Genomic DNA, 53,379 nt, shown 5'->3' with positions numbered 1-53,379 from the left:
ACAAGGGTTTCCGCGTGATCCAGGCGGAGCGCCCGAAGGCGGTCGACTGGGTGACGCTGCCGTACCCCGGCTTCGCGACCGACCTGCAGCCGTTCGCGGTCGCGCTGTCGGCGGTGTCGGAAGGCACGTCGATGATCACGGAGAACGTCTACGAGGCGCGGTTCCGGTTCATCGAGGAGATGGTCCGCCTGTCCGGCGACGCCCGCACGGACGGCCACCACGCGGTGGTCCGCGGCGTCGAGAAGCTGTCGAGCGCGCCGGTCTGGGCGTCGGACATCCGCGCGGGCGCCGGGCTGGTGCTCGCCGGCCTGTGCGCGGACGGCGTCACCGAGGTCTGGGACGTCTTCCACATCGACCGCGGCTACCCGCACTTCGTCGAGAACCTGAACCGCCTGGGCGCGAACATCAAGCGCGTCGCCGGCGAGCCCGAGCGGAAGTGAGTCATCCCCCCTGTGCGCCCTGCGCGCCCAGTGCGCGCAGGGCGTACTCGACGAGCCGGTCCGGGTAGTCCGGCTCGGCTTTGGCCTGCCGGACCACCAGGCGCCAGTAGATCGGCGCCGCCAGGACGTCCAGCGCCAGCTCCAGGTCCAGGTCCCGGGGTAGTTCGCCGCGCGCGATGGCCCGGCGGAGCATCGCTTCGCCGACCTCGCGCCGCGGCCCGCCGATGCTCGTGCGCGTGCTTTCCGCGGTCTCGGGGTTGCGCACGCCCTCGGCGACCAGGTCCGGCAGGATGCGCGAAAACAGCGGGTGCGTCAGCCAGCCGATCAGGGCCTGCATCGTTTCGTGCAGGTCGCCGCGCAGTGAGCCGGTGTCGATGTCGGTCGCGCGGGTCACGCTGAACTCCGCGACGACCGCGGCGATCATCTCCTCCTTCGAACGCCAGCGCCGGTAGAGCGCGCTCTTGCCGACACCGGCCCGCTTGGCCACGGCCTCCATCGACAGCCGGCCGTAGCCCTGGTCGGCGAGCTCCTGCAGGACGGCGTCGGTGATCGCCTGCGTGACCTCGGGCTGGAGGACCGCGGCGCCGGTGGGGGTGCGTGCCATGGACCGCAGTCTAGCGGGTGGACGAGACGGTACCGTCCCGTCTAGGGTGGCGTCGGGACGGTACCGTTCCGTCCGAACGATGAAGGAGGCTGCGGTGCGCGAGTTCGCCGAGCACGCACTCGATCTGCTGCTCAAGCACGACATGGCCGGGTTCGCCGGGCTCTGGGCCGAGGACGGCGTCCTCGAGTTCCCGTTCGCCGGCCCTGGCTACCCGAAGCGCGTCGAAGGGCGCGACGCGATCCTCGAGTACCTGCGCGACTACCCGAACCTGCTCGACATCCGGGAGGTCACGGCGAAGACCGTGCACGAGACGACCGACCCGTCGGTGGTCGTCGTCGAGTTCACCGTCGCCGGGGTCGTCGTGGCGTCGCAGCGGCCGTACGAGCTGTCGTACATCGCGGTGATCACCGTCGAGGACGGCGAGATCCGCCACTACCGCGACTACTGGAGCCCGCTGGCCGCGGCCGGGGTCCTCGGCGGCGTCGACGAGCTGACGGCGGCCTTCGGTGGCTGACGTCCTGGTCCTCGGCGGCACCGGCACGACCGGCCGCCGGGTTGTCACGCGCCTGCGTGCGGCGGGGTTCACCGCACGGGCCGCCACGCGCAAGCCGGGCGAGGCCGGTCAGGTCCGGTTCGACTGGACCGACCGGTCGACGCACGCGGACGCGCTGCGCGGCGCGTCCGCGGTGTACCTGCTGGCCCCGATCGGCGAGGCCGAACCAGCGGCGCTGGTCGAGCCGTTCCTGGCCGGCGCGGTGGACACGGGCGTGCGGCGGGTCGTCCTGCTCAGCTCGTCGGCCGTCACCGACGACACCCCCGGGCTCGGCGACCTGCCGCGGCTGGTGCGCGCGGCGCCGGAGTGGGCGGTCCTCAAGCCGTCCTGGTTCATGCAGAACTTCACCGGCGGGCACCTGGTCGCCCAGGGCGTGCGCGACGGCGAGATCGTCACGGCCACCGGCGACGCGCGGGTCGCGTTCGTCGACGCAGGCGACATCGCGGCGGTCGCCGTCCGCGCACTGACCGATCCGGTACCGCACAACACCGAACACGTCCTGACCGGCCCGGCCGCGTTGAGCTACGCCGAAGCGGCCGCGATCGTGGCCGCGCACCTCGGCCGCCCGGTGCGGCACCGGCCGGCCGGCCCGGCCGAGTTCGCCGAACGCGTGGCGGCGTCGGGGATTCCCGCCGGGTTCGCCCGCGTGCTGGCCGCCCTCGACGAGGACATCCGGCGCGGCGCCGAAGACCGCGTCACCCCGGTCGTCGAGCAGGTCACCGGGCGACCGGCCCGTTCCTTCGAAACCTTCGTGCGGGCGGAAATCCGGTGAAGCAGCCGATGTTCGACGGGCGCTAGCCTTCCAGCGCGAGTGCCGCGCCGAACCCCACCAGCGCGGTGCCCGTCGCGCCGTCCAGCACCCGGCGCACCTTCCGCTGCCGCAACCAGCCGCGGACGCGGTGCACGAAGAACAGCAGCAGCACCTGCCACACCACGCCCAGTACCGCCACCGTGTACGCCAGCACGAGGGCGTCGGCCTGGTCCGTCACGCCCGGCGTGAGGAACTGCGGCAGCACCGACAGGTACAGCACGATCACCTTCGGGTTGGTGATGTTGGACAGGAACCCTTCGCGGAACCGCCGTCCGCGGGAAGCGCGGGCCCTGCGCACGTCGTCGAGGGCTTCGTAGTTGCCGCGCCAGGCGCCGCGGAGGGCCTGGACGCCGAGGAACACCAGGTAGGCCGCGCCGAGCCACTTCACCGTTTCGAACACGGGGTGGTAGCGGGTGATCACCGCGCCGAGGCCGAGCGCTGCCGCCGTGCCCTGCAGGAAGTTCGCGACGGTGATGCCGGCGCACGCCCAGCCGCCGCCGCGGGCACCGCCGGTGAGGGCGTTCTTCAGCACGACCATCGTGTCCGGGCCCGGCATCATCGCCAGGAACGCCATCATCCCGGCGAAGCCCGCGTACGTGCTCCAGGTCATCAGGACTCCAGGGCGAGGGCGGCGCCGAAGCCGAGCAGCGCGGTGCCGGTGACGCCGTCCAGCGCGCGGCGGACCCGGCGACGCTCGAGCCAGGCCCGCACGCGGTGCACGAACACCAGCAGCACCAGCAACCACAGCATGCCGAGCACGGCGACGGTGTAGGCCAGCGCGAGCGCGTCCCACGTCGTCGTGCGCGCCGGATCGAGGAACTGCGGCAGCACGGACAGGTACAGCACCAGCACCTTCGGGTTGGTGATGTTGGAGAGCAGGCCCTCGCGGAACCGCCGGAAGCCGCCGCCGCGGCGCCGCTGGGCCTCTTCGACGGCGTGGTAGCTGCCGCGGAACGCGCCGCGCAGCGCCTGGACGCCGAGGAAGACGAGGTAGGCCGCACCGGCCCACTTGAGGGCGAGGAACACCGGCTGCGACCGGGCGATCAGGACACCGAGCCCCAGCGCCGCGGCGCTGCCCTGCACGGCGTTGCCGGCGAAGATGCCGAGTGACGCGAGCAGCCCGCCCCGGAACCCGCCGGACAGCGCGTTCTTGAGCATGACCATCGTGTCCGGCCCCGGCGCGAGGACGATCAGGACCACGATGACCAGGTAACTCCCGTACGAACTCCACGTCACGGCTCCCCACGCTAATCGACGCGTGCCGGGCCGGTCTCGCGGATTTCGGTCACACAGCCGGGACCCGGCGCTGCGCGCGATCGATCAAGCACAGAGGGTGCAGAAGCACGTCCGGCGCGCGCGGGACTCGGCGTGAGACGCTCCGGCAGAGTAGTGTTCGGCCATGTCAGCAGGCGAAATCGATCTTCTGCCCGGTGAACGCGTGCTCTGGGCGGGGGAGCCGGTTCAGCGCCCGCTCTACGTCGCCGCGGACGGGGTGATCGCCCCGGCCGGGCTCGTTCTCGCCGCCGCCGCACTCTGGTTTCTTCTCGCGCAACAGCCGAGCGGCCCCACGATGGCCGTGGCAGTGGTGGTGCTGGTGGTCGGCCTCTACGGCGCCGTCGGCCGGTCGGTCGTCCGGTACCTCGCGCTCGGGCGCACGACCTACGCGGTGACGGACAGCCGGATCATCGCCCGCTCGGGCCTGTTCCGGCAGAAGGAACGCACCAGCGAGCTGGCCGGCCTGTCGGAGCCGGTGCTCAAGACGGGACCGTCCCGCACCGGGACCATCGCCTTCGACGGGCCGGGCACGGTGACGCTGATCGGCGTCGGCGAGCCCAAGCGCGTCCGCGACCTGCTCACCAAGGCGATCGACGAGGCCAAGGCCCGGCAGGCCCGGGACTGAACCGGACGTCACCCGGACGTGTCCGATAGCACTGCCACCATAAGTTACCGGTCGGTACACTCGACGAAACGTCCACCGCCGGAGGTGTCCTGTGCCGTATCCAACGGACCGCGAACGAGACCGACCGTGGGTGATGCGGACCTACGCCGGCCACTCGTCGGCAGCCGCGTCGAACGAGCTTTACCGGCGCAACCTCGCGAAGGGGCAGACCGGGCTCTCGGTGGCGTTCGACCTGCCCACCCAGACCGGCTACGACCCGGACCACGAGCTCTCCCGCGGCGAAGTCGGCAAGGTCGGCGTGCCCGTGTCGCACATCGGCGACATGCGGCGGCTCTTCGACGGCATCCCGCTCGCCGAAGCCAACACGTCGATGACCATCAACGCGCCGGCCATGTGGCTGCTCGCGCTGTACGTCTCCGTGGCGCGCGAGCAGGCCGAGGCCGAGGGACGCGACGTTGACGAGGTGCTCGCGAGGCTCGCCGGCACCACGCAGAACGACATCATCAAGGAATACCTGTCCCGCGGGACCTACATCTTCCCGCCGGGGCCGAGCCTGCGGCTGATCACCGACGTGATCGCCTGGACCGTGCACCACGTCCCCAAGTGGAACCCGATCAACATCTGCAGCTACCACCTGCAGGAAGCCGGGGCGACGCCGACGCAGGAGGTCGCGTACGCGCTGTGCACCGCGATCGCCGTGCTCGACGCGATCCGCGACTCGGGGCAGGTCGACGAGGCCGACATGGCGAAGGTCGTCGCGCGGATCTCCTTCTTCGTCAACGCCGGTGTCCGGTTCGTCGAGGAGATGTCCAAGATGCGCGCGTTCACCGCGCTCTGGGACGAGCTCACGCGCGACCGTTACGGCGTGACCGATCCCAAGGCGCGCCGGCTGCGCTACGGCGTGCAGGTCAACTCGCTCGGGCTGACCGAGGCCCAGCCGGAGAACAACGTCCAGCGGATCGTGCTCGAGATGCTCGCGGTGTCGCTCTCCCGCGGCGCCCGCGCCCGCGCGATCCAGCTGCCCGCGTGGAACGAGGCCCTCGGCCTGCCGCGGCCGTGGGACCAGCAGTGGGCGCTGCGGATGCAGCAGGTGCTCGCGTTCGAGACGGACCTGCTGGAGTACGAGGACATCTTCGACGGCTCGCACGTCATCCAGGCCAAGGTCGACGAGATCATGGCCGGCGCCCGCGAGGAGATCGCGCGCGTGCAGGACCTCGGCGGCGCGGTCGCCGCGGTCGAGAGCGGTTACATGAAGTCCCAGCTGGTCGCTTCGCTGGCCGAGTACCGCCGCGAGATGGAGAACGGCGAACGGGTGCTGGTCGGGGTCAACAAGTTCGGGACGACCGAGCCGTCGCCGCTGCAGGCCGAAGGCGCGAAGGCGATCGAAACGATCGACCCCGCCGTCGAGAAGGACGCCGTCGCCGCCATCGAGGAATGGCGCTCCCAGCGTGACCACGAGGCTGTGGAGCGATCGCTGGCCACGCTGAAGGAACGCGCGCAAACCACGGAAAACCTCTTCGAGGCCACTGTGGACTGTGCGCGGGCCGGCGTGACCACCGGCGAGTGGGCCGGCGCGCTGCGCGAGGTGTTCGGCGAATACCGGGCGCCCACCGGCGTTTCCGCCGCCGCGATCGGCGGCGTGGGCGACCCCGAGCTGGAGCGGGTGCGCGCGCGGGTCCGGGAAACCGAGGCGGAGCTGGGCGAGCGGCTGCGGATCCTGGTCGGCAAGCCGGGCCTCGACGGGCACTCCAACGGCGCCGAGCAGGTCGCCGTCCGGGCGCGTGACGTCGGCTTCGAGGTGGTCTACCAGGGCATCCGGCTGACCCCCGAGCAGATCGTCGCGGCCGCGGTGCAGGAGGGCGTGCACGTCGTCGGGCTTTCCGTGCTCTCCGGATCGCACCTGGAGGTCGTCCCGTACGTCGTCGACGGCCTGCGTGCCGCCGGCGCCGGCGACGTGCCGGTGATCGTCGGCGGCATCATCCCGCCGGACGACGCCGCGCTCCTGGCCGAACGCGGCATCGCCCGGGTGTTCACGCCCAAGGACTACGAACTCACCGCGATCATGGACGGCATCGTCAGCCTGATCCGGGAGCGGCACGGCCTCGGCTGAGCGCGGCCAGGATGTCCTTTGTGGACTTCACGGTGGCGAACTGGTTCGCCAGGTTCGCCGCCGTGACGCGGGACAGCTCGTCGGCGGTCACCCCCGGGAGGTCGAAGGTGAACGTGGCGTCGAGCGCGAACGTGACGTCGTAGCCGAGGTTCCCGCCCATCCGTGCGGTGGTTTCGCAGCAGAAGTTCGTCTGGATGCCGGCCACGACGAAGCTCGTGATGCCGCGCTTGCGCAGCCACGCGTCGAGGTCGACGTCGCCGATGAACGCCGAGTTGACCTGCTTGCCGAAGACCAGGTCCGGCCGCGCGCCGTCGAGCTCGGGCTTGAAGTCGTTGCCCGGCTGACCCGGGCGCAGCGGCGACCCGGGCTTCGGCGAGTCGTGGTGCACGAGCACCACCGGGAGCCGCCGTTCCTGCCACGCGTCGAGCAGGGCCTTCATGTTCGCTTCGGCGCCCGGGTTGTTGCGCGGACCCCAGAATTCCGCCTCGTCGAACCCGCGCTGGACGTCGATCAGGATGAGTGCCGTTTCTGTCATGCCGTCGAGTTTCCGGGGGCGGCGGGCGCAGGGGGAGTGGCAGAAGACGCGCGATGCGATACTTTCCTGCCATGCGCACCATCGGCGTCCTCCTGCTGCCGGGCACCCGGATGTTCGACCTCGCGGTGATCGGCGAAGTCTGGGGCCAGGACCGGACCGACAGCGGGATCGGCCCGTTCACCCTGCGGCTGTGCAGCCAGGGCCGGGTGCGGACACCTGCGTCGCCCTTCGGTGACATCGCGGCCACGCACGGGCTCGCCGGGCTCGACGGCTGCGACCTCGTACTGGCACCGGGCCGCGACGACCCCCTTTCCCCGGTGCCGCCGTCCGCCGTCGCGGCACTGCGCCGGGCGCACCGGGCCGGGGCGACCGTCGCCGGGTTGTGCTCCGGCGCGTTCACCCTGGCCGCCGCCGGCCTGCTCGACGGTCGCCCGGCGACCACGCACTGGCGCGACCTCGACACCCTCGCCGCCGTCGCGCCGCGGGCGCAGCTGCAGCGCGACGTGCTGTACACCGACGACGGCGGAGTCCTGACGTCCGCGGGTGTCGTCGGCGGCCTCGACCTCTGCCTGTACCTGGTCCGGCGCGACCACGGCGCCGACGTCGCCGCCACGCTGGCGCGCCGCCTGGTGATGCCGCCGGCCCGCGAGGGCGGGCAGCGCCAGTACGTCGACAACCCGCTGCCACCCGCGACGGCCCAGCCCGGTATGGCGTCCACAATGGACTGGGCGCTGGCCCGCCTCGGCACCGGGATCGGTGTCGAGGACCTGGTGGGGCACGCCCGGATGAGCGAACGGACGTTCCACCGCGAGTTCGCCGCGGCCACCGGCGTGACACCCGGCCGCTGGCTGCGCGTCCAGCGCGTCCGGTACGCACAGCGGCTGCTGGAGACGACGTCGCTGCCGGTCGAGCGGGTCGCCGAGCGGTCGGGGCTTGGCACGGCGGCCAACCTGCGGCGGCGGATGCACGCCGAGGTCGGGGTCGGCCCGGACGGTTACCGGCGTACGTTCCGGTCCGGAGGGGCTACGGTCGGGGAATGTACGAGCACCTCCTGATGAGCCGGGACGGCGACACCGTCACGATCACCATGAACCGGCCGGCGCGGCGCAACTCGCTGTCCGCGGACCACCTCGCCGAGCTGCTCGCCGCGTTCCGCGAGGCGGGGACGTCCGACGCGACGGGCATCGTGCTGGCCGGCGCCGGTCCGGTGTTCTCCGCCGGCCACGACTTCGGCGACGTCGCCGCGCGCGACCTGATGGGCGTGCGCGAGCTGCTCACGCTGTGCACGGACCTGATGAAGACGATGCAGTCCGTGCCGCAGGTCGTCATCGCGCGGGTGCACGGCTTGGCGACGGCGGCGGGCTGCCAGCTCGTGGCCTCGTGCGACCTCGCGATCGCCGCCGAATCCGCGGGCTTCGCGCTGCCGGGCGGCAAGGGCGGCTGGTTCTGCCACACCCCCGCGGTGCCGGTGGCGCGTTCCATCGGCCGCAAGCGGCTGATGGAGCTGGCGCTGACCGGCGACACCATCGACGCGGCGACCGCGCTCGACTGGGGCCTGGTCAACCGGGTGGTGCCCGACGAACAGCTCGACGAAGCCGTCGGGGACCTGCTCTGGCGGGCCACGCGCGGCAGCCGCGCCGGCAAGTCCATGGGCAAGGTGACGCTCTACGCCCAGCTCGACCGGCCCGAGGCCGACGCGTACGCGATCGCGCTGGAGGTCATGGCCGCAGCGTCGCAGCTGCCCGGCGCCCGCGAAGGCATGGCGGCGTTCCTGGAGAAGCGCAAGCCCTCCTGGCCCGACTGACCCCGAAAGGGCACTTTCACGTGAAAGTGCCCTTTGGGGCATGACCGCCGTCCGTACCATACGGTATGGTATGGCCATGGCGAGCAAGCGGGACTGGCTGGACGCGGGGCTGGTGCTGCTGGCCGAACACGGGGTGCCGTCGGTGACCATCGAGCGGCTCACCGAACGCCTCGGGTTGTCGAAGGGCTCGTTCTACCACCACTTCAAGGGCGTGACCGGCTATCGCACCGCGCTGCTGGAGCACTTCGAGGCCGAACGCACCACGCGGTTCGTGGAACAGGCCGAGCAGGCCGAAGGCGACCGCCTGCGCACGCTCATGGACCTCGTCCTCGCGCCGGGGCCCGGCCTCGAACTCGAGATCGCCGTCCGGGCCTGGGCCCTGCAGGACGCCGAGGCGCGCGCGGTCCAGGAGCGCATCGACCGCACCCGGGTGGACTACCTGACCGAGATCTGCGGCGACCCCGACCTCGCCCAGGCGCTGTACCTGGTGGTCGTCGGGGCCGGCCAGGTCCTGCCGCCGCTGCCCGGCAAGCAGCTCAAGAGCGCGTTGGAACTCGTACTGGGGAGAAGAAGATGACCGAGCCCTACCTCGACGGCGCCGACTACGTCGAGTTCAAGGAGATCGAGACCGAGAACAGCCTGCGCGAGTTCGTCGCGGGCGTCTTCGGCTGGTCGCCGGTCTGGGTGAAGGCCCTGTTTGGCGTCCGGTACGTGCTCGCCAAGGCGTTGCGGCTGGACACCGCGTCCGTGCCGCGGACCGGACGGCTCCAGCCCGAGGACATCGGCTTCGCGCCCGGTGACCGGGTCGCGTTCTTCACCGTCCGGTCCGGCGACCCGGAGCGGTACCTGGTGGCCGGCGTGGACGACAGCCACCTGACCGGGTACCTGACGGTCGAAACACTGCCTCGCGGCTTCCGGCTCGGCACGATCGTGCACTTCCACAACCGCGTCGGCCCGGTCTACTTCGCGCTGATCAAACCGTTCCACCACCTGGTGGTGCGCGGGATGCTCAAAGCTGGTGCCGCTCGTACAGCAGGAGCTGGGCCCACGCGGCGATCGACTGCGCGTCGGTGATCTCGCCGGTGAGGATCATCTTTTCGACGTCCGCCCGCGCGAACCACGCGCTGCGCATGTCCTGTTCCTCGTGCTCGCGCTCCGGCTCGCCCTCGGTGATGTCCGTGGCGAGGAACACCCAGCCGCGCTGGCTGCTCATGCCGGCGGCGACGTCGAGCTTGCCGAGCGCGACCATCGAGCCGGCCCGCAGCCCGGTCTCCTCGCGCAGCTCCCGCACGGCGAGCTCGCCCGGCGGCACGTCCGCCAGGTCCGGCGCGGTGCCCTGCGGGAACTCCCAGCGCCGCTCGCCGAGCGGGTACCGGTACTGCTCGACCAGCCGGAACCGGTCGCCGTCCCGGGCGATGACCAGCGCGTACGACGGCTTGTCGATCACGCCGTAGATGCCCGGCGAGCCGTCGGAGCGGCGGATCTCGTCCTCCCGCACCGTCATCCAGTTGTTCCGGTACACCTCACGGGACGCGACACGCTGAATGGGGTCCACGCGCCCAGTATCACCGACCCTGTCCTACCCTCCTCGGGTGCGTCTCGTGATCGCGCGGTGCCAGGTCGACTACGCCGGCCGGCTCACCGCCCACCTGCCGATGGCCACCCGCCTGCTGCTCGTCAAGTCCGACGGCTCGGTGTCGGTGCATTCCGACGACCGTGCGTACAAGCCGTTGAACTGGATGAGCCCGCCGTGCTGGCTGATCGAGGACGGCAAGCTCTGGATCGTGGAAAACAAGCAGGGCGAGAAGCTGGTGATCTCGATCGAAGAGGTCTTCCACGACTACTCGCAGGCGCTGGGCGCCGAACCGGGCCTGCAGAAGGACGGTGTGGAAGCGCACCTGCAGGAACTCCTGGCCGAGCACATCAAGACCCTCGGCGACGGTTACACGCTGGTCCGCCGCGAATTCCCCACGGCGATCGGCCCGGTCGACATCATGGCCCGCGACGCCGACGGCCGTTCGGTGGCGGTCGAGATCAAGCGCCGCGGCGAAATCGACGGCGTCGAGCAGCTCACGCGCTACCTGGAGCTGCTCAACCGCGACCCGCTCCTGGCGCCCGTGCAGGGCGTGTTCGCGGCCCAGATCATCAAGCCACAGGCCCGCACGCTGGCCGAGGACCGCGGCATCCGCTGCCTCACCCTCGACTACGACGAACTCCGCGGCATCGAGTCCGACGAGTTCCGGCTGTTCTGACGTGTCCGACGAGTCCGCCGTGGAGCCCGGCCGGTACGTCCACCACAAGGGCGGCGAGTACGAGGTGCTCGGGGTGGCCCGGCACAGCGAGACCGAAGAGGAACTCGTGGTGTACCGGGCGCTCTACGGCGAGCGGGGGTTGTGGGTGCGCCCGGTCTCGATGTTCACTGAGACCGTCGAGACACCCGCCGGCCGGGTCCCGCGGTTCCGGCGCGTGGCCGGCTGAACCCCCGGCGTTGAAAAATTGACCCTCAGGCTGCCCGAAGGGGCGGCTCTCGGTGCCGATACCGAATCGATGCTGAAAACGACGTATCTGATTCGCAGATTGTTACTCCGCCAGGAAATCGTTAACCCGATAGTCGTCCGCACAGTGAGAAGAAACTTTTTCAACGCCTTTTGTGCGCTGTTCGGGTGAGTTCGTGGTCTTATTCTCCGTTGCCGTGCGACACTCGATTCGAGGGGTTCCGCCGGTACGTCCGGCGTGGCCGGAGGGTGGTACGCTCGGCCGTCTTTTTCGTCGTGCCAACGTTTCAGTCCGCCTTCGAGCTCAGGGTGCGCATGTCATCCGGCCGGCGTGCACCCATTTTCGCCTGCACGGAGGAGGAAGTCATGCGTTATCGCCCACTCGGTTCCGATCCGGCCGACCCACGTCTGGGCCGGTTCATTCCGGACGACTGGCGGCACGTGGAAAGGTATCCGCTCGGCGCGCTCGCCGACGAAGACCGGCCCACCCGCGCGCCGGTCGTGATCGGTGTCAACTGGTACTCGGCGTTCGACCAGCCGGAACAGGACGAGACGTCCGGCGAGTTCTTCATCGCGAAGGGCGGCGTCAAGAAGCTCGGCCGGATCCGCGGCGGCCACTGCGTCTGCCTCGAGCCGGGCGGCACCCCGGACACCGACGCCTGGTACGCGTTCTACGACCAGGGCCAAGAAGGCGCCTGCGTCGGCTTCGGCTGGTCGCGGTGCATGTCGATCTTCAACGGCAGCGAGTACGCGGCCCGCTGGCTCTGGGACTCGGCCAAGAAGCGCGACGAGTGGCCCGAAACCAACCCCGGTGACGAGAACGGCACGTCGGTCCGTGCCGCGGCCGAAGTGCTCAAGGACACCGGGCACGTCCTGTGGGACGAGTCCTACGCCGACGACGACTGGCGCACCCGCGAGAAGTACACCGCCGAGGCCAAGCAGGGCATCAAAGCGTTCCGCTGGGCCAAGTCGGTCGACGACGTGCACTCGGTGCTCGCCAACCCGCGTGCCGACGAGCTCGGCGCCGTGCCGATCCTCAACTCGTGGGGGCCGGGCTACCCGCACCGGACCTACCTGCCCGACGAGGTGCTGGCCCACCTGATCGACGAGGAGGGCGAGATCGCCGTACCGACCGACCGCTGATCCCGGCCGCTCCCGCGGCGCGTGGAACGAGGGCGCGTTCTCCCTGGTCAAGGCCGGGGGAACGCGCCCTCTGACCATCTTGGACGCGTCGGCGTGCCGACCCTGAATCCATGCAGTACTGTCCGGATCCGACGGGATGCTGGTGCTTCCTGTCGAATCTTGTCCAGTTTGACTTGGCCTGTTTGAAGAGGAACTGCCGGAGGTGGGTCGGGTGCTCGTCTTGGCCGATGCGAACCTGCGTCTCGACGCGAGCGCGATCGACTACATCGAGTTGGCGTTCTACTTCGTCCTCGTGCTCGGCATCGGGTACCTGGCGCGGCGGCAGGTGTCGAGCAGCCTCGACTTCTTCCTGTCCGGCCGGTCGCTGCCCGCCTGGGTCACCGGTCTGGCCTTCATCTCGGCGAACCTCGGCGCGGTCGAGGTGATGGGCATGTCGGCCAACGGCGCCCAGTACGGCCTGCCGACCGTGCACTACTTCTGGATCGGCGCCATCCCGGCGATGCTGTTCCTCGGCATCGTGATGATGCCCTTCTACTACGGCTCCAAGGTCCGCAGCGTCCCGGAGTTCATGCGGCGGCGCTTCGGCAAGCCGGCCCACCTGGTCAACGGCGTCAGCTTCGCCGCGGCCCAGATCCTCATCGCGGGCGCGAACCTCTTCCTGCTCGCCAGCGTGGTGAACCTGCTGCTGGGCTGGCCGCTGTGGGTGTCGATCATCGTCGCCGCCGCGATCGTGCTCTCCTACACCGCGCTCGGCGGCCTGTCCGCCGCGATCTACAACGAGGTCCTGCAGTTCTTCGTCATCGTCATCGCGCTGGTGCCGCTGACGATCATCGGCCTGGTCAAGGTGGGCGGCTGGCAGGGACTGGTCGACAAGGTGACCAACAGCCCCGGCGGGTCCGCGCAGCTGCACTCGTGGCCCGGTGACAACCTGACCGGCTTCGGCAACAGCCTGCTTTCGGTGCTGGGCATCGTCTTCGGCCTCGGCTTCGTGCTCTCCTTCGGCTACTGGACGACGAACTTCGTCGAGGTCCAGCGCGCGATGGCGTCGAAGAGCATGTCGGCCGCGCGGCGCACCCCGATCATCGGCGCGTTCCCGAAGATGCTGGTCCCGTTCATCGTGATCATCCCCGGCATGATCGCCGCGGTCACCGTGTCCGAGTACGTCAGGGAAAAGCAGGTGCTGCTCGAAGGCGGCACGGCAGAAAGCGGCGTCACCTTCAACAACGCGCTCCTGCTGCTGATGCGCGACCTGCTGCCGAACGGCATGCTCGGCATCGCCATCGCCGGTCTGCTGGCCTCCTTCATGGCCGGCATGGCGGCGAACCTGAGCTCGTTCAACACGGTCTTCACGTACGACATCTGGCAGACGTACGTGAAGAAGGACAAGCCGGACCACTACTACCTCAACCTGGGCCGCATCGTGACGTCGGGCGGCACGATCCTCGCGATCGGCACCGCCTTCATCGCGTCGAACTCCGGCAACATCCTGAACTACCTGCAGGACCTGTTCTCCTTCTTCAACGCGCCGCTGTTCGCGACGTTCATCCTGGGCATGTTCTGGAAGCGGATGACCCCGCACGCCGGCTGGGTGGGCCTGGTGCTCGGCACCGGCTCCGCCATCACCGTCTGGGGTCTCTCGCAGGCCGGGGTGCTCGGCCTCACCGGGCAGGGCATCAGTTTCGTCGCCGCCGGGACCGCGTTCGTCGTCGACATCGTCGCGAGCGTCGTGGTGTCACTGGTGACCAAGCCGAAGCCGGACGAGGAACTGGTCGGGCTCGTCTACTCGCTGACCCCGCGGGAGTCGCTGAAGCACGACAACACCGGCGAGAACGCGGGCTGGTACCGCAAGCCGGGCCTGCTCGCGGGCATCGTGCTCGTCCTGACCATCGCCCTGAACGTCATCTTCTAGGAGGTCGGAATGGCTACCGAGTCGCAGCCGCGCGCACACAAGGCAGGCGCCTTCGACATCCGGCTGATCATCGCCCTGCTGATCGGCGTCTACGGCATCATCCTCACCGTCATGGGCATCGGCTTCACCACCGACGAGGACATCGCGAAGGCCGCCGGCGTCAACATCAACCTGTGGGCCGGGATCGGCATGCTGGTGGTCGCCGCGCTGTTCATCCTCTGGGCCGTGGTCCGCCCGCTCGTCGTGCCGGCCGAGCCCGAGACCGGCGACACACCGGCGGCGGCGGGCGAATAGCCGGGTTGTCCGGACAGCGACGTGCGGGTGCGGCTACCGTGCATCGCGTGTTCCCAGACGTTCGGCACCGCCGTCTCCCGAAGTTGTTCCTGCTGGTCACCGCGCTCGCGCTGCCGCTGACGGCCTGCGGTCAGGATCTCGGCAAGTCCAACTTCGCCCGGACGACGGTGCCCGCGGCGGCCGGCTCCGGCCAGCTCGCCGACGGCCCGATCACCGACGCCGCCGTGGCGGCCGGCGTGCTCCGCACGATCCAGCCGTGCCAGTTCCTGGCCAAGGACGCCCTCGGTGCACTGGGCCTCGGTACGGTCGAGGACGACCCGACGCCGTCGTCCATCGCCTTCGACATCTGCAGCAACAAGGTGAAGGACCCCGGCGGCAAGGAGATCCGGCTCCAGCTCGAGATCGGCAGCACGGTGGTGCCGCGCGCCGACAAGACGACCGGGGTGGCCGGCGGGCTGCCGCTGCGCGTGAACAAGACCGGCGACACCGACTGCACCGTCGCGGTGATGACGGCGCTGAACCCGGATGCGGGCCTCGCGGTGGCGGTCACCTACGCCGGTGATCCCTGCCGTCCCGGCCAGGCGTTCGCCGAGGCCGTCGTCCAGAAGCTGCACAGCTCGCCGGAGAAGTATTCGACGCCCGCGGGCACCGTGCTGACCGCCGATCCGTGCGCGATGGCCGACACCGCGGCGGTGACCGCGGTCGTGCCGTCGGCGAAGCCCGCGCCCTCGGGCCTGCACTCGTGCGAGTGGAAGGACCGGGGCCCGGCGGTGACGGTCGGGTTCCGGCCGGGCCTGCCCCCGCTCGTCGGCGACGGTTACTCCAAGGTGGACCTCGGCAACGGCGTGACCGGCTTCCAGAAGCAGGCGACCGGGGGTTCGGCCCGGTGCAAGGTCGCGTGGCAGCACCGGCCGTGGCAGGGCGACGACGTCGAACTGGCCCAGGTGGACTACCAGGGCTATGCCGACAACGACAGCGACCCGTGCGGCAAGGCGGTGGCCGTCGCGAAGAACGTGGTCACCAAGCTCCCCAAACCCTGATCCGGCCCTGACCTGGCGGCGGGCCGCGCGGAGAGGTAGGAAGGGGGCGACCCACCCGCCGATGCGCCGGAGGCAGCCGTGAAGAAGATCATCAACGATCCGGCGAACGTGGTCGCCGAGTCGCTGCGGGGCCTCGCCGCCGCGCACGCCGGCATCCTCCGCGTCCAGTACGACCCGGACGTCGTGATCAGAGCCGGCGCCCCGGTCGCGGGCAAGGTCGCCGTCATCTCCGGCGGCGGATCCGGGCACGAGCCGCTGCACGGCGGCTTCGTCGGCCACGGCATGCTCGCCGCCGCGGTCCCCGGCGCGGTGTTCACCTCGCCCACGCCGGACGCCGTGCAGGCCGCCGTCACCGCCACCACCGGCGAAGCGGGCGCGCTGCTCATCGTGAAGAACTACACCGGCGACGTGCTGAACTTCGAGACGGCCGCCGAGCTGGCCGCCGCCGAAGGCCTCGAGGTGCGCAGCGTCGTGATCGACGACGACGTCGCGGTCAAGGACTCGACGTACACCGCGGGCCGCCGCGGAGTCGGCGGCACGGTGCTGCTGGAGAAGATCACCGGCGCCGCCGCCGAGCGCGGCGACTCGCTCGACGCCGTCACCGCGCTGGCGCAGAAGGTGATCGGCCAAGTCCGGTCGATCGGCGTCGCGCTGACCGCGCCGACCGTGCCGCACGCCGGCACCCCCAGCTTCGACCTCGAAGAGAACGAGGTCGAGTTCGGCATCGGCATCCACGGCGAGCCCGGCCGCGAACGGATCCCGGCCGAGCCGGCCGACGCGCTGGTGGCGCGGATGGTCGAAGCGGTCGTTTCGGACCTGCCGTTCGCGTCGGGTGACCGCGTGCTGCTGTTCACCAACTCGATGGGCGGCACCCCGCTCGTCGAGCTCTACCTCGCCCACGGCATCGCCGAGCGGCTGCTGGCCGACCGTGGGATCGTGGTCGAGCGCCGGCTGGTCGGCCCGTACATCACCAGCCTCGAGATGCAGGGGATGAGTCTGACGTTGCTCAAACTGGACGACGAGCTGACCGAGCTGTGGGACGCCCCGGTCGACACCGCGGCCCTGCGGTGGGGGCTCTGATGGCCTGCACGGCCGAGGGGGTCGCGGCGGCGGTGCGTGCCGCCGCGGCGGTGGTCGCCGAGCACCGCGCGGAACTGATCGACCTCGACCGCGCGATCGGCGACGGCGACCACGGCGAGAACCTGAACCGCGGCTTCGCGGCCGTCGTCGCGGCGCTCGACTCCACTGTTCCGGACACCCCCGGCGGAGTGCTGAAGCTCGTCGCGACGACGTTGATCTCCAAGGTCGGCGGCGCCGCGGGCCCGTTGTACGGCACGGCTTTCCTGCGTGCCTCGGCCAAGCTGGGCCCGGCCACGGACCTGGACGTCCCGGCGCTGCTGGACGCGCTGCGCGCCGGCCTCGAAGGCGTCCAGGCCCGCGGCAAGGCCGTCGGCGGCGACGCGACCATGGTCGACGCCCTGATCCCCGCGGTGGCGGCCGCGGAGAAGGTGGCAGGCGACGGCGGGGACGTCGCCGCGGTGCTCACCGCGGCCGCCGACGCGGCCGACACCGGCGCGGAGTCCACAGTGGACCTGGTGCCGCGGAAGGGCCGGGCGTCCTACCTCGGCGAGCGTGCGGTGGGGCACCTGGATCCCGGCGCCCGCTCGTCGGCGCTGCTGCTGCGGGCGTTTGCGGAGGCCGCCCGGTGAGCGTGGGAATCGTGCTCGTGTCGCACAGTGCGAAGCTCGCCGAAGGCCTGGCCGAGCTCGCTGCCCAGATGGCGCCCGACGTCACCATCCTGCCCGCCGGCGGCCTCTCCGACGGCTCGATCGGCACGGACTACGACGAGGTCGTCGCCGCCACCCAGCGCGCCGATTCCGGCGACGGCGTCGTGCTGCTCTACGACCTGGGCAGCGCCCAGATGACGGCCGAGCTCGCCGTCGAGTCGCTGGCCGACCCCTCGGCCGCGATCGTCGCGGACGGCCCGCTGGTCGAGGGCGCGATCGCGGCGGCGGTCGCCGCGCAGGCCGGGCAGGACCGCAAGGCGGTGGCCGAAGCCGCCGCGGCGGCCGGCGTCCCCGAGGACCTGGCCCTCGCCGAGGCCCCGGACGACGCCGCCGAAATCGAACTGGAGCTGCACAACGAGGTCGGGCTGCACGCCCGGCCCGCCGCGGTGCTGGTGCGCACGCTCAGCAAGTTCGACGCCGAGGTGACCGTGCGGCTGGGCGACCAGGAGGCCGACGGCCACAGCGTCCTGGCCCTGATGTCGCTCGGCGCACGCCAGGGTGACCGGATCCGCGTCCGGGCGCGCGGCCCGCAGGCTTCCGCCGCACTGGACAAGGCCAAGGAGCTGGTGGACGGCAATTTCGGCGAGTGAAGCCGGTGTCGCGACCGGGTGACTTGCGCGGTACTGACTCGATTCCGTCTGGGCTTCCGGTGGTGCCCGTGGCAGTATCGGGGCCAATTACCAGCGAGTAACATCTCTGGAGGCCTCGATGGTGCGGGACATTTCGACGGTCGGCGTGGTCGGCCTGGGCACCATGGGGGCCGGAATCGCCGAAGTGCTCGCGCGCAGCGGGCTCGACGTCGTCACGGTCGAGCTCGACGAAGCGGGCGTCGCCCGCGGCCGCGGGCACCTCGAGCACTCCACCGAACGGGCACTTTCCGGCGGCAAGCTGGATGCGCCGGGGCGCGCGGCGCTGCTGGGCCGGATCAGCTACGGCACGTCGCTGTCGGAGCTGTCCGAAGTGGACCTGGTGATCGAGGCGATCCCGGAGAGCCTCGAGCTGAAGGCCGACGTCTTCACCGAGCTGGACAAGATCACCCGGCCGGAAGTGGTCTTCGCGTCCAACACGTCGTCGTTGTCGATCACCGAGATCGGCGTGCACACCGCGCGTCCCGGCAAGGTCGTCGGCATGCACTTCTTCAACCCGGCGCCGGTGCAGAAGCTCGTCGAGATCGTCAAGACGGTGATGACCGAGCCGGACGTGGTCGCCGAGGTGGTCGGGTTCGCCGAGCGGCTCGGCAAGGTGCCGGTGGTGATCGGCGACCGGGCCGGGTTCATCGCCAACGCGCTGCTGTTCGGCTACCTCAACCACGCGGTGCGGATGTACGAGCAGCGGTACGCCACGCGCGAGGACCTCGACGCCGCGATGCGCTTCGGCTGCGGCTACCCGATGGGCCCGCTCGCGCTGCTCGACCTGATCGGGCTGGACACCGCGAACGAAATCCTCGACACGATGTACCACCAGTCCCGCAACCGCCTGCACGCACCGGCGCCGCTGCTCAAGCAGATGATCACGGCGGGCCTGCTGGGCCGCAAGACCGGCCGGGGCTTCTACACCTACGACGCCCCGGACTCGCCCAACGTGGTCCCGGACACCACCGGGACGTCCACTGTGGACTCCGTGCCGCCGCGGCCGGTGGCGCGGGTCGGGGTGGTCGGGACGGGGACGATGGCCACCGGCATCGCGGAGGTGTTCGCCAAGCGCGGTCTCGACGTCGTGCTGCGCGCCCGGAGCCTGGAGAAGGCCCAGGCATCCGTGGCGAAGGTGAAGAAGTCGCTCGACAAGGCCGTGGTCAAGGGGAAACTGTCCGAAGAGGACGCTGCGCTGGCCTTGGCCCGGATCACCCCGGTCACCGACTTCGAGGCACTGGCCGACGTCGACCTGGTCGTCGAGGCGGTGGCCGAGGAACTGTCGGTGAAGCAGGCGGTGTTCGCGGCGCTGGACGAAGTCGTCCGCCCGGGCGCGGTCCTGGCGACGACGACGTCATCGTTGCCGGTGATCGAGTGCGCGGCCTCGACGTCCCGGCCGTCCGACGTGGTCGGCCTGCACTTCTTCAACCCGGCCCCGGTGATGAAGCTGGTCGAGGTCGTGTCGACGATCGCGACCGCCCCGGACGTGGTGGCGACGGCGAGCGCGGTCTGCACCGCGGTGGGCAAGCACGCGGTGCACTGCGGCGACCGCGCGGGCTTCATCGTCAACGCGTTGCTGTTCCCGTACCTCAACGACGCGGTGAAGATGCTGGAGGCGCACTACGCGGGCGCGGACGACATCGACACGGCCATGAAGGTCGGCTGCGGCCTGCCGATGGGCCCGTTCGAACTCTTGGACGTCGTCGGCCTCGACGTCTCCCTGGCCATCCAGCGGACGCTGTACAACGAGTTCCGCGAGGAGGGCTTTGCCCCGGCACCACTGCTGGAACACCTCGTGACGGCCGGCCGGCTGGGCCGGAAGACCGGAAAGGGCTTCAAGGACTACTGATCAGCTTCCCAGGCTCAGCGCGACCTTCCCGTGCCGGGCGTCCTCGGGCTGCACCATGATCCGGCCCCGGTGGGACACCTCGACGAGGTAGAACTTCTCGCCCGACGGCACATTCGGCGCGGCGAGGGAGAACACGCAGGTGCCGGCACCGTCCGGCCGTCCGGTGCCGAGTGCGCCCTGCGAGAGCACGGTTCCTGCCGCGTTGTACACGGTGACTGCCGCCCCCGTGGTGATGTCCGAGTAGCCGCCGGAGCCGCCGCACGCGCTGTAGCCGTACCTGCTGCTGTACAGCGTGAACGTGCCACGGAGGTCGAAGGCCTCCCCGGAGCTGCCGCCCGGCGAGCCCGAGCGGGCCAGGTCCAGGCCCACCCACAGGGAACCCACCAAAGCCGCGCCCGCCACACCCGCGAAGAACAGGTGCCAAAGGTTGGTCCTGGTGCGCACCGGCGGCAGGGTCTGCGGCGCCGTCCACGGGTCCGGCAGAGCGGGCTCGAACGCATTGGTCATCGCGGCTCCTCCGTTCGGCGCTCGGTATTGCTCCGATCGCACGGAGGAGGTCGCCTGGGCGGCGGTGGCCGTTACGCCGGTGCCCGGATCGTGCTCGTCCGGTTCAGCGCCCGCCCACCTCGCCGAGGACCGGCTTCACGTCGAGCACCGGGGTGCCGTCGATGGCTTCCAGCCCCGTGACCGTGAGCGTGCCGCCGTCGGCCGCCGTCACGGTGACCGGGTGGAGGCCGATCGGGTTCGGGCGGTCCGGTGAGCGCGTCGAGAACACGCCGGTGCTCGGGCGGTCGCGGTCGCCGCGGGGGTGGACCGCCTGGACGTCCCGGTCCGCTTCGTGCAGCCAGGTCAGGAGAACCAGGCGGTCGCCCGGCCGGAGGTCGGCCGCCGCCGGGAGGAACTCGGGGGAGAACACCACCCGGGACGGTGGCGCGCCCTCGTCGCCCTGCTTCGGGGCCGTCGAACGGTCCGTCAGCGGCGACTCGATGCGCGCCACCGGACGCACCCGGTAGTCCGTCACCGGTAATAGCCCTCGACCGGCACGCGGGCCTCGTCGAACAGGGCCGGGCCCTCCAGCTTGTGCTTGCCCCACGTGAGCGGCGGGCGCAGCGTGAGGAACTGCTCCGTCGACAGCGCGTAGACGACGCGGCCGAGCCCGGACCGCTCGATCGCGCCGGTGCACATCCCGCACGGCTGCGTGCTGGTGAACATCGTCGTGGCCGCCGCGGTTTCCGGGTCCAGGTTCTGCGCGGCCCAGCGGGCGAGCTTCAGTTCCGGGTGGGCCGTGATGTCGTTGTCGGTCAGCGAGGTGTTGCAGTCCTCGGCCAGGATCTTCCCGTCGGCGTCGGCCAGCAGGGAGCCGAACGGCGGGTTGCCGTGTTCCTCGCGCGCTTCGCGGGCGAGCTCGATCGCCCGTCGCAGCAGGGTTTCTTCGGTGTCCTTCACCGGTTCTCCTTCCAGGACGCGGCCACCGCCGCGAGGTCTCGCCACGCCACTTCCGGGCGCAGCGTTTCGGCCGGGTCCTCGTCGAACGGGTCGAGCACGACGGTGTCCGCCCCCAGCGCCCGCAACTGCGCGAGATCGTCGAGCACCTGCTCGAGCGTGCCTTCTCCGGTCCGCCGGTCCGGCCCGGTCACCGGCGCCGCCGTCACCCGCAGCAGGATCCGCGGCGCGAAGGCGGGCACCGGCCGGTCGCCGGCCAGCTTTTCCAGGCGCCCCAGCGTTTCCCGGAACCCGGCCGGCGTCATCCGCAGCGGGTGCCACGCGTCGCCGAGTTCGACCGCCCGGCGCAATCCGGCGTCGCTGTGCCCGCCGAGCCAGAGCGGGATCGGCTCCACGCGGTAGTCGTCGCGATCGGCCCACGCCGCACGGATCGTCCGCAGGTACTCGCCGGTGAGCTTGCCCCGCTGTTCGAACGGCACGCCCAGCGCCGCGAACTCCTGTTTCGCCCAGCCGATACCGGCACCGATCACGAGCCGGCCGCCGCTGAGGTCGTGGAGGTTCGCCGCCATCCGCGCGACCAGCAACGGGTGCCGGTACGGCACCACCAGCACCGTGGTGCCCAGCCGCACGCGCTGCGTCACCCCGGCCAGCCACGACAACGTCGTGAACGGCTCGTAGAACGGCGCCGGGTACTGCCCGGCGACGTCCGGTGTGATGGCGATGTGGTCGGACACCATCAGCAGGTCGTAGCCGAGCCCTTCCACCGTCTGCGCCCACGCGCGCAGGACGCCCGGGTCCGTGCCGGGCCCGAAATTGGGGACGTTCACGCCGATCTTCACCGCAAAAGGCTATCGGCGGGCAAGCCCGGACCGGAAGGGATTGCTCACGGCGTTGGACCCGTTCGGCCGTGGATCCCACGGTATCTTCGAGGGATGACCGAGAGTCTCGACCCGACGGACTGGGCCATCCTGACCGAGCTCCAGCGCGACGCCCGGCTGCCGCTCACCGAGCTCGGCCGCCGGGTGAACCTCAGCGCCTCCGCGGCGACCGAACGGCTCCGGCGGCTCGAGAACGCCGGCGTGATCAGCGGCTACCGCGCGGAGATCGACCTCGGCAAGGTCGGCTACCCGGTGCTCGCCGTGGTCCGGCTCAAGTACCCCGGAAGCAGGCACGAGCCGCTGCACAAGCTGCTCGCCGAGCGCTCCGAGATCCTCGAATGCCTGCGCACCACCGGCGACGACTGCTACACGCTCAAGATCGCCGCCGCCTCCATGGCCCACCTCGAGCGCACCGTGGACGAGCTGTGCCAGTTCGGCAGCACGACCACGAACCTCGTCTACAGCCAGACCCTGCCCTACCGCGGACCGCGGGAGCCCGCCCGTGACCTCGAGGCCTGACCGCATCGTCGTCTACGGCGTGACCGGCTCCGGCAAGTCGACACTCGCGGCCCGGATCGCCGAGCGGACCGGCCTGCCCTACCACCCGGTGGACGACCTCACCTGGGAGCCGGGCTGGGTGCCGGTCCCGGACGACGAGCAGTGCCGCCGGATCGGCGAGGTGTGCGCCGGCGATCGCTGGGTCATCGACTCCGCCTACTCCAAGTGGAAGGAGATCGCGCTGGCCCGCACGCAGCTCGTCGTCGCCCTCGATTACCCGCGCCGGCTTTCGCTGGGCCGCCTGCTGCGCCGGACGGCCGTGCGCGCCCTGACCCGCGAGCGGATCTGCAACGGCAACGTCGAATCGCTGCGCCAGGTGTTCTCCGCGGACTCGATCATCCGCTGGCACTTCACCTCGTTCGCCCGCAAGCGGCAGCGCATCCGGGCCTGGGCCGCGGACCCGGACGGCCCGGCCGTCGTGCGGCTGACGTCCCCGCGCGAGACCCGCCGCTGGCTCGAGACGCTCTGAGGTCAGGTTCCCGGCGGCAGCAGCGGGCCGCCGCTCCAGTGCTGGAAGACGAGGTTGGTGTGGACGCGGGCGACCTCGTCCCGCGCGGTCAGCTCGTCGAGCACCAGCCGCTGCAGCTCCCCGGCGGAGCTGGTGGCGACGTGCGCGAGGAAGTCGTCCGGCCCGGTCAGGTGGTAGACCGCGCGCACCTCCGGCAGCGAGAGCAGGTGCTCGATGAACGGGTCCACCAGCGGCCGCCGGTGCGGGCGGACCTGGACGAACAGGAACGCCTCCAGCGGCCGCCCGAGCTTCGCCGCGTCGACCGAGGCGTGCTGGCCGGTGATCACGCCGGTGTCCCGCAGTCGGGCGACGCGGTCCAGGCACGTCGACGGCGCGATGCCGACGGCGGCGGCCAGGTCCTTGTTGGTGATCCGGGCATCGTTCTGCAGCAGGCGCAGAATCTCGAGGTCCACCGGACTCAGTTCGACGAAAGCGGGCATCGCCGAATGATATCCGAGAGTATTGCTCCGGGTCCGGGGAAAGCTCGACCATGCTCGCATGACCTCCTCGCTGCGCACGCGAGCCGTCCACGCCGGCCGTGACGACCTCACGGACCTCGGGGTGCACGCCGCTCCGCTCGACCTGTCCACGACCTACCCGTCCCGCGACAGCGCCGCCGAAGCCGCCCGGATCGACGCCTTCGCCGCCGGCGCCGAACTGGCCGGGCCACCGATCTACGGCCGGGTGGGCAACCCGACCGTCGAACGGTTCGAGCGGGCGCTCGCCGAGCTCGAAGGCTTCGACCACGGCGTCGCGTTCGCCAGCGGCATGGCCGCCGTCTCGGCCTGCCTGCTCTCCGCGGTGGCGCAGGGGAAACGGCACGTCGTCGCCGTGCGCCCGCTCTACGGCTGCAGCGACCACCTGCTCGAGTCGGGGTTGCTCGGCACCGAGGTCACCTGGGCCGCGCCCGGCGCCGTCGCCGCCGCCCTGCGGCCGGACACCGGGCTGGTGTTCGTCGAGACACCGGCGAACCCGACCCTGGCCGAGGTGGACATCGCCGAGCTGGCTCTGGCTTGCGGAGAGGTGCCGCTCCTGGTGGACAACACGTTCGCGACGCCGGTGCTCCAGCGCCCGGGCCGCCACGGCGCCCGGATCGTGCTGCACAGCGCGACGAAGTTCCTCGGCGGCCACGGCGACGTGATGGGCGGGATCGTCGCCTGCGACGCCGGGGAAGCCGCACGGCTCCGCCAGATCCGCTTCGCCACCGGCGGCGTGCTGCACCCGCTCGCCGGATATCTGTTGCTGCGCGGGCTTTCCACGCTGCCGCTGCGGGTCGGCGCCGCGTCCGCGACCGCGGCGACCCTGGTGTCACGGCTCGGCGAGCACCCGGCCGTGACCGCCGTCCACTACCCCCGCATCGGCGGCCCGCTGGTGGCGTTCGAAGTCGACGGCGACCCGCACGCCCTGATCCGGGCGGTCCGGCTGATCACGCCGGCCGTCAGCCTGGGCAGCGTCGACACGCTGATCCAGCACCCGGGCTCGATCAGCCACCGGATCGTCGACGAGGGCGACCGCCGCGGCGCCGGGGTGTCCGACCAGCTGATCCGGATGTCCGTCGGCCTCGAGGACGTCGAGGACCTGTGGGCCGACCTCGACCAGGCGCTGAAGACGCTTTAGCCGCAGCAGCCGCCACCGCAGCAGCCACCGCCACCGCCGGCCGGGGCCGCGGGACCGCTCGCGGCCCCGGTGAGGGCGACCGTGGTGAGCAGCTTGACGGTGTCGCCGTGACCCTCCGGGCAGGTCGCCGGCGCGCCGGATTCGCTCATCGGGCGCAGGAGCTCGAACGTCTCGGTGCACTCGCGGCAGCGGTAGGCGTAGGTCGGCATGCCGCGATTATCGCCGGAGGCGCCCGGAGATGGGAAGCTGGGCGCGTGCAGCCGCCTTCGCTCGCCGACGTCCCGCACCTCGGCCAGGTCGTCCCGTCCCTGCTCGCCGCGCTCGGGGTGCCCGGCAACGGGAACGCGCTGGCCCTGCCGGAGGCACGGAGTGCCGGCGTGCTCCTCGTCGACGGGCTCGGCTGGGAGCTGCTCGCCGAGCACGCCGCGGACGCCCCGGTGCTGACCGAGCTCGCCCGCGAGCCGCTGCGCGTCGGTTTCCCGTCGACGACGGCCGCCGGGGTGGCCGCGATCGGCACCGGCCTCGCGTCGGGTGAGCACGGGATGGTCGGCTACACCTTCGAGATGCCCGGCACCGGCGTGCTCAACGCGTTGCGCTGGTGCAGCCACGAAGACGGCAGCGACCTGCGGGGCGCCCTCCCGCCACGCGAGGTGCAGCCGCTGCCGACGACGTTCGAGCGGGCCGCTGCGGCGGGCATCGACGCGGCGGTGGTGTCTTCCGCCCAGTTCCGCGACACGGCGTTGACCCTCGCCACCCAGAGCGGGGCGCAGTTCGCCGGGGTCCACGCGCTGGGCGACCTCGCCGCGCGGACGTTGTCGGTGCTCGACGGACGCGCGTTCTGCTACGCCTACCACAGCGAACTGGACCTGCTGGGGCACGTCTACGGCCCCGGTTCGACCGCTTGGCGGATGCAGCTGCGGCAGATCGACCGGCTCGTGGAGTCCCTTGTGGACGGTCTGCCGTCCGGCGCGCTGCTGGCGGTGGTGGCCGACCACGGGATGGTCGCCGTCGACGACGAACTGGACCTCGAGGACGTCCCGGAGCTGCTGGCCGGCGTCCGGACGTTCGGGGGCGAGGTCCGCGCCCGGCACGTCTACACCGAGCCCGGCGCGGCCGCGGACGTCCTCGCGGCCTGGCGGGAGGTGCTGGGCGAACGGGCCTGGGTGCGCTCGCGCGAGGAGGCGGTCGCGGAGGGCTGGTTCGGGCACACGGTGAGCGACCGGGTGCTGCCGCGCATCGGCGACGTCGTCGCCGCGGCCCGGGACCGGTTCGGGATGGTGCGGGGGCTCGCGGAGGCCGTGGAGTCGTCGTTGATCGGGCAGCACGGGTCGCTCACCAGTGCTGAGCAGCTGGTGCCGCTGGCGTTGGCCCAGGGGTAGCCCGTACCCCGGGCGGACGACACGCGCGGGCCGGCTCGGGCGTGTCCGGTTTTCGGAACCCCTGTCCGTGCGGGAACTTTCGCCGTCGTGGTGCCGACCTGTCCACTGCGTACCGGACTGACGGGAGTGGGCGGAATGAGCGTGCTGGACGGGATCGGGGTCGTCGGGGCGGGTGGTGAGGGACGGGCCGTGGCGGCGTACCTCGCCGCGCGGGAGCTGCCGGTACACCTCTACACGCGGGATCTCCAGGCCGTCGGGGAGATCGTGCGCCGCCGGGAGATCGTCGCGCGCGGGGCGCTGGACGGGCGGTTCCCGCTCCGGGAGGTGACCGCGGACCCGGCCGGGCTGGGTGCGCGGGCCGTCGTCCTGATCGCCACCGTGACCACCGCCTACCCGGAGGTCGCCGCCCGGCTCGCGCCGCACCTGCGTGCCGGGCAGGTGGTGGTGCTGTTCTCCAGCAAGCTCTGCGGGAGCGTCGAGTTCGCGTGCGCGCTGGCCGCCGCCGGGGCGCCGGACGTCGACGTCGTGGAGACCGATGCGCTGTTCGCCGCGCGGCCGTCCGGCACCGACGGCGTCACGGTGCTCGGCGCCAAGGGCTGGAACCTGCTCTCCGGCAGCACCGAGGCCGCCGTTGCCCGGCGAGCCGGGCTGCTGCGCGAGTGGTTCCCGATGCTGGAGGTCGCGCGCAACCCGGTGGAGCGCGGCCTGCACGACTTCGGCGCGGTCGCGCACGTCCCGATCGCGCTGGCCAACCTCGGCACCATCGACCGCGCGGAGGAACTGCTCTTCTACGTCGAAGGCGTCTCGGCACGGACGGTCGCCCTGCTGGAACGCACCGAGGCCGAGTTCGCCGCCGTCGCGGCCGCCTACGACGCCCGGCTGCTGCCCATGACCGAGGTCCTCGATCGCTACTACGGCTGCCCGGCCACGACGTTGCTCGACGCGTTGCGGACGGTGAAGCCGTACCGGACGATCGCCGCGCCGACCAGCCTCGACCACCGCTTCCTCACCGAGGACATCCGCTCCACGCTGGTGCCCCTGCAGGCACTCGCGCGGTGCGCCGGCGTCGCCACGCCGATGGTGGACGCGGCGATCACGATCATGTCCGTGCTCGGCGGCGAGGACTTCCGCCGGACCGGCCGCACCCTCCGCCGCCTCGGCTGGGACGGTCTCGCCCACGACGCGATCCTGCACCGCCTGGGCGCCGGCGGCCGGGTGACGGGCCGGGCAGCCTGAGCTCCGCCAGCATCACACGTGATTGGAGGGTCGACTCGCGTGCCTGGAGGGTCGGGTTGCGTGCCTGGAGGGTCGGGTGGGGCGGGGGGTGGGAACGGGGTGGCGGTTAACGTTTGGGCGTGCCACGACGTAACCGTCCCGGCCGCCGTTCGGACGGTGGGCCGCCCGAGCGCGACCTCGGGGCCGCCACCGGGTGGGCACGGGCCGAGTCCGGGGCCGACGGGGACTGGCTCGTGCGGACCGTGCCCGGGAGCCAGGCCACCAAGTTCTACCGCTGTCCCGGGTGCGACCACGAGATCCGGCCGGGGACGCCGCACCTCGTCGTCTGGCCCGCCGACGAGACCGGCGGGATCGCCGACCGCCGGCACTGGCACCGGCCCTGCTGGGAAGCCCGGGCCCGGCGGCGGCCGCACCGCCGCTGGTGATCCGCTCTGGAGTTGTCAAACATCGCCCGGCGGTCAGCGCCGGTAGTGGCGTGACATCGCGCCCTCGTACATCTCCTCCGTGTACTCGGTGAAACCGAGGCGCTCGGCCACCCGCAGCGAGGGCTTGTTCGCGATGCTCACGCTCGCCAGCACCGGCACGGACGGCAGCTCGCGGGCGCACCACGCCAGGACCGCTTGCCCCGCCTCCACCGCGTACCCCTTGCCCCACGCCGACGGCCGGAAGCGGTAGCCGAGGTTCAGGACCTTCTCGCCGTGGAACTCGCGCAGCCGCACGCCGCATACGCCGAGCACCTCCGTGCCGCCGCGTTCGAGGACCGCGGGGTAGCCGAACCCGTGCTCGGCCCAGTGCGCCAGCCAGTCCGAGAACATCGCCGACGCGCGCGGGACGTCGGGTGGATCCGGGTGGAAGCGGTTGGTCCGCGGGTCGGTGTGGATGTCGACCATCGCCTGCCTGTCCGCCTCGTGGAGCGGACGCAGCCGGAGCCGGTCGGTTTCGATGTCGGTGAACACATGGGCGAAGCTAGCGAGGGGGTCCGACAAAATGACGCGCATGACCGAACTGCCGCTGGTCCTCCTCCACGCCTTCCCCCTGGATTCCCGCATGTGGAACGCGGTGCGCGAGCCACTCGCTTCACACCTTCGGGTGATCACCCCGGACCAGCGCGGTCTCGGCCGCTCGCCGCTTCCGGAGTCCGGCCGCGAGCCGAGCCTCGAGGACGCCGCGCGGGACGTCGTCGCCCTGCTCGACCGGCTGGACCTCGACCGCGTCGTGCTCGGCGGCTGCTCGATGGGCGGCTACCTCGCGATGGCCGTGCTGCGGCTCGCGCCGGAGCGGATCGGCGGGCTCGTGCTCATCGACACGAAGGCCACGCCCGACACGCCCGAGGCCGCGCAGACGAGGCTGGACGTCGCGGTCCGCGTCGAGCGCGAAGGCACCGAAACGTGGCTGGCCGAGGCCACCCTGCCGAACCTGCTGGCCGCTTCGACGCGGGAACAGCGTCCCGAGCTCGTCGAGACGGTCCGGGAGATCATCGAATCGCAGCCGCCCGCCGGCATCTCCTGGACGGCGCTGGCGCTGCGCACCCGGCCCGATTCGCTGGACCTGCTGCGGGACGCCGGAGTTCCGGCGCTGGTCATCGTCGGGGAAGAGGACCCGATCACCCCGGTGGCGGCGGCGAGCGAGATGGCCGGGGTCATGGACGGCGCGACGCTCGTCGTGCTGCCGGACGCCGGTCACCTGACCCCGCTCGAAGACCCCGCGGGCGTGGTCGAGGCGATCCTGTCCTGGTACCCCGCGACTCACGAGAGCGAGAAGTAGCCGGCGAGCGCGGAGCGGGCTTCGGGAAGCCGGTGCGGGAACCGCTGAGCGATGACGAAGCGCCAGGCGACGGCGAACAGTTCTCGCAACCGCGTGTACGCGCGAAGGGCGTCCTCGGGCACGGAGCCGGGGTAGGCAGCCAGGTACTCCGGGCCGCCTTGCCGCGCCAGGATGCCGAGGTCCCAGGCGAGCGGCCCGAGCCAGGTGTCCTCGAAGTCCAGCCAGCACGGCCCCGCCGCCGTGGCGATCAGGTTGCCGGGGTGGGCGTCGCCGTGCAGCGGCTGGACAGCGCCGTCCGGCAGGGCGGCGCCGATCCGGGCGGCCTCGGCGCGCAGACGCGGTGCCTCGCCGTCGAGATCGTGCCGGCCGAGGAGCCGCTCGAGTTCGGCCAGCGGCCCGCGGCGAGGCAGTTCGCCCGGGTACTCGCGCAGCGCCGAATGCACTTCGGCAAGGGAACGCGCGACGATGTCCGGCGCGTACCGGTGGTCCGGATCGTGCGGGGTGTGGTGCCAGAGCGTGACCGGCAGCCCGTCGGCGAAATGCGGTCCTGCCGGGGGATCCGTGGTGGGTGAGACGACGAGCACACCACGCTCCGTGAGGAACCGCGAAAGCGCCACGTCCCGCGCCAGCCAGGCCGCCGGTTCCGGGCGGAGCAGCCGGGTCGTGGCAGGCACCCTGGCGACCAGCGGACCCAGCCTCACCAGCACGTTCGACCGTTCGTGGAGCACCTCGGGATCGTGGGCGGGCAGCCCCAGCCGGGCGGTCACGGCGCGGGCCGCGCGCACCGCCGCGCGGGTGTAGTCGTCGGCCACGCCCCGATCTTGCCAGCCGGTGCGCGCGACTGTCGGTAGCGAGGGCTACGATCCCTCTAAGCCGCCGGACCGGATCTTCCCGAGCCCCGGTGGCGGGACGATGACCACCACAAGGTTTCAGTGTTGGAGGCAGGAGTGACGGCCGTAGCCCCCAAGCCGATCGCGACGCGCCCGTACCCCGCGCGCGAGTCGGTCAAGGGTTCGTACCTGCTGCGGTTGTTCCGCACGACGGACCACAAGCAGATCGGGATCATGTACCTGGTCACGTCGTTCGCCTTCTTCATGGCGGGCGGCGCGATGGCCATGCTGATCCGCACCGAGCTGGCGCGGCCCGGGCAGCAGTTCCTTTCGCAGGAGCAGTACAACCAGCTGTTCACCATGCACGGCACGGTGATGCTGCTGCTGTACGCGACGCCGATCCTCTTCGGCTTCGCGAACTTCGTCCTGCCGCTGCAGATCGGCTCGCCGGACGTCGCCTTCCCGCGGCTGAACGCGTTCTCGTACTGGCTGTACCTCTTCGGCGGCCTGATCGTGATGTCCGGCTTCCTGACCCCGGGTGGCGCCGCCGACTTCGGCTGGTTCGCCTACACCCCGCTGTCGGACGCCATCCACTCGCCGGGCGTCGGCGCCGACCTCTGGATCTCCGGCCTGGTGATCGGTGGTCTCGGCACCATCCTCGGCGCGGTCAACATGATCACCACCGTGGTCTGCCTGCGCGCGCCGGGCATGACGATGTACCGGATGCCGATCTTCACCTGGAACATCCTGGTCACGAGCATCCTGGTCCTGCTCGCCTTCCCGATCCTGACCGCGGCCCTGATGGGCCTGCTGGCGGACCGGCACCTCGGGGCGCACGTGTTCGACCCCGAAAACGGCGGCGTGATCCTCTGGCAGCACCTGTTCTGGTTCTTCGGCCATCCCGAGGTGTACATCGTCGCGCTGCCGTTCTTCGGCATCGTGTCGGAGATCTTCCCGGTGTTCAGCCGCAAGCCGCTGTTCGGCTACAAGAGCCTGGTTTGGGCGACGCTGGCCATCGCGGCCCTGTCGGTCGCGGTGTGGGCGCACCACATGTACGCCACCGGCGCCGTGCTGCTGCCGTTCTTCTCCTTCATGACGTTCCTGATCGCCGTTCCGACCGGCATCAAGTTCTTCAACTGGATCGGCACGATGTGGAAGGGCCAGCTGTCCTTCGAGACGCCGATGATCTTCTCGATGGGCTTCATCGTCACGTTCCTCTTCGGTGGCCTGACCGGCATCCTGCTGGCCGCGCCGGCGATCGACTTCCACGTGTCGGACAGCTACTTCGTCGTCGCGCACTTCCACTACGTGCTCTACGGCACGATCGTGTTCGCCACCTTCGCCGGTATCTACTTCTGGTTCCCGAAGATCACCGGCCGGATGATGGACGAGAAGCTCGGCAAGTGGCACTTCTGGACCACGTTCATCGGCTTCCACGGCACGTTCCTGGTCCAGCACTGGCTGGGTGCCGAGGGCATGCCCCGCCGGTACGCGGACTACCTGACCAGTGACGGCTTCACCACGCTGAACACGATCTCCACGATCGGCGCGTACATCCTGGGTGCCTCGACGCTGCCGTTCATCTGGAACGTCTTCAAGAGCTACCGGTACGGCGAGATCGTCACGGTGGACGACCCGTGGGGCTACGGCAACTCGCTCGAGTGGGCGACCTCCTGCCCGCCGCCGCGGCACAACTTCACCGAGCTGCCCCGGATCCGGTCCGAGCGGCCCGCGTTCGAGCTGCACTACCCGCACATGATCGAGCGCATCCACAAGGAAGGCGAGATCGGCTTCTTCGGGAAGCAGAAGGTCAACAGCCACGCGGCGCCGTCGCAGCTGCTCACCGAAGCGGTGATCCCGGGAGACCACTCCAAGGACAACGCGAGCGAGCAAGGCGACAAGTAACCCCCTGAACGAGTGAGCGCGTGCCCGGCTGATGTGAAGCCGGGCACGCGCTCTACTTATGTCCAAGCCCGGACCGGCAGACTGGTTGTGCAGCGTTGCCGAACGAGGGATGACCAGTGACCCAGACCCCCGTCCTGATCACGACGACCGGCCCCGACAAGCCGGGTGTCTCGTCCGTGCTGTTCGCCGTGCTGACCCGGCACGACGTCGATGTGCTCGACGTCGAGCAGGTGGTCATCCGCGGGCAGCTCGTGCTCGGGGTGCTCGCCGGGGTCTACCGCGACCCGGAGGGCCTGCAGGAGTCGGTCGAGCAGGCGATGGCGTCCGTCGGCATGCAGGTCGAGGTCAAGATCGGCCCGGCGATCGGGGAGGACCCGTTCGCGCTCGGCCGCCGGGACTCCTCGCACGTGCTGGTGGTGCTGGGCCGCCCGGTGACCGCACGCGGCTTCTCCGCGGTCGCGCGCCGGCTGGCGTCGCTGGGCGCCAACATCGACGCGATCCGCAGCGTCGCCGACTACCCGGTGACCGGGCTCGAGCTCTACGTCTCGGTTCACGAGGACACCCTCGACGCCGACGCCGCATTGCGCTCCGAACTCGCCGACGCCGCCGTCGAGGCGGGGCTCGACATCGCCGTGGAGCGGGCGGGCATCATGCGCCGGGCGAAGCGGCTCGTCGTGTTCGACGTGGACTCGACCCTGATCCAGGGCGAGGTCATCGAGATGCTGGGCGCGCACGCCGGAGTCGAGCCGGAGATCCGCGAGATCACCGAAGCCGCCATGCGTGGCGAGCTGAACTTCACCGAGTCGCTGGAACGGCGGGTCGCGCTGCTGGCCGGCCTGCCGGCGTCGGCGATCGACCAGGTCGCCGCGGCGATCGAGCTGACCCCCGGCGCCCGCACGACGGTCCGGACGCTCAAGCGGATGGGCTTCCGCACCGGCGTCGTCTCGGGCGGCTTCACCCAGGTCATCGAGGGTCTCGCCGAGGAGCTCGGGCTCGACTTCGCGGTGGCGAACGAGCTCGAGATCGTGGACGGCAAGCTCACCGGCAAGGTCGTCGGCGACATCGTCGACCGCGCGGGCAAGGCGAAGGTGCTTCGCCGCTTCGCCGCGGAGTACGGCATCCCGCTCGAGCAGTGCGTCGCAGTCGGGGACGGTGCCAACGACATCGACATGCTTTCGGCCGCGGGCATGGGTGTCGCGTTCAACGCGAAGCCCGCGTTGCGCGAGGTGGCCGACACCGCGCTGTCGCACCCGTACCTCGACGCCGTGCTGTTCGTGCTCGGCCTCACCCGCGGCGAGGTCGAAGCGGCCGACGCCGCCGACGGGCTCGAGCTGATGCGTCCGTGAGCAGCGTTCTCGACCCCCTGGGCGCCCGCTACGCCTTCTGGCTGGGGCTTCCGGCCGAAGACACTTCGGACACCTCCGACGAGCTCCCCGGGGAAGTCCGCGCGATGCCGGTCATCCTCCGCATCGAACGGGCCGAGCCCCCGGACCGCACGCCGCTGCTGGAGGCGGCGGCCGCGGCGGCGCTGGCGGTGTGCCTCGACGAGCGTTCACGACCCGGCGGCGAGTGGGCCGAGCCGATGCACGCCTGGCTCGACAACCGGATCCGGAAGGTCGCGCGGCGGGCGCGGGGCGCGCACTGGGCGGCCGTCCAGGACCTGCCGGGCACCACGGTCGAAGTCGACGGCGCCGAGGCGCGGGCCCTCGTGCCCGGTCTGGTCACCGAGACCCCCAAGGAAGTCGCGCGGCTGCAGATCTCCGGCAGCGAACTGCCGCCGGACGAGCCGGGTCCGCTCCCGGACGGCGTCCCGCTGCTGCTGCTCAACCCGCACGTGCCGATGACGGTCGGCAAGGGCGCGGCGCAGGTCGGCCACGCGACGATGATCCTCGCCGCGTTGCTGGGCGACGCGGAGCGGGCCGCCTGGGCCGATCGGGGCTTCCGGGTGGCCGTGCGCACGGCCAGTCCCGTGCAGTGGAAGGAACTGCACCCCGGTGACGACCCGGAGGGCGCGTGGCGGCGCGACCGCGTGATCGCCGTGCGGGACGCCGGGTTCACCGAGGTCGACCCGGGCACGATCACGGTGCTCGCCCAATGGGCGCCGGAACAAGCGGCCCCCTGAGCCGGTTGGAGCGGGCATGACACTGGAAGTGACGCGCGAGGGCGAGCACGTGTTCGTCGGGCGCAACGAGCGTGGCGCGGAGGTGCGGCTGGGCCGCAAGGGCGCCGAAGGGGCCTTCTCGCCCGCCGAACTGCTGCAGATCGCGGCCGCGGGCTGCAGCGCGGTGACCGCCGAGGAGCTGATCACGCGGCGGATCGGCGAAGACGCGAAGTTCCGCGTCGCGGTGAGCGCCGACCGGCGCGAAGGTGTTTCGGAGCTGGACGCCGTGCACGTTGCTTTCGACGTCGACGTGTCGACATTGGCGGCGGATCAGCGGGAAGCGCTCGCCGGCGCCGTCGACCGCGCGATCGAGCGGCTCTGCACGGTGAGCCGCACGCTCAAGAAGGGGATCCCCGTGACGGAGACGTTCCCGCAGGCCTAGTTCTGGCCGGATTCCCAGACGACGTAGGCCTGGTCGGCGTCGGTCGTCATGGCTTCGATGAACTTCTCGTTGTCGAAGCCCGGCAGGGACTGCAGGCGCTCGATGAGCGCGTCGGCCGCCGGGTCGCCGCTCGGGACGGCGGTGCCCTTGCCGTCGGTGCCCACGAGCATGAAGAACACGTCTTCGTTCCACGGGCCGTCGGGGATGACCCTGACCATCACCGAGGACAGGTCGGACCACGTGACAGCCTCTTCGCTGCCGTCCGCGAGCCGCCGCCGCACTCCGGTGTCGTCGACGCTGACGGTCCGGGACTGGGCGCTGGACGAATCCTGGGTCAACCGGTGCTCCCTTGTTGCTTCGGTGGCTTCACCGTACCGGGCGCGGCCGTGGACCGCGTCACGCGGGCGCGGCTGCGTCCAGTCGGCGCAGTGCGTCCCGCACCACCTTCGGGTCCATCGTGGGCCAGAACGGCGGCAGCGACGCACGCAGGAATCCGCCGTAGCGGGCGTTCGCCAGCCGCGAATCGAGCACCGCCACCACCCCGCGGTCGGTGACCGCCCGGTGGAGCCGCCCGGTGCCCTGCGCCAGCAGCAGCGCCGCGTGCGTGGCCGCCACCGTCAGGAACCCGTTGCCGCCGCGGGCTTCCACCGCGCGCTGCCGCGCCGACGACACCGGGTCGTCCGGGCGCGGGAACGGGATCCGGTCGACCACCACGAGCTGCAGCGACGGGCCGGGCACGTCCACGCCCTGCCACAGGCTCAGCGTGCCGAACAGGCACGTGCGGACGTCCTCGGAGAACTTCTGGACCAGCAAGGACGTCGCGTCGTCGCCCTGGCAGAGGATCGGGAAGTCCAGCCGTTCGCGCATCTCCTCGGTGGCCTGCTTGGCCGCCCGCATCGAGGAGAACAACCCGAGCGTGCGCCCGCCCGCCGCCTCGATCAGCTCGGCCAGTTCGTCCATTGTGGACGATTGGAGGCCGTCGCGGCCCGGCGGCGGCAGGTGCTTGGCCAGGTACAGGATGCCGTTGCGCCGGTGGTCGAACGGCGAACCGACGTCCAGGCCGGTCCACTTCGGGCCCGAGTCGTCCGACGGCGCTTCCTTCTCCGTCGCGGCTCCGGGCGCCTGCTCCACCCGGGCCGCGCCCGGCGGGAGACCCCACTGGCGCGCCATGGTGTCGAACGTGCCGCCCAAGGTCAGCGTCGCCGACGTCAGGATCGTCGTGTGCTGGTTGAACACCCGCTCCCGCAGCAGGCCGGCGACGCCGAGCGGCGCCACCTTCAGCGCCGGTGGCCGCGGGTTCGACGCGTACTTGTCGCCGGAGAGCCAGACGACGTCGCGCTGGTGCGCCTGGTCCTCGTCGAACGCCTCCAGCAGCCGGACCGCGGTGTCGTGCACCTCGTCGAGCAGTGAGCGCGCCAGCTTGCGTGCCGTGGCCCCTTCGACGTCCTCCTTGCGGTCGGAACCCAGCGCCGTGATGCACGCGTGCGCGGCGTCGCGGACGGCCGGGATCGCCCCCTGCAGCGGCCGCGGGAGCTCGTCCAGCCGGCCCGCGGGCAGGTCGTCGACGATCAGCGCCAGCCCGTCACCCGCTTCCAGCAGGCGGTCGGCGACGTCGGCGTCGATGAGCTTTCCGCAGCGGCGCGCGGCCGACGCGCACATCGCGCTGGTCAGCTCGCCGGTGGCGACCGAGGTGACCCGGTCGACCAGGTCGTGGGCCTCGTCGATGATCACCACGTCGTGGTCCGGCAGGACCTGGTAGCCCTGCAGGGCGTCGATCGCCAGCAGCGCGTGGTTGGTGACGATGACGTCGGCGCGGCCGGCCTCGGCGCGGGCCTTCTCGGCGAAGCAGTCCGTGCCGACCGGGCAACGCGAAGCGCCGAGACATTCCTTCGCCGTCACCGAAACCTGACGCCACGCTTGGTCGGTGACGCCGGGGACGAGCTCGTCGCGGTCGCCGGTTTCGGTGTCCGACGCCCACTCCCGCAGCCGCGTGACCTCCTTGCCCAGCCGGGACACCGCGAACGGGTCGAACAGCTGCGCGTCCTCCGGCTCGTCCGGCGCGCCGGAATCCAGCCGGTGCAGGCACATGTAGTTGCGGCGGCCCTTGAGGATCGCGAAGGTCGGTTCGCGGCCGAGCGGCTTCTTCAGCGCCTTCGCCAGGCGCGGGAGGTCGCGGTCGACGAGCTGGCGCTGCAGCGCGATCGTGGCCGTGGAGACCACGACCGTGGCCTCCTTCTCGACGGCGTGGCGGATCGCGGGCACGAGGTAGGCCAGTGACTTGCCGGTGCCGGTGCCGGCCTGCACGGCCAGGTGCTCACCGGTGCGGATGGCGCGGCCGACGGCGTCGGCCATCTGGACCTGCCCCGGGCGTTCGGCACCGCCGACGGACTCCACCGCGTGGGTGAGGAGTTCGAGGACGCCGGGGAAATCGGTTCGGGCGGGCACAGCGACACACATTAGCCGCCGCCCCCGACAAAGATCGGTGCTCCGTCGCGAACGGGCCACTCGCGCCGCTCGGGTACGGCGAAGGGGGCTTCCCCGCGAGCGCGGACAAGCCCCCTTCGGCCGGTACTCAGTCCTGGGTGCGGCCGGAGACCAGCTTCCAGGTCAGCGGCAGCAGACCGGCGGCCACGACGATCTTGACCGCGTCCCCGGCCAGGAACGGCGTGACGCCCTTGGCGAACGCGGTGGACAGGTCGAACCCGGTCGACGCCATCAGCCACGGCACGCCGAATGCGTAGATCACCAGGTTGCCGAGCACCATGGTGCCCGCGGTGCGCACCGGCGTCCGGTCGCCGCCGCGGCCGGCGAGCGCGCCGACCAGGGCGCCGGCGAAGACGAACCCGACGATGTAGCCGGCGCTCGCGCCGGACAGGCCCGCAGTGCCGTGCTGGAACCACGGCACGCCCACCGCGCCGACCAGCAGGTACACCAGCATCGACGCGGCACCGCGCGACATGCCGAGCGACGCGCCGACGAGCAGCGCGGCGAACGTCTGGCCGGTCATCGGCACCGGGCTGCCCGGCACCGGGATCGTCAGCTGCGCGGCGGCGCCGGTGAGCACGGCACCGCCGGCGACCAGCGCGATGTTCCGCACGAGCGAGCCGGGCACGAGGTCGGCCAGCACGGGCCGCTTGCCGGCGAAGGACAGCGAAGACACGAAACCTCCCGAGGTGAACAGGCGACGATCGAGGTTAACGCTCGTTACCGTCCCGTGGACCCGCCGAGTTGCGTTCCTCACCGGCCACTCGTCCGGGTGGACCCGATCAGGGTGGACGCCGGACCGGCCGATGACGAAGGGCATAGCTGCGATCTGTCACGCCGACCGTGGAGGCCCGAGCATGCGGAACACCAGGAAGAGGACCTATCGGTTGCTGGCCGTGACGACGCTGGCCGTTCCGCTCCTCGGCGCGGCGGCTCCCGTGACGTCCACCGGATGGGCGTCGTCCGGCTCGGTGGACGTGACGATCGACAACGAGCACATCGTCACCGGTGAGCTGGCGAAATGCAGTGTCGACGGCCCGTACAAGGGCTGGACGCAGGGGGGCGCCACGGGCGACGTCGCCGTGTTCGGGGCCGGTGACACCGGGTGCGGGCGATCCGGTGAGGTGTCGGTCGCGCAGGCGGCCGGGCGGCGCTTCCGGGCGACCGTGCTGAGGCGCTTCGGCGGTCCGGAACTCACTGTCCGCACCTATTCGGCGAAGTGCGCGACGACGGCCACCGGCAGCCTCGGCGAGGTGGCGGTCGGCGCCGTCGAAGGGGTCACCGTGCCGGAGGAGATCCCGCCGAACTACCGGATCGTCATCCCCGGCGGCGCCGCCGGCACCGCGCTGGCGACGGTCGTCCTCAACGAGACCGTGACGCCCCAGCCGCCGGACGGCAGCCTGGTGACGCACGCGGTGCACATCAAGCTGTTCCCGCAGGGCGGCCCGGCGAGCGGCGACCTCTACCTGGGCACGGCCGCCTGCGACCCGTTCGGCAAGAAGTAGCGCCCCAAGGCGGCCTTGGGTGCGTTCAACGCACCGAAGGCCGCCTTGGTTGCGTTGAACGCACCGAAGGCCACATTGGGGCGCTTGGGGCCGGGTCAGGGGGTGGTGAAGCGGGTGGTGGCGGCGACGAACTCGCCGGCGCGGGTGGCCAGGTCCGGGAGGCTGCCGCCGGGGGACAGCGCGTCGCCCAGCAACGGGGTCGCCGCGGCGACCGCGATCGCGCCCGAGCGCAGGTAGCTCTCGACGTCGGCCAGGTGGACGCCGCCGGTGGGCACCAGCGGGACGTCCGGCAGCGGCGCCCGCACCGCCCGCAGGTACGCGACCCCGCCGGCGGCCGCGACCGGGAACACCTTCACCGCGGCCGCGCCGAGCCGCCAGGCCTGGTCGATCTCCGTCGGCGTCAGCGCGCCGCAGATCACCGGGGTGTCCAGGGCCGCGGCGCGCTCGAGGACCGCCGGGTTGACCGTCGGCGTGATCAGGTACGCGGCACCCGCGTCGACCGCGATGTCCACATCGGACGGTTCGCGGACGCTGCCCGCGCCGATCAGCGCGTCTTCGCCCAGCGCCAGGCGCAGCGCGGTGATGGCCGCGGGCGCGCCCGGCGTGGTGAGCGTGGCTTCGAGCAGGCGGATGCCCGCCGCGTGCAGCACCATCGCGGCGTCGGCGAACCGCGACGCGTCGACGGCGCGCAGGATTGCGACGAGCCGGTGTTCCGCCAGCGCCGCCTGCAGGTCCCTCACGCCGCCGGGCCGACGACGGCGGTGCCGGTGTACGCGACGCCTGCCTCGTCGAAGTCCTTCAGCGTCGCGTCGACCGTCGGCTGCGAACCGCCGACGGTCAGGTCCAGCAGCACCCGCACGCCGAAGCCGGCCTTCGCCGCGTCGAGGGCCGTCGCGCGGACGCAGAAGTCCGTCGCGATGCCGACGACGTCGACGTCGGTCACGTCGTGCTCGCGCAGCCACGCCTCCAGGGACGTCCCCTCGCGGGCCGTCCCCTCGAAGCCCGAGTACGCGGCGCTGTACTCGCCCTTGGAGAACACCTCGCCGATCGGGACGACGTCGAGCGCCGGGTGGAACGACGCGCCCGGCGTGCCGGCGACGCAGTGCACCGGCCAGCTGTCCTTGAAGTCCGGCGTCTCGCTGAAGTGGGCACCTGGGTCGATGTGGTTGTCCCGGGTGGCCACGACGTGGCTGTAGCCGCCTTCGGCAGCCTGCTTCGAGATGGCGGCGGCCGCGGCGGCCCCGCCCGGCAGGCCGAGCGAACCCCCTTCGCAGAAGTCGTTCTGCACGTCCACCACGATCAGTGCGGTCCCCATGGTCGAACTCCGTTCAGAGCAGGGTCGTCAGAGACAGTGTCCGTTACAAGAACTGCGTCGGGATGGCGGGTTCGCCGTGCGAGAGCTTGAGGCCCTCCCACGGCAGGCTGACCAGGCCGCGGCGCAGCCGCTGCCGGGCGTCGTCGAGCGTAGGCAGGTCCGGCTCCGGACGGCCGGCGCGGATCAGCGGAATCTGCAGCGGCCGGTCGTTGGCCTCCGGCTCCGGGGCAGCCGAACCGGAAGCCCAGACGACCTCCTCGACCGCCGTGCCGGTGCCGCGGTGGCGCCGCAGCGCGGACTTGCGGCCGCCGCGTGACTCCTTGTGCGCGCTGCGCTTGGCGACCGGCCTGCCGTCCACTTCGACCAGCTTGTAGACCATGCCGGCGGTCGGTGCGCCGGACCCGGTGACCACCGAGGTGCCGACGCCGTACGCGTCCACCGGCTCCGCCCGCAGCGCCGCGATGGCGTGCTCGTCCAGGTCACCGGACACCACGATCCGGGTGTCACGGGCACCGAGGGAGTCCAGCTGCTCGCGGGCCCGGCGGGCGAGCGGGCCGACGTCGCCGGAGTCGATCCGGATCGCGCCGAGCTCGGGCCCGGCGACGCGGACCGCGGTCTCGATGCCGGCGGTGATGTCGTAGGTGTCGACCAGCAGCGTCGTGTCCGCGCCCATCTTGTCCACCTGGGCGCGGAAGGCCGCCTCCTCGCTGTCGTGCAGCAGCATGAAGGCGTGCGCGACGGTGCCCCGCGTCGGGATGCCGTAGCGGCGCCCGGCTTCCAGGTTGGACGTCGTCGCGAACCCGGCCAGGTAGGCGGCGCGCGCGGCCGCCACCGCGGCGTACTCGTGCGTGCGGCGGCCACCCATTTCGATGATCGGGCGGCCGTGCGCGGCGCCGGACATCCGGGCCGCGGCCGACGCGATGGCGCTGTCGTGGTTGAGGATCGACAGCACCAGCGTCTCCAGCAGCACGCATTCGCCGAACGAGCCGGTGACGGTGAGGATCGGCGAGCCGGGGAAGTACAGCTCGCCCTCGGGGTAGCCGTCGATGTCACCCGAGAACTCGTAGTCCGCCAGCCAGGCCAGCGTCGCCTCGTCGACGACCGCGGTGGCCTCCAGCTGCGCCAGTTCGGCATCGGTGAAGCGGAAGTCCGCGATCGCGTCGAGGACCCGGGCGGTGCCCGCGACGACGCCGTAGCGCCGCCCGTCCGGCAGCCGCCTCGCGAAAACCTCGAAGACGCAGGGCCGCGCGTGCGTCCCGTCGGCGAGCGCGCTGCCCAGCATGGTCAGCTCGTAGTGGTCGGTGAGCAGCGCAGTGCTGGCCGTGACCGGCTCCGGTGAACCCATGGGGTAAGCCTATTCACCCACATGGCCGGACCTGGCGCGGCGTACCCCGTGACCCCCGTGACACCATGGGGTGCATGTCCACGCCTGTCGCATCCGAACAGACGCAGGTCGAACCGGCCGGTGCCGAAGTCGCCGCGTCGGACACACCGTGGCGGACCGTGGTGTGGAACGACCCGGTCAACCTGATGTCGTACGTGACGTACGTCTTCCAGAAGCTGTTCGGCTACAGCCGAGACCACGCCACCAAGCTGATGCTGGACGTGCACCAGAAGGGCAAGGCGATCGTGTCGTCCGGCAGCAAGGAGAAGGTGGAGACGGACGTGGCGAAACTCCACGCGGCCGGCCTCTGGGCCACCATGGAGCAGCCCTCGTGAACGGTTGGCGGCGCAAGGGCGCGGTGATCCACGCCGGGTTCGAGCAGCAGGAAGCGGCCGTCCTGCGCGGGCTGGTCAGCCAGCTCGAGGACATGCTCACCGCGCGGGCCGAGGAAGCGCCCCAGGACGAGCTCGCCGAGCTCACCGGCATCCGGACCGGGCCCACCGAGTCCCCGGACGACCCGGTGCTCTCGCGGCTGCTCCCGGACTTCCACAAGCTCGACCCGGACAACCCGTCGCGGGAGGACATCGACTCCGTCGCGGCGATGCGGTCGCTGCACGAGCCGGAGCTGCTGGACATCAAGGTCGGCGTGGCCAAGATCGTGCTCGACACGCTGCCCCGCGACGGCGGCCACGTCCGGCTGACCGAGGAGCAGGCCGACGCGTGGCTGGGCGCGCTCAACGACGTCCGGCTGGCGCTCGGCACCGCGCTCGACGTCACCGAGGACATGCCCGACGAGCTGCCCGAGGACGACCCGCGGGCGCCCCACCTCGGCGTCTACCACTGGCTGACGTGGGTGCAGGAGACGCTGATCCAGGCGCTGACGGGATGATCACCGACGTGCCGGGTGTCCTGGTCGGGCACCACGAGCGGGTCGGCGACGGCTGGGCCACCGGGACGACGGTGGTGCTGGTGCCCGAGGGTGCGGTCGGCGCGGTCGACCAGCGCGGCGGCGCGCCCGGCACGCGCGAGACGAACCTGCTGGAGCCGGAGAACCTCGTGCAGCGGGTCAACGCGGTCTGCCTCTCGGGCGGATCGGCGTACGGCCTCGCCGCGGCGGACGGCGTGATGCGGTGGCTGGCCGAGCGCAACCTGGGCTTTCCGGTGGGCACGCAGCCGCACGAGGTCGTGCCGATCGTGCCCGCGGCGGTGCTGTTCGACCTGCCGCGCAGCGACTGGGGCAACCGGCCGGACGCGTCTTTCGGCTACGCGGCGTGCGACGCGGCTTCGTCCGGCCCGGTGGCTTTGGGAACGGTCGGCGCGGGCGCGGGCGCGGTCGTGGGTTCGCTCAAGGGCGGGATCGGCTCGGCCAGTGAGGTCGTCGGCGAGTTCACCGTCGGGGCCGTGGCGGCGGTCAACGCGGCAGGCGAGGCCGTGGACCTCTCGACGGGCCGTCCGTACGCGGCCGACCACGGCGACTTCGGCGTGACGTGGCCCTCGCGGGCTGCCTCGCTGCCGTCCCGCCGCACCGGTCTCAACACGACGATCGGCGTGGTCGCGGTGGACGCTGCGCTGTCGAAGGCCGAAGCGCGGCGGATCGCGGTCGCGGCGCAGGACGGGCTGGCGCGCGCGGTGCGCCCCGCCCACACGATGTTCGACGGCGACACGGTGTTCGCGCTGGCCACGGGGGCCCGCGAGCTGCCGGACGCGGGCGGCCCTATGGCGCGGCCGGTCGCACTGGACGCGCTGTGCTCGGCGGCGGCGCGGGTGTTCGCGCGGGCGATGGTGCACGGCCTGCTGGCGGCCACCACGGCCGGCGGGGTGCCCGCGTACCGGGACGTCTGGCCCGAAGTGTCCGGCTGACCGGCTTGGTGAGGTGTTTCTCATCATCTGGACCGGCTTTGTCCACCACCTAAGATGTTGGTGTGCTCCGGATCCGCCGTGAACTCGTCGACGAGATCGTCGCCCATGCCCGTCGTGACCACCCCGACGAGGCGTGCGGGGTGATCGCCGGACCCGAAGGCTCGGATTCCCCCGAGCGGTTCATCCCCATGCTCAACGCGGCCCGGTCGCCGACGTTCTACGAGTTCGACTCCGGCGACCTGCTGAAGCTCTACCGCGAGATGGCCGCGAACGACGAGGTGCCGGTGGTCATCTACCACTCGCACACCGCGACCGAGGCCTACCCGTCGCGGACCGACGCGAGCATCGCGGCCGAGCCGGACGCGCACTACGTGCTCGTTTCCACCCGCGACCCCGAAGTGCACGAGTTCCGGTCGTACCGGATCGTGGACGCCGAGATCACCGAGGAGCCGGTCGAGATCGTCGACTGACCCCGTTCGGAATAAACCGCCGCGCCACCGGCGTCTGCGTGTAAGAACCCACCGGAGGTAAGAACCCATGGCCGTGACCGTCTCCATCCCGACGATCCTGCGCACCCACACCGGCGGCGAGAAGTCCGTCGAGGCGAAGGGCGCGACCGTCCTCGAGGTCATCGACGACGTCGAGTCCCGCCACGCCGGCATCAAGGGGCGCCTGGTCAAGGAGGAGAAGCTGCACCGCTTCATCAACGTCTACGTCAACGACGAGGACGTGCGCTTCGCCGGCGGGCTCGCGGCCGAGGTCAAGGACGGCGACACCCTGACCATCCTCCCCGCCGTGGCCGGTGGCTGATCGATGGCTCGCTTCGAGTCGCTGCTCGACGCGCTCGGCGGCACCCCGCTGGTCGGGCTGCCCCGGCTCTCCCCGACGCACGACGTGCGCCTGTGGGCGAAGCTGGAGGACCGCAACCCGACCGGCTCGATCAAGGACCGGCCCGCGCTGGCCATGATCGAAGCCGCCGAGCGTGAAGGCAAGCTGCGGCGCGGCTCCACGATCCTGGAGCCGACGTCGGGCAACACCGGGATCTCGCTGGCCATGGCCGCCAAGCTCAAGGGCTACGGGCTGGTCTGCGTGATGCCGGAGAACACCTCCACCGAGCGCAAGCAGCTGCTGCAGGCCTACGGCGCGCGGATCGTCTTCTCGCCGGCCGCGGGCGGCTCGAACGAGGCCGTCCGGCGGGCGAAGGAGCTGGCCGAGGCGAACCCGGACTGGGTGATGCTCTACCAGTACGGCAACCCGGCGAACGCGGAAGCGCACTACCGCGGCACCGGGCCCGAGCTGCTCAAGGACCTGCCGACGCTGACGCACTTCGTCGGCGGCCTCGGCACGACCGGGACGCTGGTGGGCGTCGGCCGGTACCTGCACGAGGCGAAGCCGGACGTTCAGATCATCGCGGCCGAGCCGCGCTACGGCGAGCTGGTGTACGGCCTGCGCAACCTCGACGAGGGGTTCGTGCCGGAGCTGTACGACCCCAGCGTGCTCAACGGCCGGTACTCCGTGGGCGCGTACGACGCGCTGCGGCGCACGCGGGAGCTGCTGGAGCACGAAGGCATCTTCGCGGGCATCTCGACGGGGGCGGTGCTGCACGCGGCCTTGGCGGTGGCGGAGAAGGCCGCGGCCCGGGGCGAGGCGGCCGACGTCGCCTTCGTCGTCGCGGACGCCGGCTGGAAGTACCTGTCCACGGGGGCCTACGCGGGATCGCTCGACGAGGCGGCCGAGCGGCTCGACGGGCAGCTCTGGGCTTAGGCATCCTGATGGCATGAAGGTCATCGGGCTGCTGGGCGGGATGAGCTGGGAATCCTCGATCGAGTACTACCGGCTGGTGAACGAGCGGGTGAAGGCCGTCCTCGGCGGGTTCCACTCCGCCCACACCGTGCTCTACTCCGTCGACTTCGCCGCGATCGAGCGGATGCAGGCCGGCGGCCGCTGGGACGACGCCGGTGCCGAGCTGAACCGGGCCGCCAAGGCGCTCGAAGCCGCCGGGGCCGAGTTCGTCGTGCTCTGCACCAACACCATGCACAAGGTCGCCCCGCAGCTGGCGGACGGCCTCGGCATCCCGCTGCTGCACCTCGGCGACGCCACCGCCGCGGCCATCAAGGCCGCCGGTGTCCACCGCGTCGGGCTCCTCGGGACCGGCTTCACCATGGCACAGCCCTTCTACCGCGACCGCCTCGCCGCGCACGGGCTCGACGTGCTCGTGCCGGACGCCGAGGACCGCGACCTCGTGCACCGGATCATCTACGACGAGCTGGTGCTCGGCGTCGTGAAGCCCGAATCACGCGAGGCCTACCGCGGCGTGATCGCGCGGCTCGTCGAGGCCGGTGCCGAGGGCGTCATCTACGGCTGCACCGAGATCGAGCTGCTGGTCGGCCCCGGAGACGCCCCGGTGCCGACCTTCCCGACGACCCGCCTGCACGCCGAAGCGGCGGTGGACTACGCGCTGGGCACCACCTCGCTGCCCTTGCCGCCGACGTGAGCTTCGTGCTGCGCGACGCACTGCCGCCACAGCTGCTCGCGCTCCTCCGCCGTGAACCGCGCCGGCGGGATGCCGAACACGTCGCCCACGGCCACCCACCAGTCGCCGGGTGACTCGATCAGCTCCTTGACGCCGTGGCGGTTCAGGGTGAGCGCGCGCAGGGTGTCGACGCCCGCCGCGTCCCGCCGTTGCACCACGCAGACCCGCACGAACCCGGACTCCGGCGCGGTCGACAGCCAGGCGTGCTTCTCCGCGAAGTCCGCCATCTCCGCGACGCCGGGCGCGAAGTCCATGCCGGTGAAGCTGGCCGAAGGGTCGTGGTCGAAGCGCCAGCCGCCCGGCGCGACCGCCGACGGCCGCAGCCGGTAGGTGTGCGGGCCCTGCACGTAGGTGCCTTCCCGGAGGGGGAGCGGTTCGTGCGGGCCGTCGCCGAGCCCGGCGTCGGCCAGCCACGCCGTCTCCGGCGCGTCCGGCAGCCCGGTGACGGTCAGCGCCAGGTGGTTCCGGTCGACGTTCGGCGCGTCCGCCGCGCTGCCCTGCACCCCGCCCGGATGCCGCGTGACCCGGTAACCGAGCGCCGCCAGCAACGCCGAGAACGCCCCGTTCAGGTGGTAGCAGTACCCACCGCGGCCTCGCAGGATCCGTGCCAGCGAAGCCGACGGCTCGAGCGGGGTGGCCCGCCCGAGCTGGGTCTCCAGCGCCTCGTACGGCACCCGTTCCACGTGGGCCGCGTGCAGCCGCCGCAGGGCGGCCAGGCTCGGCGGTTCCGCGTCGAGACCGAGCCGCTGCAGGTATCCGGTGACGTCGAAGTTCCCCATGCCTGCCACGCTAGCGGCGGGCACCGACAAAACCGCGGGACCAGGGATTTCACCCGAGTCCACGCGCCGGGCGCCACCTCGGCTAAGTGAGTTCCAGCAGTCCCCGGCGGACCGCTTCGGAGACCGCCGCCGCCCGGTTGTCGGCGCCCAGTTTCCGGTAGATCCGCACGAGGTGCGTCTTGACGGTCGCCTCGCTGAGGTACAGGGATTTCGCGATGGCCCGGTTGCTGTGGCCGTCGGCCAGCAACCGGACGACCTCCCGCTCCCGCTCGCTCAGTTCCGGCGGCGGGTCGACCACCTGGCCGACGAGACCCACGACGACCTCCGACGCGAGGCCGATGCGGCCGGCGGCCGCCTCGCGCACGGCCACGAAGAGCTCATCGGGCGGCCCCGCCTTGAGCACGTAACCGCGGGCGCCGGCCTCCAGCGCGCGGACGACGTCGGCTCGGCCGGAATAGCTGGTCAGCATCACCACGGCCGCGCCGGGAGCCTGGGCGGTCAGCCGCCGGACGGCCTCGACCCCGTCGATGCCGCGGTCCGTGCCCGCGAAGCGCAGGTCCATCAGCACGACGTCCGGTGCCACCTCGGCGGCGAGGAGCACGGCCTCCTCGCCGCTGCCCGCCTCCGCGATCACCTCGAGATCCGGCTCACCTTCGAGCAGGGCCCGGAGCCCGGCCCGCACGACCGGGTGGTCGTCGGCGATCAGCAGGCGCAGCGGCGCGGTCGTCATCGGACCGCCACGGACGTCACCGGCACGACCGCGCCGGACCGCAGGCGACCGGGGACGGTGACCCGGATCCGCGTGCCCCGGCCCGGTGCGGTGCTGATCTCGAGGTCACCGCCGAACTCGCGGAGCCGCGCCCGGGCCGACGGCAGGCCGACGCCCCGGCCGGGACCCGGCGCGGCGTCGGGGTCGAAGCCGACACCGTCGTCGCGCACGTCCAGTTCGACGCGGTCCGGGTGGTGGCGCAGGATCACCAGGAGGGTGGTGGCGTGCGCGTGCTCGCGGACGTTGGCCAGCGCGCCCTGCGCCACGCGGAACAGCGCGGTGGCGGCTTGTTCGCCGAGGTCGGGACCGGGCCCGCCGACCGAGCGGAACCGCACGCGTGCCGCGGTGCCGTCCTGCCGGGCGCGGTCGCACAGCAGCCGCAGGGCACCCCCGAGCCCGGCCTGCTCGAGGGGAGCGGGGGTGAGGTCCTCGATGATCCGCCGGGTCTCGGCGAGACTCGCGCTCAGCCGGTCGGTGACCCCGCGAACGCGGGTCCGGGCGACATCCGGCTCGTCCCAGCTCCGCTCCGCCGCCTGCAGCAGCAGCACGCTGCCGGCCAGTTCCTGGGCCAGCGTGTCGTGCAGGTCGCCCGCCAGGCGCATGCGTTCCTCCAGCACGCCGGCCCGGCGCTGTTCCCGCTCCAACGCCCGGTACAAGGCCACGGTGCTCCAGACGGCCGCGACGGGGATGAGCACGATCTCCGGGTCGAACCGGCCGGTGACCCGGGTCAGCTGGCCGGCCAGCACGACGGTGATCGCCACGACCGCGACCGTCGCGCCACGGCGGCCGAGCGCCCGCAGCACCGCCCAGGCCAGCGGTACGGCGCACCAGACGTAGGCGGCAGTCAGGAACGGCGGAACCAGCACGACCAGGACCGTCCACAGCACGAGCAGGGCCGCGACCCACGCGTACCGGACGCGGGCGCCCATGGCGGACCACAGCACGAAACCGGCCGCGTACACCACGGCGAGCACGCAACTGATCGTGAAGATTTCCCAGCAGCGAGGGGTGTTCAGGCCGGTCAGCCGGACCAGCGCCGTACCGGCGACGACGAAGAACAGCAGGTGCGGCACGTGCCACAGGAGCCGGCTTCCGCGTGCCGACGACGGAGGGTGGTCGGCCACGGCGAACCTCCTGGACGGATCATCCAAATAGGACAGTGCCGTCCAGGAGTTTAGCCGATGCCGGTGTGGTGCACGTCAGGTCAGGCGCCCGGGTGCAGTCCGGGCCAGCCGGGGGTGGGGTCGCCCTTGACCTCGCCGAAGTACAGCGCGAACGTCTGCTTCCACCGCTCCACCTCGGCGCGGTCGGCCATGAAGCGGGGGAACCCGCCCAGGTCGGCGTTCGGGTACTCCCAGAGCGGCTTCAGCCCGGCCGGCGGCGTGACGTCCGTGCGGACCGACCAGCCGTTGAAGGACGCCTGCTGCTGCGTGAGCGACAGCTGCCAGTTCAGGTAGAGCTTGGCGGCGGTCGGGTTCGCGGCCTGTTTGAAGATCGCGGCCCGCTGGCCCCAGGCCATGAACGGGTGCCCGTCGGCGGCCACGAACCGCACCGGCGCCGACGACGGCGAAGTCAGCGAGCCCGCGCCGCCGATGCCGATCGCGGCCTGCCCGGCCATCACCGCCTCACCCGGCGAGTTGCTGCCGCGCGCGAACCGCACACCCTGGCCGGCCAGCTTCGCCACCCAGTCCCAGCCGTAGGCCTGGACGTAGCGCGTGTAGAGGTAGAGGACGGCGTCGTCGTCGTGCGGGTACGAAGACGCGATCTTGCCCTGCCACTTCGGGTCGACCAGGTCGAGCGGGGTGCGTGGCGCGGCCGATCCGACCGCCGCCGTCCCGTACATGAAGCTGAAGGCGAGCGCCGAGACCGCGACCCAGGCACCCTGGCGGTCCTTGAACGCGTCGTAGACCTTCGAGAACCCGGCCGGCTTGTACCGCAGCAGCCGGCCCTGTCCGTCCCAGCGCACGAAGTCCTGCACGGTCTGGAGCTGCACGAGGTCCGGGACGAGGGTGCCGGTGGCGAACTGGTTGTCGACGCGGACGTCGTGGTACTTGCTGTAGTCGACGATCAGCGTCAGTGCGATGTCCGGGAACCGGGCCTTGAAGGCCGCCTTGGTCGCGTCCTGCTGGGTCGGGGTGTCGCCGCCGGCGTAGATGACGAGCTTGCCGCCCTCCGCGAGCGCGGCCTGGTACAGCTCGTCGAGCGTCCGGGTCTCCTCCGGGCCGCCACCTCGCGGTGACGCGGGCGAGGCCGACGCCGCGGTGGCACCCATGCCGATGCCGATGGCGGCGCCCGCCCCGGCGGCGAGGACACTTCGTCTGTTCAGGGAGCTGGCCACGTCGAGGAAACCTCTCTGCTGGGGAACGGGTGGTGCCCAGGTGCCGTGGGCCACCCCCATCGTCGTGCGATCGGCGTGCCACCGCGTCGTTCGGACGGCTCGATCGGGCGTGCTGGAGGTGGAAGCCGCGTTCAACCGAACGATGGACGCCCGGATCAGGGATTTCACCCGAGGTGAAGGGGCCGTACCCGGACGTAGCCTCGAAGACGTGAGCACATTGAACCCCGCCCCGGAAACCGACGCCGCCAAGCGCGTGCTGCCGCCGAAGCCGGTGGCGGCCGCGATCGTCGCGCTGTCGTTCACCCTGCTGCTGTACCTGGTCGAGCTGGTCGACGTCATCCTCCCGGGTGATCTGGACCAGGGCGGTATCCACGCACGGGCGCTGTCCGGGCTGGACGGCGTGCTGTTCGCGCCGGTCCTGCACGCCGGCTGGTCGCACCTGTTCGCGAACACCGTCCCGGTGCTGCTGTTCTCGTTCCTCGCGATGGCGGCGGGCATCGGCCGGTTCGCGCTGGTCACGGCCATCATCTGGGTGGTGTCCGGGCTCGGCGTGTGGTTGATCGGGCCTGCGGACGGCGTCACCGTCGGCGCGTCCGGGCTGGCCTTCGGCTGGCTCGCCTACCTGCTGGTCCGCGGCCTGTTCAACCGCGCGGCCGGGCAGATCGTGGTCGCCGTCGTCCTGCTCGGCGTGTGGAGCGGCATGCTGGCCGGGCTGCTGCCGGGCAGCCCCGGCGTCTCCTGGCAGGGCCACGTCTTCGGCGCGCTGGCCGGCGTCCTCGCGGCCTGGCTGACCACCCGCCGGTCGGCCAAGGCCGCCCCGGGTAACCTCGGGGTGTGACGTCTCCGCCCGCTGATGCCCCGATCGGCGTGTTCGATTCCGGCGTCGGCGGGCTGACGGTCGCGAGGGCGATCCTCGAGCAGCTGCCTGCCGAGCAGCTCCGCTACGTCGGCGACACGGCACACAACCCGTATGGCCCGCTCCCGATCGCCACCGCCCGCAGCTACGCCCTCGCGGCGCTCGACGAGCTGGTGGAGAGCGGCGTGAAGGCGTTGGTGATCGCCTGCAACACGGCGTCCGCGGCCTGCCTGCGCGACGCGCGCGAGCGCTACGACGTCCCGGTCATCGAGGTCGTCCTGCCCGCCGTGCGCCGCGCCGTCGTGGCGACGCACACGGGCCGGGTCGGCGTGATCGGCACCGAGGGCACTGTGCGCTCGCGAGCCTACGAGGACGCCTTCGCCGCCGCGCCGGACATCACGCTCACCAGCGTCGCCTGCCCGCGGTTCGTCGACTTCGTCGAGCGCGGCATCACGACCGGGCGCCAGGTGCTCGGGCTGGCGCAGGGCTACCTCCAGCCGCTGCTCGACGCCCAGGTCGACACGCTCGTCCTCGGCTGCACGCACTACCCGCTGCTGCAGGGGGTGCTGCAGATCGTGATGGGCCAGGAAGTGACGTTGGTGAGCAGCGCCGACGAGACCGCGAAGGACCTCGTCCGCGTGCTCACCGAGCGGGACCTGCTGACCACGAGGGACACGCCGCCGCGGCACGAGTTCCTCGCCACCGGCTCGGCGGAGCCGTTCACCCGGCTCGCCCAGCGGTTCATGGGGTTCGCGCCGGGTGTCCTCGCTCCCACCACCGCGTGATCGCGGCGGCGGACGCTTAGGGTGTCGTCGTGCGACTGACCATCCTCGGGTGCTCCGGCAGCATCCCCGGGCCGAACGCCGCCGCGTCCGGTTACCTGGTCGAGGCCGAGGGCTTCCTGCTCGGCCTCGAACTCGGCAACGGCACGCTCGCGCAGCTGCAGGCCGTGGCCGACCCGTTCGACCTGGACGCCCTCGTGCTCACGCACCTGCACCCCGACCACTGCGCCGACGTCAGCGCACTCACCGTCCTGCGGCGCTACCACCCGGCGCCGCCGTACCCGGCGCGTCCGCGGCTGCTGCCGCTGTACGCCCCGCCGGACGCCCCGGTCCGGCTGGCCAACGCGTACGCGCCCAACGAGACCGAGCGGGCCGTCACGGACCTGTCCGACGTCTACGACTTCCGGCCGCTGCGGCCCGAGCCGTTCCGGATCGGGCCGTTCGAGGTCGTCGCGGTCGAGGTCGACCACCCGACCCCGGCGTACGGCCTGCGGATCTCCTACGGCGGCCGGATCCTGGCGTTCACCGGCGACACCGGGCCGTGCGCGGCGCTGAACGAGCTCGCCGACGGCGTCGACCTGCTGCTCGCCGAAGCGTCCTGGACGGACTCGGCGGAGCGGCCGATCGGTGTGCACCTGTCCGGCAAGCAGGCCGGCGAGCTGGCGCGCGACGCCGGCGTCGGACGGCTGCTGCTGACGCACATCGCGCCGTGGACCGACGCCGGTGCCGTGCTGGCCGAGGCGTCGGCCGGGTTCCCGGGTGCCGAGGTCGTCAAGCAGGGTGCCGTCTACGACGTCTGACCGGACGGTCATAGAGTGCACCTGTGGCTCGTAAAGATGGCAGGAACGACGACCAGCTCCGCGACATCAAGATCACCCGGGGGTTCCAGCAGTGGCCGGCCGGGTCGGTGCTGATCGAATTCGGCGGCACGCGGGTGCTGTGCGCGGCGAGCGTCACCGAAGGGGTGCCGCGCTGGCGGGCCGGCTCCGGCCTCGGCTGGGTGACGGCGGAGTACGCGATGCTGCCGTCCGCGACGAACACGCGCGGTGACCGCGAGTCGGTGAAGGGCCGGATCGGCGGTCGCACGCACGAAATCTCGCGGCTGATCGGCCGGTCGCTGCGGGCCTGCATCGACCTGGCGGCGCTGGGCGAGAACACGATCGTCATCGACTGCGACGTCATCCAGGCCGACGGCGGCACCCGCACGGCCGCGGTGACCGGCGGTTACGTGGCACTGGCGGACGCGATCACGTGGCTGGGTGCGGCGAACCGGCTGAACGACCCCCAGCCGCTGTCGTCGTCGGTGGCGGCGGTGAGCGTGGGCGTGGTCGACGGCCGCGTCCGGCTCGACCTGCCGTACGAAGAGGACTCGCGCGCCGAGGTCGACATGAACGTGGTGGCCACGGACGCGGGCACGCTGATCGAGGTCCAGGGCACCGGCGAGGGCGCGACCTTCGCCCGGTCCACTTTGGACACGATGCTGGACATGGCGCTGGCGGGCTGCGCGGAACTGACCCGCCTGCAGAACGAAGCACTGGCGCTGCCGTACCCCGGCGAGCTGCCGGAGCCGCGTCCGGACAAGAAGAAGGGCTCGAAGTGACGAAGCTGCTTCTGGCGACGCGCAACGCGAAGAAGCTGGGCGAGCTCCGGCGGATCGTTGCCGCGGAAGGCCTTTCGGGCATCGAGGTCGTCGGTCTCGCCGATGTGCCCTCGTTTCCGGAGGCGCCCGAGACGGCGCCGGACTTCGAGGGCAACGCGGTGGCCAAGGCCCGCGACGCTGTTGCCGCAACGGGATTGCCTGCCATTGCGGACGACTCGGGTATCGCGGTCGACGCGTTGAACGGGATGCCGGGCGTGCTGTCGGCTCGGTGGTCCGGGCGTCATGGCGATGACGACGCGAACCTGGATCTGGTGCTGGGTCAGCTTTCCGATGTGCCCGATGAGCGACGTGGGGCCCAGTTCGTCTGCGTCGCGGCGCTGGTACTGCCGTCGGGTGAGGAGACGCTGGTCCGGGGCGAGTGGCGCGGGACGCTGGTGCGGGAACGGCGTGGGACGAACGGATTCGGGTACGACCCGATCTTCCGGCCGGACGGGGAGAGCCGGACGTCGGCAGAGATGGAACCGGCGGAGAAGGACGCGGTTTCGCACCGAGGGCTGGCTTTGCGGGCGCTGGTGCCGGCGTTGCGTGAGCTGGCTTAGAGCAGGCGCAC

67 protein-coding genes (2 of these 67 only partly in view) are annotated in these 53,379 nt (G+C 71.7%); 43 read left to right on the top strand and 24 right to left on the bottom strand.

The features are described from left to right. Positions 1-440, top strand: the 3' portion of a protein-coding gene (gene murA, locus ACLJQE_RS19295) for a UDP-N-acetylglucosamine 1-carboxyvinyltransferase (protein ID WP_410640637.1). The gene continues 835 nt to the left of window position 1, outside the view; the window shows 440 of its 1,275 coding nt (coding positions 836-1,275); its start codon lies beyond the left edge, outside the window; its stop codon occupies positions 438-440. Position 441: 1 nt separating this feature from the next. Here the strand turns inward: murA and ACLJQE_RS19290 are convergent, their stop codons facing one another. Further along, entirely contained in the window at positions 442-1,044 is a 603-nt protein-coding gene (locus ACLJQE_RS19290) for a TetR/AcrR family transcriptional regulator (RefSeq protein WP_410640636.1), read from the bottom strand. Positions 1,045-1,138: 94 nt separating this feature from the next. Between ACLJQE_RS19290 and ACLJQE_RS19285 the strand changes: the two genes are divergently transcribed. Both ACLJQE_RS19285 and ACLJQE_RS19280 read left to right on the top strand, forming a co-directional pair. Then, positions 1,139-1,558, top strand: a complete 420-nt coding sequence (locus tag ACLJQE_RS19285; protein WP_410640810.1) for a nuclear transport factor 2 family protein — start codon at positions 1,139-1,141, stop codon at positions 1,556-1,558. After that, complete coding sequence (locus tag ACLJQE_RS19280; RefSeq protein WP_410640635.1) at positions 1,551-2,369, top strand: NAD(P)H-binding protein; 819 nt, start codon at positions 1,551-1,553, stop codon at positions 2,367-2,369. The genes ACLJQE_RS19285 and ACLJQE_RS19280 overlap by 8 nt, the downstream gene beginning before the upstream one ends. A 22-nt stretch (positions 2,370-2,391) precedes the next feature. Here ACLJQE_RS19280 and ACLJQE_RS19275 read toward each other — a convergent pair whose 3' ends face one another. After that, a complete protein-coding gene (locus ACLJQE_RS19275; RefSeq protein WP_410640634.1) occupies positions 2,392-3,018 on the bottom strand; it encodes a LysE family translocator in 627 nt (208 codons plus the stop codon). Continuing rightward, positions 3,018-3,644 carry a LysE family translocator gene (locus tag ACLJQE_RS19270; RefSeq protein WP_410640633.1) on the bottom strand — a complete coding sequence of 209 codons (627 nt, stop codon included), beginning with the start codon at positions 3,642-3,644 and terminating at the stop codon, positions 3,018-3,020. Before ACLJQE_RS19270 ends, ACLJQE_RS19275 begins: the two co-directional genes overlap by 1 nt. A 163-nt stretch (positions 3,645-3,807) precedes the next feature. On the opposite strand from ACLJQE_RS19270, the gene ACLJQE_RS19265 reads away from it, so the two are divergent. Together ACLJQE_RS19265 and ACLJQE_RS19260 are read left to right on the top strand one after the other, a co-directional pair. Further along, the gene (locus tag ACLJQE_RS19265; RefSeq protein WP_410640632.1) at positions 3,808-4,308 is read left to right on the top strand and encodes a PH domain-containing protein; all 501 of its coding nucleotides are present in this window, start codon (positions 3,808-3,810) and stop codon (positions 4,306-4,308) included. 91 nt (positions 4,309-4,399) lie between these two features. Further along, the gene (locus ACLJQE_RS19260; protein WP_410640631.1) at positions 4,400-6,418 is read left to right on the top strand and encodes a protein meaA; all 2,019 of its coding nucleotides are present in this window, start codon (positions 4,400-4,402) and stop codon (positions 6,416-6,418) included. On the opposite strand, the gene ACLJQE_RS19255 is transcribed toward ACLJQE_RS19260, so the two are convergent. Beyond that, entirely contained in the window at positions 6,384-6,953 is a 570-nt protein-coding gene (locus ACLJQE_RS19255; protein WP_410640630.1) for a cysteine hydrolase family protein, read from the bottom strand. The genes ACLJQE_RS19260 and ACLJQE_RS19255 overlap by 35 nt on opposite strands. Positions 6,954-7,024: 71 nt before the next feature. Here ACLJQE_RS19255 and ACLJQE_RS19250 point away from each other — a divergent pair, with 71 nt between their 5' ends. The 4 genes from ACLJQE_RS19250 to ACLJQE_RS19235 all read left to right on the top strand — a co-directional run bounded on the left by ACLJQE_RS19250 (position 7,025) and on the right by ACLJQE_RS19235 (position 9,831). Beyond that, positions 7,025-8,008, top strand: a complete 984-nt coding sequence (locus ACLJQE_RS19250; RefSeq protein ID WP_410640629.1) for a GlxA family transcriptional regulator — start codon at positions 7,025-7,027, stop codon at positions 8,006-8,008. Next, positions 7,990-8,757 (top strand): enoyl-CoA hydratase-related protein, encoded by a 768-nt coding sequence (locus ACLJQE_RS19245; protein WP_410640628.1) that lies wholly within the window; start codon positions 7,990-7,992, stop codon positions 8,755-8,757. Before ACLJQE_RS19250 ends, ACLJQE_RS19245 begins: the two co-directional genes overlap by 19 nt. A 76-nt stretch (positions 8,758-8,833) precedes the next feature. Beyond that, positions 8,834-9,334, top strand: coding sequence for a TetR/AcrR family transcriptional regulator (locus ACLJQE_RS19240; protein WP_410640627.1), 501 nt, complete (start codon positions 8,834-8,836; stop codon positions 9,332-9,334). Next, positions 9,331-9,831 carry a DUF2867 domain-containing protein gene (locus tag ACLJQE_RS19235; protein ID WP_410640626.1) on the top strand — a complete coding sequence of 167 codons (501 nt, stop codon included), beginning with the start codon at positions 9,331-9,333 and terminating at the stop codon, positions 9,829-9,831. The genes ACLJQE_RS19240 and ACLJQE_RS19235 overlap by 4 nt, the downstream gene beginning before the upstream one ends. On the opposite strand, the gene ACLJQE_RS19230 is transcribed toward ACLJQE_RS19235, so the two are convergent. Further along, positions 9,767-10,312, bottom strand: coding sequence for an NUDIX domain-containing protein (locus ACLJQE_RS19230; protein ID WP_410640625.1), 546 nt, complete (start codon positions 10,310-10,312; stop codon positions 9,767-9,769). The two genes, ACLJQE_RS19235 and ACLJQE_RS19230, sit on opposite strands and share 65 nt — an antisense overlap. A 37-nt stretch (positions 10,313-10,349) precedes the next feature. On the opposite strand from ACLJQE_RS19230, the gene nucS reads away from it, so the two are divergent. The 10 genes from nucS to ACLJQE_RS19180 all read left to right on the top strand — a co-directional run bounded on the left by nucS (position 10,350) and on the right by ACLJQE_RS19180 (position 19,903). Next, positions 10,350-11,009, top strand: a complete 660-nt coding sequence (gene nucS / locus ACLJQE_RS19225) for an endonuclease NucS (protein WP_285985896.1) — start codon at positions 10,350-10,352, stop codon at positions 11,007-11,009. A 1-nt stretch (position 11,010) separates the two neighbouring features. Then, a complete protein-coding gene (locus tag ACLJQE_RS19220) occupies positions 11,011-11,235 on the top strand; it encodes a DUF1653 domain-containing protein (RefSeq protein ID WP_410640624.1) in 225 nt (74 codons plus the stop codon). 383 nt (positions 11,236-11,618) lie between these two features. Beyond that, a complete protein-coding gene (locus tag ACLJQE_RS19215; protein WP_410640623.1) occupies positions 11,619-12,395 on the top strand; it encodes a hypothetical protein in 777 nt (258 codons plus the stop codon). A 211-nt stretch (positions 12,396-12,606) separates the two neighbouring features. Then, positions 12,607-14,304 (top strand): sodium:solute symporter family protein, encoded by a 1,698-nt coding sequence (locus ACLJQE_RS19210; protein ID WP_410640622.1) that lies wholly within the window; start codon positions 12,607-12,609, stop codon positions 14,302-14,304. A gap of 9 nt (positions 14,305-14,313) precedes the next feature. Further along, positions 14,314-14,598, top strand: a complete 285-nt coding sequence (locus ACLJQE_RS19205; protein WP_410640621.1) for a hypothetical protein — start codon at positions 14,314-14,316, stop codon at positions 14,596-14,598. A 47-nt stretch (positions 14,599-14,645) separates the two neighbouring features. Continuing rightward, complete coding sequence (locus tag ACLJQE_RS19200) at positions 14,646-15,638, top strand: DUF3558 domain-containing protein (protein ID WP_410640620.1); 993 nt, start codon at positions 14,646-14,648, stop codon at positions 15,636-15,638. A 78-nt stretch (positions 15,639-15,716) separates the two neighbouring features. Then, a complete protein-coding gene (dhaK, locus tag ACLJQE_RS19195) occupies positions 15,717-16,718 on the top strand; it encodes a dihydroxyacetone kinase subunit DhaK (RefSeq protein ID WP_410640619.1) in 1,002 nt (333 codons plus the stop codon). Next, positions 16,718-17,347 (top strand): dihydroxyacetone kinase subunit DhaL, encoded by a 630-nt coding sequence (gene dhaL, locus ACLJQE_RS19190; RefSeq protein ID WP_410640618.1) that lies wholly within the window; start codon positions 16,718-16,720, stop codon positions 17,345-17,347. The genes dhaK and dhaL overlap by 1 nt, the downstream gene beginning before the upstream one ends. Beyond that, positions 17,344-18,015, top strand: a complete 672-nt coding sequence (gene dhaM, locus ACLJQE_RS19185; RefSeq protein WP_410640617.1) for a dihydroxyacetone kinase phosphoryl donor subunit DhaM — start codon at positions 17,344-17,346, stop codon at positions 18,013-18,015. Before dhaL ends, dhaM begins: the two co-directional genes overlap by 4 nt. A gap of 118 nt (positions 18,016-18,133) precedes the next feature. Then, complete coding sequence (locus ACLJQE_RS19180) at positions 18,134-19,903, top strand: 3-hydroxyacyl-CoA dehydrogenase family protein (protein WP_410640616.1); 1,770 nt, start codon at positions 18,134-18,136, stop codon at positions 19,901-19,903. On the opposite strand, the gene ACLJQE_RS19175 is transcribed toward ACLJQE_RS19180, so the two are convergent. The 4 genes from ACLJQE_RS19175 to ACLJQE_RS19160 all read right to left on the bottom strand — a co-directional run bounded on the left by ACLJQE_RS19175 (position 19,904) and on the right by ACLJQE_RS19160 (position 22,185). After that, positions 19,904-20,410 (bottom strand): hypothetical protein, encoded by a 507-nt coding sequence (locus tag ACLJQE_RS19175; protein ID WP_410640615.1) that lies wholly within the window; start codon positions 20,408-20,410, stop codon positions 19,904-19,906. A 103-nt stretch (positions 20,411-20,513) separates the two neighbouring features. Beyond that, a complete protein-coding gene (tsaA, locus tag ACLJQE_RS19170) occupies positions 20,514-20,909 on the bottom strand; it encodes a tRNA (N6-threonylcarbamoyladenosine(37)-N6)-methyltransferase TrmO (RefSeq protein ID WP_410640809.1) in 396 nt (131 codons plus the stop codon). Between the two features lie 11 nt (positions 20,910-20,920). Beyond that, positions 20,921-21,349: a nucleoside deaminase gene (locus ACLJQE_RS19165; protein WP_410640614.1), complete on the bottom strand. Its 429-nt coding sequence runs from the start codon at positions 21,347-21,349 to the stop codon at positions 20,921-20,923. Then, positions 21,346-22,185, bottom strand: coding sequence for an LLM class flavin-dependent oxidoreductase (locus ACLJQE_RS19160; RefSeq protein ID WP_410640613.1), 840 nt, complete (start codon positions 22,183-22,185; stop codon positions 21,346-21,348). Before ACLJQE_RS19160 ends, ACLJQE_RS19165 begins: the two co-directional genes overlap by 4 nt. A 93-nt stretch (positions 22,186-22,278) precedes the next feature. On the opposite strand from ACLJQE_RS19160, the gene ACLJQE_RS19155 reads away from it, so the two are divergent. Both ACLJQE_RS19155 and ACLJQE_RS19150 read left to right on the top strand, forming a co-directional pair. Continuing rightward, entirely contained in the window at positions 22,279-22,743 is a 465-nt protein-coding gene (locus ACLJQE_RS19155) for an Lrp/AsnC family transcriptional regulator (protein ID WP_410640612.1), read from the top strand. Continuing rightward, entirely contained in the window at positions 22,727-23,251 is a 525-nt protein-coding gene (locus tag ACLJQE_RS19150) for an adenylate kinase (protein ID WP_410640611.1), read from the top strand. The genes ACLJQE_RS19155 and ACLJQE_RS19150 overlap by 17 nt, the downstream gene beginning before the upstream one ends. A 2-nt stretch (positions 23,252-23,253) precedes the next feature. Here ACLJQE_RS19150 and ACLJQE_RS19145 read toward each other — a convergent pair whose 3' ends face one another. Continuing rightward, the gene (locus ACLJQE_RS19145) at positions 23,254-23,730 is read right to left on the bottom strand and encodes an Lrp/AsnC family transcriptional regulator (RefSeq protein WP_410640610.1); all 477 of its coding nucleotides are present in this window, start codon (positions 23,728-23,730) and stop codon (positions 23,254-23,256) included. Positions 23,731-23,788: 58 nt separating this feature from the next. Between ACLJQE_RS19145 and ACLJQE_RS19140 the strand changes: the two genes are divergently transcribed. Then, complete coding sequence (locus ACLJQE_RS19140) at positions 23,789-24,907, top strand: trans-sulfuration enzyme family protein (protein WP_410640609.1); 1,119 nt, start codon at positions 23,789-23,791, stop codon at positions 24,905-24,907. Here the strand turns inward: ACLJQE_RS19140 and ACLJQE_RS19135 are convergent. Then, positions 24,904-25,116, bottom strand: coding sequence for an FmdB family zinc ribbon protein (locus ACLJQE_RS19135; protein WP_410640608.1), 213 nt, complete (start codon positions 25,114-25,116; stop codon positions 24,904-24,906). The genes ACLJQE_RS19140 and ACLJQE_RS19135 overlap by 4 nt on opposite strands. Positions 25,117-25,161: 45 nt before the next feature. On the opposite strand from ACLJQE_RS19135, the gene ACLJQE_RS19130 reads away from it, so the two are divergent. From ACLJQE_RS19130 to ACLJQE_RS19120, 3 genes are all read left to right on the top strand, one after another. After that, the gene (locus tag ACLJQE_RS19130; protein WP_410640607.1) at positions 25,162-26,286 is read left to right on the top strand and encodes an alkaline phosphatase family protein; all 1,125 of its coding nucleotides are present in this window, start codon (positions 25,162-25,164) and stop codon (positions 26,284-26,286) included. A gap of 135 nt (positions 26,287-26,421) precedes the next feature. Then, positions 26,422-27,522 carry an NAD/NADP octopine/nopaline dehydrogenase family protein gene (locus ACLJQE_RS19125; RefSeq protein ID WP_410640606.1) on the top strand — a complete coding sequence of 367 codons (1,101 nt, stop codon included), beginning with the start codon at positions 26,422-26,424 and terminating at the stop codon, positions 27,520-27,522. A 119-nt stretch (positions 27,523-27,641) separates the two neighbouring features. Next, positions 27,642-27,947 carry a hypothetical protein gene (locus ACLJQE_RS19120; protein ID WP_410640605.1) on the top strand — a complete coding sequence of 102 codons (306 nt, stop codon included), beginning with the start codon at positions 27,642-27,644 and terminating at the stop codon, positions 27,945-27,947. 33 nt (positions 27,948-27,980) lie between these two features. Here ACLJQE_RS19120 and ACLJQE_RS19115 read toward each other — a convergent pair whose 3' ends face one another. After that, positions 27,981-28,520 carry a GNAT family N-acetyltransferase gene (locus tag ACLJQE_RS19115; RefSeq protein ID WP_410640604.1) on the bottom strand — a complete coding sequence of 180 codons (540 nt, stop codon included), beginning with the start codon at positions 28,518-28,520 and terminating at the stop codon, positions 27,981-27,983. On the opposite strand from ACLJQE_RS19115, the gene ACLJQE_RS19110 reads away from it, so the two are divergent. Beyond that, positions 28,519-29,286 (top strand): alpha/beta fold hydrolase, encoded by a 768-nt coding sequence (locus ACLJQE_RS19110; RefSeq protein WP_410640603.1) that lies wholly within the window; start codon positions 28,519-28,521, stop codon positions 29,284-29,286. The two genes, ACLJQE_RS19115 and ACLJQE_RS19110, sit on opposite strands and share 2 nt — an antisense overlap. Here the strand turns inward: ACLJQE_RS19110 and ACLJQE_RS19105 are convergent. Further along, complete coding sequence (locus tag ACLJQE_RS19105; protein ID WP_410640602.1) at positions 29,268-30,098, bottom strand: phosphotransferase family protein; 831 nt, start codon at positions 30,096-30,098, stop codon at positions 29,268-29,270. The genes ACLJQE_RS19110 and ACLJQE_RS19105 overlap by 19 nt on opposite strands. Positions 30,099-30,233: 135 nt before the next feature. On the opposite strand from ACLJQE_RS19105, the gene ctaD reads away from it, so the two are divergent. The 4 genes from ctaD (at position 30,234) to ACLJQE_RS19085 (ending at position 34,564) form a co-directional block, all read left to right on the top strand. Then, positions 30,234-32,021, top strand: a complete 1,788-nt coding sequence (gene ctaD / locus ACLJQE_RS19100) for a cytochrome c oxidase subunit I (RefSeq protein WP_086839854.1) — start codon at positions 30,234-30,236, stop codon at positions 32,019-32,021. Between the two features lie 116 nt (positions 32,022-32,137). After that, on the top strand, positions 32,138-33,367 hold the full coding sequence (gene serB, locus ACLJQE_RS19095; RefSeq protein WP_410640601.1) for a phosphoserine phosphatase SerB: 1,230 nt from the start codon (positions 32,138-32,140) through the stop codon (positions 33,365-33,367). Next, entirely contained in the window at positions 33,364-34,143 is a 780-nt protein-coding gene (locus ACLJQE_RS19090; RefSeq protein ID WP_410640600.1) for a peptidyl-tRNA hydrolase, read from the top strand. The genes serB and ACLJQE_RS19090 overlap by 4 nt, the downstream gene beginning before the upstream one ends. A 16-nt stretch (positions 34,144-34,159) precedes the next feature. Then, on the top strand, positions 34,160-34,564 hold the full coding sequence (locus ACLJQE_RS19085) for an OsmC family protein (protein ID WP_410640599.1): 405 nt from the start codon (positions 34,160-34,162) through the stop codon (positions 34,562-34,564). Here the strand turns inward: ACLJQE_RS19085 and ACLJQE_RS19080 are convergent. The 3 genes from ACLJQE_RS19080 to ACLJQE_RS19070 all read right to left on the bottom strand — a co-directional run bounded on the left by ACLJQE_RS19080 (position 34,561) and on the right by ACLJQE_RS19070 (position 37,724). Next, a complete protein-coding gene (locus ACLJQE_RS19080) occupies positions 34,561-34,902 on the bottom strand; it encodes a hypothetical protein (protein WP_020640935.1) in 342 nt (113 codons plus the stop codon). The two genes, ACLJQE_RS19085 and ACLJQE_RS19080, sit on opposite strands and share 4 nt — an antisense overlap. Before the next feature lie 58 nt (positions 34,903-34,960). Continuing rightward, positions 34,961-37,009: an ATP-dependent DNA helicase gene (locus ACLJQE_RS19075; RefSeq protein WP_410640598.1), complete on the bottom strand. Its 2,049-nt coding sequence runs from the start codon at positions 37,007-37,009 to the stop codon at positions 34,961-34,963. A 127-nt stretch (positions 37,010-37,136) separates the two neighbouring features. After that, positions 37,137-37,724, bottom strand: a complete 588-nt coding sequence (locus tag ACLJQE_RS19070; protein ID WP_410640597.1) for a biotin transporter BioY — start codon at positions 37,722-37,724, stop codon at positions 37,137-37,139. A 211-nt stretch (positions 37,725-37,935) separates the two neighbouring features. Here ACLJQE_RS19070 and ACLJQE_RS19065 point away from each other — a divergent pair, with 211 nt between their 5' ends. Further along, entirely contained in the window at positions 37,936-38,553 is a 618-nt protein-coding gene (locus ACLJQE_RS19065; RefSeq protein ID WP_410640808.1) for a choice-of-anchor P family protein, read from the top strand. 95 nt (positions 38,554-38,648) lie between these two features. On the opposite strand, the gene ACLJQE_RS19060 is transcribed toward ACLJQE_RS19065, so the two are convergent. From ACLJQE_RS19060 to ACLJQE_RS19050, 3 genes are read right to left on the bottom strand one after another with little or no spacing between them, the layout of a single operon-like run. After that, positions 38,649-39,293, bottom strand: a complete 645-nt coding sequence (locus ACLJQE_RS19060; RefSeq protein WP_410640596.1) for a bifunctional 4-hydroxy-2-oxoglutarate aldolase/2-dehydro-3-deoxy-phosphogluconate aldolase — start codon at positions 39,291-39,293, stop codon at positions 38,649-38,651. Continuing rightward, on the bottom strand, positions 39,290-39,868 hold the full coding sequence (locus tag ACLJQE_RS19055) for an isochorismatase family protein (RefSeq protein WP_410640595.1): 579 nt from the start codon (positions 39,866-39,868) through the stop codon (positions 39,290-39,292). The genes ACLJQE_RS19060 and ACLJQE_RS19055 overlap by 4 nt, the downstream gene beginning before the upstream one ends. Before the next feature lie 43 nt (positions 39,869-39,911). Further along, on the bottom strand, positions 39,912-41,213 hold the full coding sequence (locus ACLJQE_RS19050; protein ID WP_410640594.1) for a nicotinate phosphoribosyltransferase: 1,302 nt from the start codon (positions 41,211-41,213) through the stop codon (positions 39,912-39,914). 74 nt (positions 41,214-41,287) lie between these two features. On the opposite strand from ACLJQE_RS19050, the gene clpS reads away from it, so the two are divergent. From clpS to ACLJQE_RS19015, 7 genes are all read left to right on the top strand, one after another. Beyond that, positions 41,288-41,587, top strand: a complete 300-nt coding sequence (gene clpS, locus ACLJQE_RS19045; RefSeq protein WP_410640593.1) for an ATP-dependent Clp protease adapter ClpS — start codon at positions 41,288-41,290, stop codon at positions 41,585-41,587. Next, positions 41,584-42,141, top strand: a complete 558-nt coding sequence (locus tag ACLJQE_RS19040; protein WP_043776746.1) for a DUF2017 domain-containing protein — start codon at positions 41,584-41,586, stop codon at positions 42,139-42,141. The genes clpS and ACLJQE_RS19040 overlap by 4 nt, the downstream gene beginning before the upstream one ends. After that, a complete protein-coding gene (locus ACLJQE_RS19035; RefSeq protein WP_410640592.1) occupies positions 42,138-43,112 on the top strand; it encodes a P1 family peptidase in 975 nt (324 codons plus the stop codon). Before ACLJQE_RS19040 ends, ACLJQE_RS19035 begins: the two co-directional genes overlap by 4 nt. Positions 43,113-43,174: 62 nt before the next feature. Next, a complete protein-coding gene (locus tag ACLJQE_RS19030) occupies positions 43,175-43,582 on the top strand; it encodes a Mov34/MPN/PAD-1 family protein (protein WP_091317322.1) in 408 nt (135 codons plus the stop codon). Positions 43,583-43,649: 67 nt separating this feature from the next. Further along, a complete protein-coding gene (locus ACLJQE_RS19025) occupies positions 43,650-43,922 on the top strand; it encodes a MoaD/ThiS family protein (protein ID WP_091317320.1) in 273 nt (90 codons plus the stop codon). Positions 43,923-43,925: 3 nt separating this feature from the next. Next, a complete protein-coding gene (locus ACLJQE_RS19020) occupies positions 43,926-44,876 on the top strand; it encodes a PLP-dependent cysteine synthase family protein (RefSeq protein WP_410640591.1) in 951 nt (316 codons plus the stop codon). A gap of 13 nt (positions 44,877-44,889) precedes the next feature. Further along, entirely contained in the window at positions 44,890-45,606 is a 717-nt protein-coding gene (locus ACLJQE_RS19015; RefSeq protein WP_410640590.1) for an aspartate/glutamate racemase family protein, read from the top strand. Here ACLJQE_RS19015 and ACLJQE_RS19010 read toward each other — a convergent pair. From ACLJQE_RS19010 to ACLJQE_RS18995, 4 genes are all read right to left on the bottom strand, one after another. Next, positions 45,564-46,424, bottom strand: a complete 861-nt coding sequence (locus tag ACLJQE_RS19010; protein WP_410640589.1) for an arylamine N-acetyltransferase family protein — start codon at positions 46,422-46,424, stop codon at positions 45,564-45,566. The two genes, ACLJQE_RS19015 and ACLJQE_RS19010, sit on opposite strands and share 43 nt — an antisense overlap. A gap of 82 nt (positions 46,425-46,506) precedes the next feature. Beyond that, positions 46,507-47,154: a response regulator gene (locus ACLJQE_RS19005; protein ID WP_410640588.1), complete on the bottom strand. Its 648-nt coding sequence runs from the start codon at positions 47,152-47,154 to the stop codon at positions 46,507-46,509. After that, positions 47,151-48,317: a sensor histidine kinase gene (locus ACLJQE_RS19000; RefSeq protein WP_410640587.1), complete on the bottom strand. Its 1,167-nt coding sequence runs from the start codon at positions 48,315-48,317 to the stop codon at positions 47,151-47,153. Before ACLJQE_RS19000 ends, ACLJQE_RS19005 begins: the two co-directional genes overlap by 4 nt. 80 nt (positions 48,318-48,397) lie before the next feature. Continuing rightward, entirely contained in the window at positions 48,398-49,531 is a 1,134-nt protein-coding gene (locus ACLJQE_RS18995; RefSeq protein WP_410640586.1) for an ABC transporter substrate-binding protein, read from the bottom strand. Positions 49,532-49,739: 208 nt separating this feature from the next. Between ACLJQE_RS18995 and ACLJQE_RS18990 the strand changes: the two genes are divergently transcribed. Genes ACLJQE_RS18990 through rdgB form a run of 5 tightly spaced genes read left to right on the top strand, consistent with a single transcriptional unit; the run spans position 49,740 to position 53,368 of the window. Next, positions 49,740-50,369 carry a rhomboid family protein gene (locus tag ACLJQE_RS18990; RefSeq protein ID WP_410640585.1) on the top strand — a complete coding sequence of 210 codons (630 nt, stop codon included), beginning with the start codon at positions 49,740-49,742 and terminating at the stop codon, positions 50,367-50,369. After that, on the top strand, positions 50,366-51,172 hold the full coding sequence (murI, locus tag ACLJQE_RS18985; RefSeq protein WP_410640584.1) for a glutamate racemase: 807 nt from the start codon (positions 50,366-50,368) through the stop codon (positions 51,170-51,172). The genes ACLJQE_RS18990 and murI overlap by 4 nt, the downstream gene beginning before the upstream one ends. A gap of 29 nt (positions 51,173-51,201) precedes the next feature. Then, positions 51,202-51,969 carry an MBL fold metallo-hydrolase gene (locus ACLJQE_RS18980; protein ID WP_410640583.1) on the top strand — a complete coding sequence of 256 codons (768 nt, stop codon included), beginning with the start codon at positions 51,202-51,204 and terminating at the stop codon, positions 51,967-51,969. A gap of 23 nt (positions 51,970-51,992) precedes the next feature. Next, the gene (gene rph / locus ACLJQE_RS18975) at positions 51,993-52,769 is read left to right on the top strand and encodes a ribonuclease PH (RefSeq protein ID WP_410640582.1); all 777 of its coding nucleotides are present in this window, start codon (positions 51,993-51,995) and stop codon (positions 52,767-52,769) included. Continuing rightward, positions 52,766-53,368, top strand: a complete 603-nt coding sequence (rdgB, locus tag ACLJQE_RS18970; protein ID WP_410640581.1) for an RdgB/HAM1 family non-canonical purine NTP pyrophosphatase — start codon at positions 52,766-52,768, stop codon at positions 53,366-53,368. The genes rph and rdgB overlap by 4 nt, the downstream gene beginning before the upstream one ends. On the opposite strand, the gene ACLJQE_RS18965 is transcribed toward rdgB, so the two are convergent. Continuing rightward, positions 53,365-53,379 carry the final stretch of a hypothetical protein gene (locus ACLJQE_RS18965; RefSeq protein ID WP_410640580.1) on the bottom strand. It continues 735 nt past the right edge of the window, so only the last 15 of its 750 coding nucleotides appear in the window; the start codon falls outside the window, past its right edge; the stop codon is at positions 53,365-53,367. The two genes, rdgB and ACLJQE_RS18965, sit on opposite strands and share 4 nt — an antisense overlap.

It is taken from the genome of Amycolatopsis sp. lyj-346 (assembly GCF_046548975.1).
GTDB lineage: Bacteria > Actinomycetota > Actinomycetes > Mycobacteriales > Pseudonocardiaceae > Amycolatopsis.
The sequence above is the reverse complement of the archived record's forward strand: the minus strand, read 5'-3'. Positions and strand labels throughout refer to the sequence as shown.

What these genes read in the sequence shown, in the direction of transcription:
- ACLJQE_RS19290 (WP_410640636.1), bottom strand. Translation starts at nt 1,044, where the DNA reads ATGGCACGCACCCCCACCGGCGCCGCGGTCCTCCAGCCCGAGGTCACG.
- ACLJQE_RS19275 (WP_410640634.1), bottom strand. Translation starts at nt 3,018, where the DNA reads ATGACCTGGAGCACGTACGCGGGCTTCGCCGGGATGATGGCGTTCCTG.
- ACLJQE_RS19265 (WP_410640632.1), top strand. Translation starts at nt 3,808, where the DNA reads ATGTCAGCAGGCGAAATCGATCTTCTGCCCGGTGAACGCGTGCTCTGG.
- ACLJQE_RS19255 (WP_410640630.1), bottom strand. Translation starts at nt 6,953, where the DNA reads ATGACAGAAACGGCACTCATCCTGATCGACGTCCAGCGCGGGTTCGAC.
- ACLJQE_RS19250 (WP_410640629.1), top strand. Translation starts at nt 7,025, where the DNA reads ATGCGCACCATCGGCGTCCTCCTGCTGCCGGGCACCCGGATGTTCGAC.
- ACLJQE_RS19245 (WP_410640628.1), top strand. Translation starts at nt 7,990, where the DNA reads ATGTACGAGCACCTCCTGATGAGCCGGGACGGCGACACCGTCACGATC.
- ACLJQE_RS19240 (WP_410640627.1), top strand. Translation starts at nt 8,834, where the DNA reads ATGGCGAGCAAGCGGGACTGGCTGGACGCGGGGCTGGTGCTGCTGGCC.
- ACLJQE_RS19235 (WP_410640626.1), top strand. Translation starts at nt 9,331, where the DNA reads ATGACCGAGCCCTACCTCGACGGCGCCGACTACGTCGAGTTCAAGGAG.
- ACLJQE_RS19215 (WP_410640623.1), top strand. Translation starts at nt 11,619, where the DNA reads ATGCGTTATCGCCCACTCGGTTCCGATCCGGCCGACCCACGTCTGGGC.
- ACLJQE_RS19205 (WP_410640621.1), top strand. Translation starts at nt 14,314, where the DNA reads ATGGCTACCGAGTCGCAGCCGCGCGCACACAAGGCAGGCGCCTTCGAC.
- dhaL (WP_410640618.1), top strand. Translation starts at nt 16,718, where the DNA reads ATGGCCTGCACGGCCGAGGGGGTCGCGGCGGCGGTGCGTGCCGCCGCG.
- ACLJQE_RS19180 (WP_410640616.1), top strand. Translation starts at nt 18,134, where the DNA reads ATGGTGCGGGACATTTCGACGGTCGGCGTGGTCGGCCTGGGCACCATG.
- ACLJQE_RS19175 (WP_410640615.1), bottom strand. Translation starts at nt 20,410, where the DNA reads ATGACCAATGCGTTCGAGCCCGCTCTGCCGGACCCGTGGACGGCGCCG.
- ACLJQE_RS19155 (WP_410640612.1), top strand. Translation starts at nt 22,279, where the DNA reads ATGACCGAGAGTCTCGACCCGACGGACTGGGCCATCCTGACCGAGCTC.
- ACLJQE_RS19145 (WP_410640610.1), bottom strand. Translation starts at nt 23,730, where the DNA reads ATGCCCGCTTTCGTCGAACTGAGTCCGGTGGACCTCGAGATTCTGCGC.
- ACLJQE_RS19140 (WP_410640609.1), top strand. Translation starts at nt 23,789, where the DNA reads ATGACCTCCTCGCTGCGCACGCGAGCCGTCCACGCCGGCCGTGACGAC.
- ACLJQE_RS19135 (WP_410640608.1), bottom strand. Translation starts at nt 25,116, where the DNA reads ATGCCGACCTACGCCTACCGCTGCCGCGAGTGCACCGAGACGTTCGAG.
- ACLJQE_RS19125 (WP_410640606.1), top strand. Translation starts at nt 26,422, where the DNA reads ATGAGCGTGCTGGACGGGATCGGGGTCGTCGGGGCGGGTGGTGAGGGA.
- ACLJQE_RS19110 (WP_410640603.1), top strand. Translation starts at nt 28,519, where the DNA reads ATGACCGAACTGCCGCTGGTCCTCCTCCACGCCTTCCCCCTGGATTCC.
- ACLJQE_RS19115 (WP_410640604.1), bottom strand. Translation starts at nt 28,520, where the DNA reads ATGCGCGTCATTTTGTCGGACCCCCTCGCTAGCTTCGCCCATGTGTTC.
- ACLJQE_RS19085 (WP_410640599.1), top strand. Translation starts at nt 34,160, where the DNA reads ATGACACTGGAAGTGACGCGCGAGGGCGAGCACGTGTTCGTCGGGCGC.
- ACLJQE_RS19055 (WP_410640595.1), bottom strand. Translation starts at nt 39,868, where the DNA reads ATGGGGACCGCACTGATCGTGGTGGACGTGCAGAACGACTTCTGCGAA.
- ACLJQE_RS19050 (WP_410640594.1), bottom strand. Translation starts at nt 41,213, where the DNA reads ATGGGTTCACCGGAGCCGGTCACGGCCAGCACTGCGCTGCTCACCGAC.
- clpS (WP_410640593.1), top strand. Translation starts at nt 41,288, where the DNA reads ATGTCCACGCCTGTCGCATCCGAACAGACGCAGGTCGAACCGGCCGGT.
- ACLJQE_RS19035 (WP_410640592.1), top strand. Translation starts at nt 42,138, where the DNA reads ATGATCACCGACGTGCCGGGTGTCCTGGTCGGGCACCACGAGCGGGTC.
- ACLJQE_RS19025 (WP_091317320.1), top strand. Translation starts at nt 43,650, where the DNA reads ATGGCCGTGACCGTCTCCATCCCGACGATCCTGCGCACCCACACCGGC.
- ACLJQE_RS19020 (WP_410640591.1), top strand. Translation starts at nt 43,926, where the DNA reads ATGGCTCGCTTCGAGTCGCTGCTCGACGCGCTCGGCGGCACCCCGCTG.
- ACLJQE_RS19015 (WP_410640590.1), top strand. Translation starts at nt 44,890, where the DNA reads ATGAAGGTCATCGGGCTGCTGGGCGGGATGAGCTGGGAATCCTCGATC.
- ACLJQE_RS19010 (WP_410640589.1), bottom strand. Translation starts at nt 46,424, where the DNA reads ATGGGGAACTTCGACGTCACCGGATACCTGCAGCGGCTCGGTCTCGAC.
- ACLJQE_RS19005 (WP_410640588.1), bottom strand. Translation starts at nt 47,154, where the DNA reads ATGACGACCGCGCCGCTGCGCCTGCTGATCGCCGACGACCACCCGGTC.